A 46,413-nucleotide genomic window follows, 5' to 3' on the forward strand; every position below is an offset into this window, starting at 1 on the left:
GGCAGCCGTCACCCTCGCCTCGCTCCTGATGTGGGCGTGACATTTGAAGACAACTCCTAGACGCCGCCGAGGCTCCGCAGCCGACGGGAGCGGGTGGCGTCTGTGACAGGCCTGTGACCGGAACTGTGGCTTCCGTCACGGCTGTCCGGCCGGACCCCTGATGGGCTGGCCGGATGCGCAGAGCCACCCCCCTCGTCCCCGTCGTCGCCGCCCTGCTCGTGCTGACGGCCTGCGGTTCCGAACAGTCCGGCACCCGGCAGGGTGGCGCGGGCGAGGCCGCGGGTCCGGCCTCCGGCGCCCCGGTGACCGACCCGCCCGTGGACGGGGTCCGGATCACCTCCGTGACCATCCCGTCCCCCAGCCCCTCCCCGAAGCGCTCGTACAGCGTGCAGGCCGAGCGACTGCCCGGCGACTCCGGCATCTCCGCCGCCTACGAGGTCACCAACGACGGCACCGAGGCACTGACGTACGAGATCCTGTTCCACTTCACCACCGACTCCGGCGCGTCCATGGCCAACCGCGAGGTGACCGTGCGCGACGTCCGGCCCGGCGCCACGGCGCGCGGCACCGTGGAGCTGGGTGTCCTTCAGCGGGGCGCGTCCGCGGTGACCCGGGTGAAGGTCGGCCGGGTCACCAAGGTCCCCGCCGCCGAGGCCCCGCCCGCACCCGGCGACTGCCCCGAGGGCGGCGTCCGGGTCACCGTCGACGACGGCGACGCGGCGATGGGCCTGCGCGTGGTCGGCCTGCACCTGGAGAACTGCGGCACCTCCCCCTACAGCCTGGACGGCTACCCGGAGCTGACCCTCCTCGACGACGGTCTGAAGCCGGTCGACGGCGTCACCGTGGTGCACGGCAGCGGCGGCATCAGCACCGGCACCCGCTTCGACGAACCGCCCCGGCCGCTGACCCTGAAGCCGGGCGAGAAGGCCGTCTCCGGACTGATGTGGCGCAACACGACCCAGTTCGGCGAGCCCGTGAACGTGCCGTACGTCCGGGTCCGCGCCAAGGCCGGTGCCGCCCCCGTGACCGTGACCCCGCACCTCGACCTCGGCACCACCGGCAAGCTGGCCGTACGCGCCTGGGCCCCCGCCCCCGAGGAGACGGACCGGAAAATGCCGCGTACCTGACCGGCGACCTTCCGTAGGCTGGGCCCTCGGCGCGGACAACCAGCGCGTTCCCTGCTCACACGCCATACGAGGCAATCACCGTGTTCCTGACGATCAGCACCACCGGCACCCCGGAGCGACCCGCGACCGACCTCGGGTTCCTGCTGCACAAGCATCCCGACAAGGCGCAGGCGTTCTCCACCTCCTACGGCAGGGCGCACGTCCTGTACCCGGAGGCGGGCGAGCTGCGGTGCACGGCGGCTCTGCTGCTGGAGGTGGACGCGGTGACACTGGTCCGGCGGGGCAAGGGCAAGGGCCGCGGTGGAGCGCCCGACGCGGCGCTCGCGCAGTACGTCAACGACCGCCCGTACGCCGCCTCCTCCCTGCTCGCGGTGGCGCTGAGCAGCGTCTTCTCCAGCGCCATGCGGGGCGTGTGCACGGCCCGCCCCGAACGCGCCGCCGAGCCGCTGCCGCTGCGCGTGGAGGTCCCCGCGCTGCCCGCCCGGGGCGGACCCGAACTCGTACGCCGCCTCTTCGAGCCGCTCGGCTGGCAGGCCGGCGTCGAACCGGTCGCCCTGGACGCCGAGTTCCCGGAGTGGGGCGACTCGCGCTACGTCCGGCTGGTGCTGGAGTCCGAGACGCTGACCCTGGCCGAGGCGCTGCGCCACCTCTACGTCCTGCTGCCGGTCCTCGACGACGCCAAGCACTACTGGGTCGCCGCCGACGAGGTCGACAAGCTGCTGCGGGCCGGCGAGGGCTGGCTGCCCGGCCACCCCGAGCAGAAGCTCATCACCAGCCGCTACCTGTCGCGCCGCTGGTCGCTGACCCGGCAGGCGATGGAGCGCCTGGAGCTGGTGCGGTTGGCCGAGAGCGACGACAGCGAGGTCGAGGAGCTGGACAACGCGGTCGAGGCGGATGCCGAGACCGAGGAGAAGCCGACCCCGCTCGCCGTCCACCGCCGGCAGGCGATCCTCACCGAACTGCACGCCGCCGGCGCCGCCCGGGTCCTCGACCTGGGCTGCGGTCAGGGGCAGTTGGTGCAGGAACTGCTCAAGGACACCCGGTTCACGGAGATCGTGGGCCTGGACGTCTCCGTGCGCGCCCTCACCATCGCGTCCCGCCGGCTGAAGCTGGACCGGCTCGGCGAGCGGCAGGCGTCGCGGGTGAAGCTCTGGCAGGGCTCGCTGGCGTACACCGACCGCCGGCTCAAGGGCTACGACGCGGCCGTGCTCAGCGAGGTGATCGAGCACCTCGACCTGCCCCGGCTGCCGGCCCTGGAGTACGCGGTGTTCGGGTCCGCCCGGCCCCGCACGGTCCTCGTGACCACCCCGAACGTGGAGTACAACGTCCGCTGGGAGTCGCTGCCGGCCGGACACGTCCGGCACGGCGACCACCGCTTCGAGTGGACCCGCGAGGAGTTCCGCACCTGGGCGGCGGCCGTGGCCGAACGGCACGGCTACCAGGTCGGGTTCCGGCCGGTCGGGCCGGACGACCCCGAGGTGGGACCGCCCACCCAGATGGCCGTGTTCAGCAGGACCGTGACCGAGAAGGAGGCGAAGGCGGCATGACCGGAACGACCACCACCCAGGGGCGGGTGCTGCCCGTCACCGACCTCTCGCTCGTCGTCCTCGTCGGCGCGTCCGGCTCGGGCAAGTCCACGTTCGCCCGACGGCACTTCAAGCCGACCGAGGTGATCTCCTCCGACTTCTGCCGGGGCCTGGTCTCCGACGACGAGAACGACCAGAGCGCCACCGGGGACGCCTTCGACGTCCTGCACTACATCGCGGGCAAGCGGCTCGCGGCCGGCCGCCGCACCGTCGTCGACGCGACCAGCGTGCAGAAGGAGGCCCGGCGGCAGCTGGTCGACCTGGCGCGCCGGCACGACGTGCTGCCCATCGCCATCGTGCTGGACGTGCCGGAGGAGGTGTGCGCCGAGCGCAACGCGGCGCGCACCGACCGCGCCGACATGCCCCGCCGGGTCATCCGCCGCCATACCCGCGACCTGCGCTCCTCCCTGCGTCACCTGGAGCGCGAGGGCTTCCGCAAGGTGCACGTCCTGCGCGGCGTGGACGAGATCGAGCACGCCACCGTCCGCACCGAGAAGCGCTTCAACGACCTGACCCACCTCGCCGGCCCCTTCGACATCATCGGCGACGTCCACGGCTGCGCCTTTGAACTGGAGTCCCTGCTCGGCAAGCTCGGCTACGTCGACGGGGTGCACCCCGAGGGCCGTACGGCCGTCTTCGTCGGCGACCTGGTCGACCGAGGGCCGGACAGCCCGGGCGTGCTGCGCCGCGTGATGGGCATGGTCGAGTCGGGCCACGCGCTGTGCGTGCCCGGCAACCACGAGAACAAGTACGGGCGGTACCTGCACGGCCGCAACGTGCGGCACACCCACGGCCTCGCCGAGACCATCGCGCAGATGGAGGGCGAGAGCGAGGAGTTCCGGCAGCAGGTCAGGGCGTTCCTGGACGGGTTGGTCAGCCACTACGTCCTCGACGGCGGCCGGCTGGTGGTCTGCCACGCCGGCCTGCCGGAGAAGTACCACGGCCGCACCTCCGGCCGGGTCCGCTCGCACGCGCTGTACGGCGAGACCACCGGCGAGACCGACGAGTTCGGGCTGCCGGTGCGCTACCCGTGGGCGGAGGACTACCGGGGGCGGGCGGCCGTGGTCTACGGGCACACCCCGGTGCCGGAGGCCACCTGGCTGAACAACACCATCTGCCTGGACACCGGGGCCGTCTTCGGCGGCAGGCTCACCGCGCTGCGCTGGCCGGAGCGGGAACTGGTCGACGTGCCGGCGGAGCGGACGTGGTACGAGCCGACCAGGCCGCTGGCCACCGAGGCGCCCGGCGGGCACGAGGGCCGGCCGCTGGACCTGGCGGACGTGCACGGCAAGCGGATCATCGAGACCCGGTACCAGCCCAGGATCACGATCCGCGAGGAGAACGCGGCGGCGGCCCTGGAGGTCGTCAGCCGGTTCGCGGTCGACCCGCGCCTGCTGCCGTACCTCCCGCCGACCATGGCCCCGACCGCCACGTCCCGGGTGGACGGCTACCTGGAGCACCCGGTGGAGGCGTTCGCGCAGTACGCGGCGGACGGCGTGGAGCGTGTCGTGTGCGAGGAGAAGCACATGGGGTCCCGGGCGGTGGCCCTGGTCTGCCGGGACGCGGACGCGGCGCGCAAGAGGTTCGGCGTCGACGGCCCGACCGGGTCCCTGTACACCCGTACCGGCCGGCCCTTCTTCGACGACCGGGCGATGACGGAGGCGGTCCTCGGGCGCCTGCGCACGGCCGTCGACGAGGCAGGGCTGTGGACGGAACTCGCCGCGTCCGGCAGCGCCTCCGGCACGGTGGACTGGCTGCTGCTGGACGCCGAGCTGATGCCGTGGTCGCTGAAGGCGTCCGGACTGCTGCGCTCGCAGTACGCGGCGGTCGGCGCGGCCTCCGGTGCGGTGTTCCCGGGCGTGCTCGCCGCGCTGGAGGGCGCGGCGGCGCGCGGCGTGGACGTGGCGGAGCTGCTGGGCCGCCAGCGCGAGCGGGCCTCGGACGCGGCCGCCTTCACGGCGGCGTACCGGCGCTACTGCTGGCCGACTGACGGCCTGGACGGCGTGCGGCTGGCCCCGTTCCAGATCCTCGCCGTCCAGGGCCGCAGCCTCGCGGCCCTGCCGCACGACGCACAACTGGCGTTGCTGGACCGGCTGGTGGAGCACGACCCCACCGGCCTGCTGCAGACCACCCGACGGCTCCACGTCGACACCGGCGACCCGGAGTCGGTGCGGGCGGGCGTCGACTGGTGGCTGGAGATGACCGGCCGGGGCGGCGAGGGCATGGTGGTCAAGCCGGTCGGCGCGCTGGTCCGCGACGGCGAGGGCCGACTGGTCCAGCCCGGTATCAAGTGCCGGGGCCGCGAGTACCTGCGGATCATCTACGGCCCGGAGTACACCCGCCCCGACCACCTGGCCCGGTTGCGGAACCGCTTCCTCAACCACAAGCGGTCCCTCGCGCTCCGCGAGTACGCCCTCGGCCTGGAGGCCCTGGACCGGCTGGCCGAGGGGGAGCCGCTGTGGCGGGTGCACGAGGCGGTGTTCGGGGTGCTGGCCCTGGAGTCGGAGCCGGTGGACCCACGGCTGTGACACCGGCTGTGACACCGGCGGTGAAAGCGGCCGTGGCACCGGCCGTGCGACGAGAACGGACGGAAACGGGGTGAACACGCGTCCGCCCGGTCAGGATGGAGACATGGCATTCCATGTCGACTCCGAGGCCGGGCGGCTGCGCCGCGTCATCCTGCACCGGCCGGATCTGGAGCTCAAAAGGCTCACCCCCAGCAACAAGGACGCCCTGCTCTTCGACGACGTGCTGTGGGTGCGCCGGGCGCGCGCCGAGCACGACGGGTTCGCGGACGTGCTGCGCGACCGGGGCGTCGAGGTGCACCTCTTCGGCGACCTGCTCACCGAGGCCCTGGAGATCCCGGCGGCCCGAGCGCTCGTCCTGGATCGGGTCTTCGACGAGAAGGCGTACGGCGTCCTCGCCACCGATCACCTCAGGGCCGCCTTCGAGACCCTGCCCGCGCCCAAGCTGGCCGAGGCCCTCGTCGGCGGCATGACCAAGCGGGAGTTCCTGGAGGCGTACCCCGAGCCGGTCTCGGTGCGCTTCCACGTCATGGAGCTGGACGACTTCCTGCTCGACCCGCTGCCCAACCACCTGTTCACCCGGGACACCTCCGCCTGGATCTACGACGGTGTGTCGATCAACGCGATGCGCTGGCCGGCCAGGCAGCGCGAGACCGTCCACTTCGAGGCGATCTACCGGCACCACCCGCTCTTCCGGGACGAGGCGTTCCACCTGTGGTCCGAGGGGCAGGCCGACTACCCGTCGACCATCGAGGGCGGGGACGTCCTGGTGATCGGCAACGGTGCCGTCCTGATCGGCATGAGCGAGCGCACGACGCCGCAGGCGGTCGAGATGCTCGCCCACAAGCTGTTCGCGGCCGGCTCGGCGCGGACCATCGTGGCCCTGGACATGCCGAAGCGGCGGGCCCTCATGCATCTCGACACCGTGATGACGATGGTCGACGGGGACACCTTCACCCAGTACGCGGGACTCGGCATGCTGCGCTCGTACACCGTCGAGCCGGGGGCCGGCGACAAGGAGCTCAAGGTCACCGACCATCCGCCGGAGCACATGCACCGCGCCGTCGCCGCCGCCCTCGGCCTGAGCGAGATCCGGGTGCTCACCGCCACGCAGGACGTGCACGCCGCCGAGCGCGAGCAGTGGGACGACGGCTGCAACGTGCTGTGCGTCGAGCCGGGCGTGGTGGTCGCCTACGAGCGCAACTCCACCACCAACACCCATCTGCGCAAGCAGGGCATCGAGGTGATCGAGATCCCGGGCAGCGAGCTGGGGCGGGGCCGGGGCGGCCCGCGGTGCATGAGCTGTCCCGTGGAGCGAGACGCCGTATAGAAATTCTGCCTTTCGTATAGACTTCCACGGTCCCTGTCCCTGGTACCACCGCACCACTGGAGCGTCCCCATGGCGACTGCCCCGACCGCCCTCGCCGGCCGCCACTTCCTCAAGGAGCTCGACCTCACCGCGCAGGAGTTCCGCGGCCTGGTGGAGCTGGCCGCCGAGCTGAAGGCGGCCAAACGGGCCGGGACCGAGGAGCGCCGCCTGACCGGGAAGAACATCGCGCTGATCTTCGAGAAGACCTCGACGCGCACCCGCTGCGCGTTCGAGGTCGCGGCCGCCGACCAGGGCGCCTGCACCACGTACCTCGACCCGGCGGGCTCCCAGATCGGCCACAAGGAGTCCGTGAAGGACACCGCGCGCGTCCTGGGCCGGATGTTCGACGGGATCGAGTACCGCGGCGACAGCCAGCGGAAGGTCGAGGAACTGGCCGCGCACGCCGGCGTTCCCGTCTACAACGGTCTCACCGACGACTGGCACCCCACCCAGATGCTCGCCGACGTGCTCACGATGACCGAGCACTGCGCCCGGCCCCTGCCGGAGATCTCCTACGCCTACCTCGGCGACGCCCGCTTCAACATGGGCAACTCCTACCTGGTCACCGGCGCCCTGCTGGGCATGGACGTGCGGATCGTCGCCCCGAAGTCCTACTGGCCCGCGCAGGAGGTCGTCGACCGCGCCCGGGAGCTGGCCGCGGACAGCGGGGCCAGGATCACCCTCACCGAGTCCGTCGAGGAGGGTGCCGCGGGCGCCGACTTCGTCGCCACCGACGTCTGGGTCTCCATGGGGGAGCCGAAGCAGGTCTGGGACGAGCGGATCGCGGCCCTCGGCCCGTACGCCGTGACCATGGACGTCCTGCGCGCCACCGGCAACCCGGACGTGAAGTTCCTGCACTGCCTGCCGGCCTTCCACGACCTCGGCACACAGGTCGGCCGCGAGATCCACGAGAGCCACGGCCTGGACTCGCTGGAGGTGACCGACGAGGTGTTCGAGTCGGCGCACTCCGTCGTCTTCGACGAGGCCGAGAACCGCATGCACACCATCAAGGCCGTCCTGGTCGCCACTCTCGCCTGACGGCGGCCCGTACGGGGTGTACGGGTGCCGTCGGCGTCACAGCGGGCGCCGGCCGCGCTGCGGGGGTACCGCCGCGAGCCGGAACCACACCGCCTTGCCGTTCTCGGTGGGGCGGTGCCCGCACGACGAGCTGAGCGCGCGGATCAGCAGCAGACCCCGCCCGTGTTCCTGCCAGGGGTCGACCTCGCCGCCCGCCCCCCGGGTCAGATCGCCGGGCGGCGCCGGGTCCGGGTCGTGCACCTCCACCCGGCAGCCGCCCGGCAGCAGCTCCACCACCAGCTCTATCGGACCGCGGCCCGCCGTGTGCTCCACCGCGTTCGCCACCAGCTCGGCGGTGAGCAGCTCCGCGGTGTCGCTGTCCGCGCCGTGCTCCAGCTCCGCCAGTGCCGTGCGGACCAGGGCGCGCGCCACCGGCACCGCCGCGGTGGTGTGCGGCAGCGCGATGTGCCAGGAGGCTGAGGCGGGAGGGCGTTCGGGCAAGGCGAGTCCGTTCATGGCGCAGGTCCCCGCGATGGACGTCGTCATATCGGGTCGTCCTGCTTTCAACGTGAGATGGTACGGCGGCCTCCGGCGGAGGCGCACGGCGGGCGCCGCGCGGGACCTCTCGTCCCGCTACCGGCGCCTTACCCCGGTCAACGGCCCGGCCCTCCGGTCCGGTCCCGCTGTTGCCGCCTTGTGGACGACCGGTGACACGGCCCGGGACATGTCCGCGGCACCCTTGCGCCACCCGGCTTATATCGCCCTCATGACGACAGTCACATTGCGGTGATAACTTCGGGGGGTGAGTCCCTTCACCGGATCAGCCGCCCGCACCGACGACTGGGAACACCTGCGCGTCGAGCGCGCCGACGGCGTCGCCACCGTCACCCTCGCCCGCCCCGATCGGCTCAACGCCCTCACCTTCGGCGCCTACGCCGACCTGCGCGACCTGCTCGCCGAACTGTCCCGCGAGCGCTCCGTGAGCGCCCTCGTCCTGGCCGGCGAGGGACGCGGCTTCTGCTCCGGCGGCGACGTCGACGAGATCATCGGTGCCACCCTGTCCATGGACACCGCCCGGCTCCTCGACTTCAACCGGATGACCGGCCAGGTGGTACGGGCGATCCGCGAGTGCCCATTCCCCGTGATCGCCGCCGTGCACGGAGTCGCGGCGGGCGCGGGCGCCGTCCTCGCCCTGGCCGCCGACTTCCGCGTGGCCGACCCCACCGCCCGGTTCGCCTTCCTCTTCACGAAGGTCGGCCTCTCCGGCGGCGACATGGGCGCCGCCTACCTGCTCCCGAGGGTCGTCGGCCTCGGCCACGCCACCCGCCTGCTGATGCTCGGCGACCCGGTCCCCGCCCCCGAGGCCGAGCGCATCGGCCTGATCAGCGAACTCGTCCCCGAGGGCGACACCGACCGCGCCGCCCTGACCCTGGCCCGGCGTCTGGCCGAGGGCCCCGCTCTGGCGTACGCCCAGACCAAGGCCCTCCTGACCGCGGAACTGGACATGCCGCTGGGAGCGGCGGTGGAGATGGACGCGGCGACGCAGGCGCTGCTGATGAACGGCGAGGACTACGCCGAGTTCCACCGGGCGTTCACGGAGAAGCGGCCCCCCAAGTGGAAGGGGCGGTGACCGTGCCCACGGACGAGGCGCGGGACGCCGCGCCGCACCCGCACCCGCAACCGCACCCGCGACGCATCGCGGTCATCGGCGGCGGCCCGGGCGGCCTCTACGCCGCGGCCCTGCTCAAACGCCTCGACCCGGCCCGGGAGATCACCGTCTGGGAACGCAACGCCCCCGACGACACCTTCGGCTTCGGGGTGGTCCTCTCCGACGAGACGCTCGGCGGCATCGAACACGCCGACCCCCAGGTCTACGCGGAACTGCAGAGGCGTTTCACCCGCTGGGACGAGATAGACATCGTCCGCGGAGACACCCGCCACACCTCGGGAGGACACGGCTTCGCCGCCCTGGGCAGGAAACACCTCCTGCAGATCCTGCACGAGCGCTGCCGCGCCCTCGGCGTGGAGCTCCGCTTCCGCACCGAGGCCCCCCACCCGTCCCGGCTCGCCGAGGAGTACGACCTGGTCGTCGCCGCCGACGGCGTGCACAGCTCCACCCGGGAGACCTACGCCGACGCGTTCCGCCCCAGCGTCACGACGCACCGCTGCCGCTACATCTGGCTCGCCGCCGACTTCGCCCTCGGCGCCTTCCGCTTCGAGATCGCGCGGACCGAGCACGGCGTCATGCAGCTGCACGGCTACCCGTTCTCCGCCGACGCCTCCACCGTGATCGTCGAGATGCGCGAGGAGGTGTGGCGCGCGGCCGGCTTCGACGCGATGGACGAGCACGAGTCCGTCGAGCGGTGCGCGAAGATCTTCTCCGACGCGCTCGGCGGCCGGCCCCTGCGGTCCAACAAGTCGGCCTGGACGACGTTCCGCACGGTCGTCAACGAGCGCTGGTCGCACGGCAACGTGGTCCTCCTCGGCGACGCCGCCCACACCGCCCACTTCTCCATCGGCTCCGGCACCAAGCTCGCCGTCGAGGACGCCCTCGCCCTCGCCGCCTGCCTGACCGAACAGCCCACCCTGGAAAGGGCGTTGGTTGCCTACGAGGAGGAGCGCAAGCCGGTCGTCGCCTCGACCCAGCGAGCCGCGCGGGCCAGCCTGGAGTGGTTCGAGCACCTGGCCTCCTACCTCGGCCAGCCCGCCCGGCAGTTCGCCTTCAACCTGCTCACCCGCAGCCGCCGGGTCACCCACGACAACCTGCGGCTGCGCGACGCGCGCTTCACCTCGGCCGTGGAGCGGGAGTTCGGCTGCCCGCCCGGCACACCCCCGATGTTCACCCCGTTCCGGCTGCGCGGACTCACCCTGCGCAACCGCGTCGTCGTCTCCCCGATGGACATGTACTCCGCGGTCGACGGCGTCCCCGGCGACTTCCACCTGGTGCACCTGGGGGCCCGAGCGCTGGGCGGGGCCGGGCTGGTGATGACCGAGATGGTCTGCGTCAGCGCGGAGGGCCGGATCACCCCCGGCTGCGCCGGCCTGTACACCGGCCGCCAGGCCGAGGCGTGGCGGCGGATCGCCGACTTCGTGCACGCCCGGGCGCCCGGTACCGCCCTCGGCGTGCAGCTCGGGCACAGCGGCCGCAAGGGTTCCACGCGGGTGATGTGGGAGGGCATGGACGAGCCGCTGCCCGACGGCAACTGGCCGCTGGTCGCCGCCTCGCCGCTGCCCTACAAGCCGGGCGGCCAGGTCCCTCGCGAGCTGTCCCGGGCGCAGCTCACCGACATCCGCGAACAGTTCGCGACCGCCGCCGCGCGGGCCGCGCGCGCCGGGTTCGACCTGCTGGAACTGCACTGCGCCCACGGCTATCTGCTGTCCGGTTTCCTGTCCCCGCTGACCAACCGCCGCACCGACGCCTACGGCGGCTCGGCCGAACGGCGGCTGCGCTTCCCCCTGGAGGTCTTCGACGCGGTGCGGGCGGTGTGGCCGCCGGAACGGCCGATGACCGTACGGATCTCCGCCACCGACTGGGCCGAGGGCGGCACCACCGCCGAGGGCGCGGTGGAGATCGCGCGGGCCTTCGCGGCGCACGGGGCCGACGCCATCGACGTGTCCACGGGGCAGGTGGTGGCCGAGGAGCGGCCGGAGTTCGGGCGGTCGTACCAGACGCCGTTCGCGGACCGGATCCGGCACGAGGTGGGGGTGCCGGTGATCGCGGTCGGGGCGATCTCCTCCTGGGACGACGTCAACTCACTGATCCTGGCGGGCCGCACCGACCTGTGCGCGCTGGCCCGGCCCCATCTGTACGACCCGCACTGGACCCTGCACGCCGCGGCCGAGCAGGGCTACGAGGGGCCGGGGGCCGGCTGGCCGGCGCCCTACCGGGCGGGCAGCCGGCCGCCCCGGACGGGGCGCACGGACGCGCCGAAGCCCCGGCTCCGGCTGTGATCCGGGCACCGGCCCGTCACGCGTACCCCCACGCCTCGCACATCGGCAGCAGCCGTCCGTGGATCTCGTCCCGCTCCGGCAGGGCCCGCCCGGGCTGCACGGTGCCGGTGCGGATCGTGGGCCGCCAGTCGCCGAGCCCGCGCGGCACCTCCGTACCGCCGGCACGCCCGTAGTCGACCATGCCGGGTTCGTACTCCACGTCGAGGAACGCGCACAGCCGGTGCAGCTGCCGCTCCGGGTCCTCGGTGATGTCCTCGTAGCGCACGGTGCACCCGCCGGGGAGGGCCTTGCGGGCGTCGTCGACGGCCGCCACGTACCGCAGGGCGTCCGCGACCGCCTTCTCGTAGGGCCGTTTCTCCGGGTCGCTCTCGTGCCAGGAGCGGGCGACGGACTCCGGGTGGCGCAGCAGGAACACGAACCGGGCGTCCGGCCAGCAGTCCCGGACGCGGCGGATGTCGAAGACGTTGCCGGGCGTCTTCTCCACCAGGTGATCCTTGCCCGAGCGCACCAGTTCCCAGTGCATGAGCCGGTCCCACAGCAGGTGCTCCAGGTCGCCGCGCTCCAGCCCGAGGCGGGTCATGGAGTACTGGGAGACGGAGCTGCCGAAGCCGACCTCCAGGCGGGTGATGTGCAGTTCGTGGGGGGAGTGCAGCCGGGAGTGGGCGTTCAGCATCAGGCGCAGCAGCGTCGAGCCGGAGCGGATCGAGGAGACGATGAACGCGGGCCGGCGCAGCAGTCTGTCCGTCGCCGGCTCCTCGGCCGACGGGCGACGGTAGGCGGGGGCGGGCCGCTGCGGGGCGGCCGCGGGCCGCGGGGTGCCGGGCCGGGGCGCCCGGCGCACCTGGAGGCCGGTGGTGGCGGTCAGTGCCCGGTTCAGGCTGCGCTTCAGAGTCATGGACCGGAAGCTAGGCGGCGATGCTGGGAAGAGGCTCGGAACGACCTGAGCGTTCCCCCAGGGGCCTGGTGCGGCACTCCTCAGCCGGGAAGGGGGATCCCCGCGAACGCCGCACCCGCGTCGCGCAGCCGCTCGTGCAGGCCCCGGAAGACGGCCGCCGAACGGGCCCCCGGCCAGTCGGCGGGCAGCAGCCGGACGGGCAGCCCGGGGTCGGTGTAGGGCAGGTGGCGCCAGGAGTCCAGGGCGAGGAGGTAGTCCCGGTAGGCCTCCTGCGGCGGGGTGTCCGCGCGCCGCTCCCAGGCGTGCAGCACGGGCGCGTGCCGGTCGAGGAACGCCTCGTGCTCCTTGGCGATGGCCGCCAGGTCCCACCAGCGGGCCACCGCCTGCGCGGTCGGCGTGAACCCGAGGTGGTCTCCGCGGAAGAAGTCCACGTAGGGGGCGAGGCCGAGGCGCCGCAGCGTGTGCCGGGTCTCCTCGAACAGCCGGGCCGGCGCGATCCACACGCCGGGCGCCGCGGTGCCGAAGCCCAGGCCCGCCAGGCGGGAGCGCAGCACGTGCCGCTTCTGCCGCTCCGACTCCGGCACCGAGAACACCGCCAGGACCCAGCTCTCGTCCTCCGGCGGCGCGTCGGCGTAGATCCGCCGGTCGCCGTCGTCGAGCAGCTGCCGTGCTTCGGCAGACAGTTCGTAGCCCGCCGCGCCCCCGGCGGTGCGCGCCGGCAGCAGCAGGCCGCGCCGTTTGAGCCGGGACACCGAGGAACGCACGGAGGGCGCGTCGACGCCGACCGCGGCGAGCAGGCGGATCAGCTCGGCCACGGGCACGGGGCCCGGCGCGAACCGGCCGTAGGCGCCGTAGAGCGTGACGATCAGAGACCGGGGAGCATGCTGGTCTGACACGTTGATCATCTTAGGTCGTCGGCATCACTGCTGGTCACCCTCGGTGCGCAGACGGAACCGCTGAAGTTTGCCGGTCGCGGTGCGCGGCAGCGCGTCAAGGAACACGATCTCGCGTGGGCACTTGTACGGTGCCAGCTCCCGCTTGACGAAGGCGCGCAGCGCCGCCGCGTCCCGCCGGGCGCCCCCGCGCAGGACCACGAAACCGGCCACGACCTGCCCGCGCTCCTCGTCGGGCCGCCCCACCACGGCCGCCTCCACCACGTCCGGGTGGCGCAGCAGCGCCTCCTCCACCTCCGGCCCGGCGATGTTGTACCCGGCCGAGATGATCATGTCGTCGGCGCGCGCCACGTACCGGAAGTAGCCGTCGGCATCGCGGACGTAGGTGTCCCCGGTGACGTTCCAGCCGTCGCGCACGTAGTCGCGCTGGCGCGGGTCGTCGAGATAGCGGCAGCCCACCGGGCCGCGCACGGCGAGCAGCCCGGGTTCCCCGTCGGGCACGGGCACGCCGTTCGCGTCCTGCACACGCGCGTGCCAGCCCGGGACCGGCAGCCCGGTCGTACCCGGCCGGATGTCTTCGTCGGCGGCCGAGATGAAGATGTGCAGCAGCTCGGTGGCGCCGATGCCGTTGATGACGCGCACCCCGGTGCGCTCGTGCCAGGCCCGCCAGGTGGCCTCGGGCAGGTTCTCGCCGGCCGACACGCAGCGCCGCAGACAGGACACGTCGTGCCCGTCCAGCTCGGCCAGCATCGCCCGGTAGGCGGTCGGCGCGGTGAACAGCACCGACACCCGGTGCTCGGCGACCGCGGGCAACAGCTGCCGGGGGCCGGCCTGTTCGAGCAGCAGGGCGCTCGCACCGACCCGCAGCGGGAAGACGACCAGCCCGCCCAGCCCGAAGGTGAACCCGAGCGGGGGACTGCCGGCGAAGACGTCGTCGGCGCACGGCCGCAGCACGTGCCGGGCGAAGGTGTCCGCGACGGCGAGGACGTCCCGGTGGAAGTGCGCGCAGCCCTTCGGGCGGCCCGTGGTGCCGGAGGTGAAGGCGATCAGCGCCACGTCGTCGGAGGCGGTGTCCACGGCGCGGTACGGCGTGTCCGGCGCGGGCCGCCGCAGCAGGTCGTCGGGGCCGCCCCCGCCGTACGTCACGACGCGCAGGCCGGGCACGTCCGCCTTGACGAGGTCGTCGACGCAGCGCGCGTCGCACAGCGCGTGCTCCACCCGGGCGATCTCGCAGACCGTGCGCAGCTCGTGCGACCGCTGCTGGGCCAGGACGGTGACGGCGACCGCGCCCGCCTTGAGCACCGCGAGCCAGCAGGCGGCCAGCCAGGGCGCGGTCGGGCCGCGCAGCAGCACCCGCTGCCCGGGTACGACACCCAGCTCCCCGGTGAGCAGATGTGCCAGCCGGTCGACCCGGGCGCGCAGCTCGCCGTACGTCCACACGCTGTCCGGGGTGCGGAAGGCCGGCCGGCCGGGGTCGGTGCCGGCGAGCAGCTCGGCGGCGCAGTTGAGCCGTTCCGGGTAGTGCAGCTCGGGCAGGTCGAAGGTCAGGTCGGGCCACTGGCCGGGCGGCGGGAGGTGGTCGCGCGCGAAGGTGTCGACGTGGGCCGAGACGTTCATGGCGGATCGCCCCCTCAGGGCCTGGGTGGGCTCGCCCTCGGAGCGTATCGCCTTGGTGACGACAGTCAACAGCACGCGATATGGTCGGAGCGGTGTCCGGGAGCAGCGCCTCGGAGAGGGGACCGGCAATGCCCGCATTCTCGCTCGAACCGGCACAGACCGCATGGTGCGCCGAGCTGCGCGCCCTGGCCGCCGACCGGCTGCGCCCGCTCGCCGAGAAGGGCGACCCCGGCCACGTCAACCGCCCCCTGGTCGCCGAACTCGGCCGGCTGGGGCTGCTCGAACGCCTCTTCCGCGCCGGCGCCGTGGACCTCTGCCTGATGCGCGAGTCCCTGGCCCGCGCCTGCACCGAGGCGGAGACCGCCCTCGCCCTCCAGGGGCTCGGCGCCCACCCCGTGCACGCCCACGGCGGCGCCGCCCAGCGGGAGCGCTGGCTGCCCGCCGTGAGCCGGGGCGACGCCGTGGCCGCCTTCGCGCTGAGCGAGCCGGGCGCGGGCTCCGACGCCGCCGCGCTGTCCCTGGCCGCCGAACCGGACGGCACCTCCCGCTGGCGGCTGTCCGGCGAGAAGAGCTGGATCTCCAACGCCCCCGAGGCCGACCTGTACACCGTCTTCGCCCGCACCACGGCCGGCGCCGGCGCCCGCGGGGTCACCGCCTTCCTGGTCCCCGCCGACCGCCCCGGCCTCACCGGCAGCGGCCTGGACATGCTCTCCCCGCACCCGCTGGGCACCCTCCGCTTCGACGCCGTACCCGTCACCGCCGACGACGTCCTCGGCACGGTCGACGGCGGCTTCCGCGTCGCGATGGCCACCCTCGACCTGTTCCGGCCCAGCGTCGGCGCCTTCGCGGTCGGCATGGCCCAGGCCGCCCTCGACGCCACGCTGGACCACACCGCCCGGCGGGACGCCTTCGGCGGCAAGCTGCGCGACCTGCAGGCCGTCTCCCACCAGGTCGCCGAGATGGCCCTGCGCACCGAGGCCGCCCGGCTGATGGTGTACGCGGCGGCCACCGCCCACGACGCCGGCGCGCCCGACGTCTCCCGGCGCGCCGCGATGGCGAAGCTGCTCGCCACCGAGACCGCCCAGTACGTCGTCGACACGGCCGTCCAACTGCACGGCGCACGGGCGCTGCGCCGCGGTCACCTGCTCGAACACCTCTACCGCGAGGTGCGGGCGCCGCGCATCTACGAAGGGGCGAGCGAGGTGCAACGGTCCATCATCGCCCGGGAGTCGTACCGCGACCGGGAGGTGGCCGAATGAGCCTGCACCGCGTCGACCCGCCGGAGCTGTCCCCGCCGACCGGCTTCTCGCACGCCGTGGTCGCCACCGGCTCCCGGCTGGTCTTCCTGGCCGGCCAGACCGCGCTCGACGGCGAGGGAAAGGTCGTCGGGGCCACCCTGCCCGAGCAGTTCGAGCGGGCGCTCGGCAACCTGCTCACCGCGCTCGCCGCGGCCGGCGGCACCCCGGCCGACCTGGCCCGGGTCACCGTGTACGTCACCGACGTCGCGGCCTACCGGGAACACGCCCGCGAACTCGGCCGCGTCTGGCGCGAGTCGGCCGGCCGGGAGTACCCGGCCATGGCGGTCGTCGGGATCGTGCGGCTCTGGGACGAACAGGCGCTCGTCGAGCTGGACGGGTTCGCGGTGCTCCCCGACTGACCGCTCAGGCGGCCACGGGCACCCGGTGCGGCGCGACGACCTGGCCGTCCGGGAGCAGTTCGCCCGAGTCGTCGAAGACGATCGTGCCGTCGCACAGCAGGCTCCAGCCCTGCTCGGGGTGGGCGGCGACCACGTGCGGGGCGGTGAGGCCGGTCGGGGACTGGTGGGAACACATGGCGCACCTCCACGTCGAGGGACCGGCCGTGCGGGCCGGCCCGCCTGTGCACGACCATGCGCCCGCCGGGCTGCCGCCGCCAGGGGGAACCGGCCGGGTGTGACAACACCGGGACGAGCCGACGACCGGACCGCGACGACCGGACCGCGACGACCGGAGCGCGACGACCGGCGACCGCCCGTCGGCCTCCCGGCCGTGTCCGGTCCCCGCGTCGACGTGGCTCCCGGACTCGCCACCGAAGGAGTGACGGTCACGGACTCCGGCGCGACCGGCCGGTACCAGTGGAATCCCCCCACATCAGGAGGATTCCGTCATGCCTCTGCGCACCCCGCGCATCCTGCGCACCGCTCTCGGCACCGCCGCCGGCGCCGCCGTGCTGCTGCTCGCCGGCCCGGTCCACCCGGCCGCCGCCGACCCGTACGAGACCGTCTCCGTAGACCCGGTCGGCCGGATCGCCGCCGACGGCACCGTGACCCTGTCCGGCACCTACCGCTGCCTCGGCAACACCGGGCCGGTCTTCGTCAGTTCCTCCGTCGGGCGGGACGACTCCTCCGGGATGCGGCACGGCATCGGCGGCACCCGTGCGGTGTGCGACGGCGCCGAGCACGTCTGGCGCAACACCGGACGCCCCACCACGGACGCCCTGGAGCCGGGCGCCGCGCACGTCGAGGCCACCCTCATGGAACTCCGTCCCCAGGGCGGCCTGCCCCTGCCGCACTTCCACGCGGCCGAGCAGCGCGACATCACCCTGATGGAGGGCTGACCGCGGGAGCCGCCGCACCGGGCGGGCCCCGGCCGCCCGGCCGCGGCCCGCCCGGTCAGACGTCCTTGGCCGGCCAGTCCAGCAGCCGGGCGCCGATCACCGCCGTCTGCAGCATGTAACGGTGGGCCGGGTCGGCCGGGTTGGCGCCGGTGAGCTTGTGGATGCGTTCCAGCCGGTAGGTCAGGGCCCGCACGCTCAGCGACAGCCGACGGGCCGCCTCGGCGGCCACACAGCCCGAGTCGAAGTACGCGGTGAGCGTGTCCAGCAGCGGCTCGGCGCCGCCCCGGGCGGTCACCAGCGGCCCCAGGGTGTTCAGCACCAGGTCGGCCATCGCCTGGCGGTCACGGGTCAGCACCGGGTAGACCAGCAGGTCCGCCGCGTGCAGCACCGGGTCGTCCAGACCGAGCCGCTCCGCCATCTCCAGGGTGTTCAAAGCCTCCTCGTACGACTGGACGACCCCTCCGGCGCCGGGCTGCGGGCGGCCGACCGCGACCTGCCCGCCGTCGGTGGCGGCGTGCGCCTGCTTGGCGAAGTGGGTCAGCACCTCCTGCTGGTGGCCGGGCGCGATGCACAGCAGCCGGCCGTCCTTGGTGGTCAGCAGGATGCTGCGGTCCCCGAAACGCGAGATCAGCGCCCGCTCCACGCGCCGCGCCACCGGATCGCCCTCGTCGTACGCCGCCGGCCCCCGGGCCACCGCCACCGCGTGCGCGTGCGCCAGCCGCAGCCCGAACCGCTCGGCGCGCTCCGCCAGCCGGCCCAGGTCGCTGCGGCCGTAGAGCAGGTCGTCGATGAACTCCCGCCGCGCCGCCTCCTCCTGACGCACCGCCAGCCGTTGCGCGTGCTCGTAGCCCTCCGCGAACGCGTCCACCGCCTGCTGCACGGCCGCCAGCGCGCCGTCCGCCGAACCGGGTGCCTGCGGCCAGGCCGAGCGAGCCGCCGTCAGATGCGCGCTCACCAGGGTCCGCAGGCCGTAGCCGGCGTCCGCGGCCAGCTCACCCAGCGCCCGCCGGGAAGCCAGCTCCTCCCGGGTCAGCCGCCGCCCCGTCGCCGCCACCTCGGCCAGGATCCCGGCATAGCCGTCCAGATACTCCTCGGGAATGTCCCGGTCCGTCACATCGCCCCCTGCGTGCTCGTCGCGCCGGCGACGGCCCGTTGGCGGTCACCGGCACGCAGACCTTAATGAACACTGCCGGAAACCGGCAATGCGGGTCACGCCGCGAACGGGGCACCATGACGTCCGGGCCGCACGGCACAGGGCCGCGATGCCGGACACCGGCAGATGTCCGCGTCACAGCCAGGAGGGGAGCCGTGCACCCACCGAAGGGCGCCGCACCCGGGAAAGGAGGCCAGGACGTGCGCAACCCCACGACCACGGCCACCGGCCCGGCCGGCCTCTTCGTGCGCCGGCCGCGCCGCCGCGTCCCGCACGAACCCGGCCCCGCCCGGCGGACGCCGCCGCCCGGCCGAGCACCCTTCTGAGCCGCGCCGACCGACCGTACCGCACCGCTCGCCCGGCCCTCGGGCCGCCGCACACCACAGTCTTCCGGAGCCTCGCCCCTGCCCCCTGGGCGGCGCGGGACTCCGGCCTTCCCGCCCGCCAAGGACGTACCCATGAATCCCATCACCCTGGGCATCGCCGCCCTCGTCGGCGCCGTGCTCGTCGTCGCCGTCGTCGTGCTGCTCATGGCCCGGCTGTTCCGCAAGGTCGAGCAGGGCAAGGCGCTCATCGTCTCCAAGATGCGCAAGGTCGACGTGACCTTCACCGGACAGGTCGTCCTGCCCGTGCTGCACAAGGCCGAGGTCATGGACATCTCGGTGAAGACCATCGAGATCACCCGGGCCGGCCGGGAGGGCCTGATCTGCCGGGACAACATCCGCGCCGACATCCGCATCTCGTTCTTCGTCAAGGTCAACAAGACCGTCGAGGACGTCATCAAGGTCGCCCAGGCCGTCGGCACCGCCCGCGCCAGCGACCGCAACACCCTGCAGGAGCTGTTCCACGCGAAGTTCTCCGAGGCGCTGAAGACCGTCGGCAAGCAGATGGACTTCACCGACCTCTACACCAAGCGCGAGGAGCTGCGGTACCGGATCATCGAGGTCATCGGCGTCGACCTCAGCGGCTACCACCTGGAGGACGCGGCGATCGACTACCTGGAGCAGACCCCGGTCGGCCAGCTCGACCCGGCCAACGTCCTCGACGCCCAGGGCATCCGCAAGATCACCGAGCTGACCGCGGTGGAGCACGTGCGCACCAACGAGGCCCAGCGCACCGAGGAGAAGGAGATCACCCGGCAGAACGTCGACGCCCGCGAGGCCATCCTGGAACTGGAGCGCCGCCAGACCGACGCCGAGATCAAGCAGAAGCGCGAGATCGAGACCGTACGCGCCCGCGAGGAGGCCGAGACCGCGCGCGTCGTGGAGGAGGAGCGGCTGCGCGCGCAGAGCGCCTTCCTGAAGACCGAGGAACAGCTCGGCGTGCAGCGCGAGAACCAGGCCCGCGAGGTCGCCGTCGCCGCGAAGAACCGCGAACGGGTCATCGCCATCGAGAGCGAGCGCATCGAGAAGGACCGGCTCCTCGAAGTCATCGCCCGGGACCGGGAGACCGAGCTGACGAGGATCTCCGCGTCCAAGGAAGTCGAGGCCGAGAAGCGGGAGATCGCCGAGGTCGTCCGCGAGCGGGTCGCGGTGGACCGCACGGTCGCCGAGCAGGAGGAGTCCATCAAGAAGCTGCGCGCCGTCGAGGAGGCGGAGCGGCAGCGCCAGGCCGTGGTCATCGCCGCCGAGGCCGAGGCGCAGGAGCGGCTCGTCAAGGACATCAAGGCCGCCGAGGCCGCCGAGCAGGCAGCCGTGCACCGCGCCGCCGAGGAACTCACCCTCGCCGAGGCCCGGCTCAAGAGCGCCGACCTGGACGCCCGGGCCAAGCTGCGGCTCGCCGAGGGCGTCCAGGCGGAGGCCGCCGCCGAGGGCCTGGCCGCCGTCCAGGTCCGCGACAAGGAGGCCGAGGTCATCGAGAAGGCCGGCCGCGCGGAGGCCGAGGCCGCCGAGGCGCGGCTGCGCGCGGAGGCCGAGGGCGCCCGGGCCAAGGCGCTCGCCGAGGCGGAGGGCGCCAAGGCGCAGGCCGCCGCCCTGGCCGAGAAGCTGCGCGCCGAGGCCGACGGTGCCAAGGCACAGGCCGCCGCCCTGGCCGAGAAGCTGCGTGCCGAGGCCGACGGCGCCCGCGCGCTGGCGCTCGCGGAGGCCGAGGGCGCCCGGGCACAGGCCGACGCGGACGCCGCCGCGATCGGCGAGAAGCTGAAGGCCGAGGCCGCCGGACTCACCGAGAAGGCCGCCGCGATGGCCGCGCTCGACGAGGCGTCCCGGGCCCACGAGGAGTACCGGCTGCGCCTGGAAGCGGAGAAGGACATCCGGCTCGCCGGGCTGGACGTGCAGCGGCAGGTCGCCGAGGCGCAGGCGAGCGTGCTCGCCACCGGCCTGGAGCACGCCGACATCGACATCGTCGGCGGGGACAGCGTCTTCTTCGACCGGCTGATGTCCTCCATCGCGCTCGGCAAGGGCGTCGACGGGTTCGTCCAGCACTCCGAGACCGCCCAGGCGCTGGCCAAGCCCTGGCTGGACGGGACGTCGAGCTTCACCGACGACCTCAGCCGCGTCCTCGGCTCCTTCTCCACGGCCGACGTGCAGAACCTGACCGTGTCCGCGCTGCTGATGCGGCTGATGAACAGCGGCGGCGGCAACGCCCGCCAGTTCCAGCAACTCCTCGACAAGGCCGGCGAGCTGGGCATCGCCGACCACACGCTGGCCGCTCTCGACGGCCACGTCAGGGCCTGAGCCAGGGCCCCGCACAGCCCGCGCTCCGGAGCCGCCGCACAGGGGACGGCGGCTCCGGGGCGCGAACTCCCGCGACTTCCTGAGAGGGACCCATGACCACCGGCCTCGACACCGGCACCTACGAGGTGCTGCGCGACCGCCTCACCGCGCAGGCCGCCGAGCTCGCCCGCCGCGCCGAGGCGCTCAACGCCCGCCGGGTCGAGGAGTTCGGCTCGACCCGGCTGGAACTCACCGGCACCGAGCGGCTGCGCACCGAACACCACTGCGTGCCCCGCGACATCGTCGCCGTCGGCGGCACCCTGCTCTTCGGCTACAACGTCTTCCTCGGCCTCAAGCCCGAGACCACCGTCTCCGACGTCCTCGCGCTGCACGACCGCGACCTGAACCGGCTGCCCGAGGACGCCGTGCCCGGCCTGCTCGACGACCCCGCCTTCCACCGCGAGTTCGCCGCCCTCTACCGCTACTACCGCCAGGCCCACCTGCTGCAACTGCGCCGCGTCGACGGCAAGCTGCTCGCCGTCTTCCAGACCGGTGAGAAGGCCGGCGACATCCGCGTCCTGCGCTGGGCCGTCACCGACGACGGGCGGGCCACCTTCCTCGACGCGCGCGGCGACCGCGACCACGTCTTCCCCGCCTCCCACGACTTCGAGTGGACCGCCACCACCCGCGAGGACCACGTCCTCGGCCGCCACCCCCACGTCTCCATCGAGGGCGAGATCTTCGTCGAGACCGTCGGCGGCACCCTCACAGTCAAGGTCGAGAACAACACGGAGACCGGCGAGGGCGTCCACCGCGAGCCCGTCGACGAGCCGCTGCAGTCCCTCGCCGACGCCGACATCCGCTACGCGCGCGTGGGCGCCCTGATCCTCCTCGACATCCTGCCCTACAAGGAGCACACCCACCGCTACCTGGTCTTCAACACCCTCACCAGGACGGTCGTACGGCTCGACGGCATCGGCCGGGCCTGCCGCCGGCTCCCCGAGGACCAGGGCATCGTCTTCCCCGGCGGCTACTGCCTGGCCGGCGGCGCCCACAAGACGTTCGACGGCCCGGCCGCCCCCTCGGACACCGCCGACCTGGAGTTCGAGCGCATGGTGCGCTCCCCGAACGGCGAGGACGTCCTGTTCGCCTTCCACGCGCGCGTGGAAGGCCGCAGCCTGCTGCTGCCGTACAACATGATCCGCAAGGAGATCGCCACCCCGCTGTCCTGCCACGGCTGGGCGCTCTTCGACGACGGCACCCTCGTCGTCCTGCGCGCCGACGGCGACGAGCCGCAGCGGGTCCACCCCGTCCAGCTGTGGAACTCCCCGTACGTCTCCGACACCCACGCCGCCGCCCGCCCCGTCGGCACCGGCCCGCTCGCCCGCGTCGGCAACGCCGATCTGGTGCGCGGCATCTCCGACTGCCTCTCGCTCACCGGCGCCGTCGCCGAGACCGCCCCCACCGGCGAGGTGTACGAGGCGCTGGCCGCCGCCTGCGTCCGGGCCGCCGACTCCTACCACTGGCTGGGCGACCCCGAACTCGGCGACCTCCTGGACCCGTTGCGGCAGCTGAGGGCCACCGCCGAACAGGTGCTCGCCGAGTTCGAGACCGTCCGGACGCTCACCCGGCAGGCCGCCGACGCACTGACCGAGGCCGCCGCCCGCATCACGGGCGTCGTACGGCGGCTGCGCGGCGAGGCCCCCCGGGAAGCCGCCGCCTGGGTCACCGGGCTGTCCGAACTCCGCCGGGCCCAGGGCCATCTGCTCACCCTCAAGGACGTGCGGTACGCGGACACCGCCCGCATCGACGAACTCGCCGCCGAAGCCGACGCCGACCTCGCCGCCTTCGGCCGGCGGGCCGTCGAACACCTCGCCCGCGAGGACGCCTTCGCCGGCCACCGGGCGGCCGTGGACGGCCTCCTCGCGGACGCGGAGGCCGTCGCCACCGTCGCGGAGGCGGCGCCGGTCGCAGCCCGCGTCGACGAACTCGCCGACGGGCTCACCACGGTGACGGAGGTCGTCGCCGGCCTCGACGTCGGCGACGCCACCGTGCGCACCGCCGTCCTGGAGCGCGTCGCCGAGGTCCTCGGCGGCGTCAACCGCGCCCGCGCCACCCTCGACGCCCGGCGCCGCGCCCTCCTCGACGCCGAGGGGCGCGCCGCGTTCACCGCCGAGTACGCCCTGCTCGCCCAGGCCGTCACCGGCGCCCTCGCCGCCGCCGACACCCCCGACGCCTGCGACGAACAGCTCGCCCGCACGCTCGTACGGATCGAGAACCTGGAGGCGCGCTTCTCGGCGTTCGCCGAGTTCGACGACTTCCTCGGTGAGCTGGCCGACAAGCGCGACGAGGTGCACGAGGCGTTCTCCGCCCGCAAGCAGACACTCGCCGACGCCCGTGCCCGCCGCGCGCAACGCCTCGCGGAGTCGGCCGACCGCGTCCTCGGCACCATCGCCCGGCGCGCCGCCGGCCTCGCCGACGAGGACGCCGTCGCCACCTACTTCAGCTCCGACCCGATGCCCGCCAAGGTCCGCGCCCTCGCCGGCGAACTGCGTGACCTCGGCGACCAGGTGCGGGCCGAGGAACTCGACGGCCGGCTCAAGTCGGCCCGCCAGGAGGCCCGGCGCGCCCTGCGCGACCGCGCCGACCTGTACACCGACGACGGCCGCACCCTGCGCCTGGGCGGCCACCGCTTCGCCGTCAACACCCAGCCCCTCGACCTCACCCTCGTCCCGCACGGCGAGGGACTGGCCTTCGCTCTGACCGGCACGGACTACCGGGCACCGGTCGTCGACCCCGGCTTCGCCGCCACCCGCGCCCACTGGGACCGGCCGCTTCCCTCGGAGTCCCCCGAGGTCTACCGCGCCGAACACCTCGCCGCCCGGCTCCTTGAGGAACACGGCCCGGCGGCCCTCGCCGAGTGCGACGACCTGCCCGGCCTGGTGCGCCGGGCGGCGGAGGCGGCCTACGACGAGGGGTACGAGCGGGGCGTCCACGACCACGACGCGGTCCTGATCCTCACCGCGCTGCTACGGCTGGGAGAGGGGGCCGGGCCACTGCGCCACGAGCCCGCCGCCCGAGCCGCCGCGCAGCTGTTCTGGGCGCACGGGACGACGGAGGCGGAGCGGGCCGCGTGGGCGCGGCGCGCGGTGTCGATGGCCCGGGCGCGGGACACGTTCGGGCTCGCTCCCGCCATCGCCGACCTGCAGCGCGAGCTGGGGGAGGCGATGGGCGGCTGGTCGTCCGGTGCCGTCCGGACACCGGACGCGCCCCGCGGCGGAGCCACTGACGGACCCGGCCCCGCGCCCCTTCACGAAGCTGCCGCCGAATACCTCTTCGAGGAGCTGACGGGTGACCCCGACGGGTTCGTCATCAGCGTGGCGGCACGCACTTTCCTCGACAAGTTCCGCCGAACCGCCGGGACTTCGGCCTACGACGACGATCTGGCCGCCATCGACGACCTGGCCGCCCGCCACCAGCTCGTGGAGGCGTGGCTGACGGCGTACGCCGCCGCCTGCGGCACCGAACCGGCGCCCGGCGACCTCGCCGAAGCGGTCGCCGCCGAACTGTGCCCGCGGTTGACGCGCTACGAGTCGGACGCGCCGGTGACCGAGACCGTCGAGGGGCTGCTCGGCGCCCACCCGCGGCTCGACGGCCGTACGCTCACCGTCCGGATCGACGAACTCCTCGCCCGCACCCGGTGGTTCCGCGCCACCGACGTCCCCGCCCACCGCGCCTACCAGCGTCGCCGCACGGAACTGGTGGCCGCCGAGCGCGCGCGGCTCCGCCTGGACGAGTACCGGCCGCGCGTCATGTCGGCGTTCGTCCGCGGCCGGCTCATCGACGAGGTGTACCTGCCGCTGATCGGCGACAACCTCGCCAAGCAGCTCGGCACCACCGGCGACACCAAGCGCACCGACACCGGCGGTCTGCTGCTGCTCATCTCCCCGCCGGGCTACGGCAAGACGACGCTGATGGAGTACGTCGCCGACCGGCTCGGCCTGGTCCTGGTGAAGGTCAACGGCCCGGCGCTGGGCCACGCCGTCACCTCCCTCGACCCCGCCGAGGCCCCGAACGCGACCGCCCGCCAGGAGGTCGAGAAGATCAACTTCGCGCTGGAGGCCGGCAACAACACGCTCCTGTACCTGGACGACATCCAGCACACCTCGCCGGAGCTGCTGCAGCGGTTCATCCCGCTGTGCGACGCCACCCGCCGCATCGAGGGCGTCCGCGACGGGGAACCGCGCACCTACGACCTGCGCGGCAAGCGTTTCGCGGTGTGCATGGCCGGCAACCCCTACACCGAGTCCGGCGGCCTCTTCCGGGTTCCCGACATGCTCGCCAACCGCGCCGACGTGTGGAACCTCGGAGACGTGCTCACCGGCAAGGAGGAGGCCTTCGCGCTGAGCTTCCTGGAGAACGCGCTGACCGCCAACCCGGTCCTCGCCCCGCTCGCCGGCCGCGACCGCGCCGACCTGGACCTGCTGGTCCGGCTCGCGCAGGGCGACCCCGCGGCCCGCGCCGACCGGCTCTCCCACCCCTACGCCCCGGCCGAGCTGGAGCGGATCCTCGCCGTGCTGCGCCATCTGCTGACGGCCCGGGAGACGGTCCTGGCCGTCAACGCCGCCTACATCGCCTCCGCCGCCCGGTCCGACGACACCCGCACCGAACCCCCGTTCCAGCTGCAGGGCTCCTACCGCAACATGAACAAGATCGCGCAGCGGATCCAGCCGGTCATGAACGACGCCGAGCTGGCCGCGCTGATCGACGACCACTACGCCGCCGAGGCCCAGACCCTCACCACAGGCGCCGAGGCCAACCTGCTGAAACTCGCCGAGCTGCGCGGCACGCTCGACGCGGACCGGGCCGCGCGCTGGGCGGAGCTGAAGGCCGCCTACGTCCGCGCCCGCACCCTCGGCGGCTCCGCCGACGACCCCGCCGGCCGGGCGGTGGCGGCGTTGGCGCTGCTCGGCGACCGGATCGCGGCGGTCGAGTCGGCGATCCTGCGCGCCACCGACCCGGGCCTGACGGCCGCCAACCCGCACGCGCGGCACGCCGCCGCCCCGAAGGAGCGGTGATGGTCTCCTTCCTGCTCCCGCTCGGGGTCGCCTTCCTGGTCGTCGCCGTCAGCACCGCGGTGCTGGTCCGCCGGGACCGGCGCCGCCTGGCGGCCGACGGCGAGGTGCCCGCCGGCCCTACTCGGTCACCTCGGGGACGCCCGCCACGCCCGCCGCGTCGAGGAGCACGTGCAGCAGGTGAGAGGCCGTGATCACGCCCAGCAGATGGGCGCCGCCGCCGTGCTTGCGGCCGTCCGCGCCGGTGCGGGTGTGCTCCGCGACCGCCACCAGGGGGCTGCGGGCCCGCGCCATCAGGGTGGCCACCTCCAGCGCGGTGTCGTCCGCGTCGGCCATCGGCGGCGGCATCGCCGAACTGGGCAGGCAGTCGCCCACGGTGCGGTCGGCCAGGGCCTCGCAGAACCGGTCGGCGTGGTGCTCGTCGACGACCGACGCCAGCGTCGGATCGTCCAGCACATAGCGCGGCACCAGCACCTTCACCATCTGTGAGGCCGGCAGGATCGCCTTGGGCTCCCCGGCGGCGTCGAGGACCAGCAGGCCGGGCAGTCTGTGCTCGGCCATCAGCCGGGCCGCCGCCAGCGCCCCGCTGTCCATGTGCACCGCCTCATACCCGACCGCCAGCTCACGAGCACGCACGGGGACCTCCTCACCGACCCGACACCTTCAGCGTCGTACACGACTACCCCGAACACCAGCCCCAACCGCAACCTCACCCGCCCCGGGGGCGCGGTGGCTGCGCGCCCTGTGGCGCGCCGCCCGGAGCCGCGGGGGGCTGGATCCGCCGTCCGTGTTCCAGGGGCGCGGGGAACTGCGCGCCCAGCCACCGACCACCCGCAGCCGCCCGGACCACAAAACCGCCCCTCACCCCCTCCGAGAACCCGGCGGAGCCTGCCGCGGAGCCTGCCGTGGAGCCGTAGCCGCACGCCGCCCCAGCAGCTCCGCCAGCCCCTGCCGGGTCGCCGCCAGCACCACCCGGTCCTCGGACCGCAGCACGTGACCGGGATGCAGATCCCAGACCAGCCCGGCCGAGCGCCCCCCGCCGCCCCGGACCGGCGTCGCCGCGAGGTCGGGCAGCCGCTCCCCGGGCGCGGCGGTGTCGAGTGCGACGACCCGCCACGCGCCGGGCCGGAACGACTCGGCGATCGTGCGCCCGGCCAGCTGCGGATGCCCGGCGACGTCCAGCGCGGCGAAGAGCAGCACCCGCCGCTCGACCGGAACGGCACCGAGGATCTGCCGCCCCATCATCGCCCCGGCGAACGCGGGCGCGGCCAGCGTGGACACGCTGCGGCTGCGCGTGAGGGCCTGCGGGTGCGCGGCCCGCAGGGTCCGGTAGACGGCCGCCGCGAAGTCGTCGTCGTACAGCCGCAGTGCCACCCGCAGCTCCTGCTTGACGGAGCGCGCGTACAGCGCCGCCTCCAGATTGGTGGTGTCGCTGCTGGTCAGGGCGAGCAGCGCGTGGGCCCGGTGGACCTGGGCGGACTCCAGCACCCCCTCCTGGGTGACGTCACCGATCACCGTGGGGACGCGCAGCCGCCGCGCGACCGCGATGCCCCGCGCCTCCGGGTCCTCCTCGACGCACACCACCGGGATGTCCAGTTCCCGCAGCCGGGTCAGCACCCGGGTGCCGACCTTGCCGAGGCCCAGCAGCACCACATGGCCGGACAGGCCGCGGGGCGGGCGCCGCAGCGCGGAGGCGGAACGCAGGGTGCCCAGCGCCTCCAGGGCCGCCGCGAACAGCACCGGCAGGAGCAGCAGCCCGGCGAGCCCGGCCAGCAGTTGCAGCACCTGACGTGCGGCGGGCTTGCCGAGGGCGGGGTCGTTGATGGCGAACAGGTCGAGCAGGGTCACGTACGCGGCGTGCAGCGGATGACCGCCGCCGGTCCACCAGGTGGCCACGGCCAGCGCGCAGACGGAGATCACCAGCCCGGCCAGCGACCAGCGCAGCCGGCGTGAGAACAGCGACCCGAACGGCACGCCGCGCACCGACAGCGCCCGCGCCGGCGGCACCGCGGCGGTGTGCGTGACCGTCTCCAGGACCACCGTGCCGCGCCCGGTGGCCGCGGCGACCGTCGCGTCGTCCGGGAGCAGCGTCGGCCCGGACCGGCCGCTGGCGTCGGAGCCCTCCGCGCCCGCCGGGTCGTTCACCGTCGACGACAGCAGGGCGAGGGTGCACAGCCCCGGATCGGCCACCTCGCCCGGGCCGGGCGGGGTGCGTTCGGCGGCGCGCAGCAGCAGCCCGTCGGCCTGGACGACCTTGCTGGTGCCGGTGATCGCGGTGGCGGCGAGCGCGGGCGCGGCGGTGTCGGCGTCGGACAGCACCGTGGTGGAGGTGTCCAGCGCCTGGGGGTCCAGACCCGGCACGGCGAGCGCGGCGGCCTGGTCGAGGAGTTCCTCCAGGTGCTGGCCCAGCTTGCGGTTGTAGAGCCGGATGACCAGCCGCAGCCGCGGGTTGAGGCGCCGGGCGGCGAGCGCGGCGTGGATGTTGGCCTCGTCGTCGTCATGGACCAGCGCCAGCGCCGCGGCCTCCCGTACGCCGGCCTCGGCGAGGGTGGCCTCGTCGACGTCGGTGGCCTCGACCACCCGGGGCGCGGTGGGGTCGCCGTCCGCCCGGCCGATCACCGCCTGCATGCGGCTGAGCAGCGCGGAGGCGCGGGCCCGCTGGGAGGGGGCGGCGCCGCGGGCCGGCGGCACGACGAGGGTGACGCGTTCGCCGTACACCGTGGTGAGTTCGGCGGCCAGCCGTTCGGCGAGCGCGTCGTCACCGCACACGATCATGTGTCCCAGCGGGGGGACGCCGTGTGCGGGCTGTGGGATGACGGCCATGGAATCCGTGACCTCCGGATCGGGGCGGGTGCTGGGGACGACGGAGCCGGCCGGGGAGAGACGCTGGTCTCTCCCCGGCCGGCTGAGTGTCTCGCGGATCCCGCCCAAGATCACGTCCCGGACCCGGGTCCGGGAGCGCGGATCACGTCAGGCGAGGGCGAAGTACCGCAGCCACACGTACCCGAGCGAGATCAGCACGGTCACGGCCGTGACGATGAGCCCGTACTTGGTGAACTCCCAGAAGGAGATGGGCTGCCGGTTGCGCTCGGCGATGCCGAGGACCACGACGTTGGCGCTGGCGCCGATCGCGGTGGCGTTGCCGCCCAGGTCGGCGCCGAGGGCGAGCGCCCACCACATCACGTGGTCGCCCTCCCCGCCCATGCTCTGCACCAGGTCGCTGGTGATGGGTGCCATGGTGGCGACGTACGGGATGTTGTCGACGATGCCGGACAGCACGGCGGAGGCGCCCAGCATGATCACCGAACCGCCGAGTTCGTTGTCGCCGATGGCGTCGGCCAGCGCCTTGGAGACCTCGCTGATCACGCCGGTCTCGATCAGGCCGCCGATCATGATGAAGAGGCCGCCGAAGAACGCCAGGGTGGCCCACTCGACCTCCTGGAGGACCTCACGGGTCTCCGCCGTCGAGACGGCGATGAGCAGGCCGGCGCCGAGCAGGGCGACGACGCTGGGCTCGTAGTGCAGCACCGGGTGCAGCACGAAACCGGCCACCACCAGCGCCAGCACGATCAGGCCCTGCACCAGCAGCCGCGGGTCCTTGATGGCCTCGCGCTCCTCCAGCTCCATGATCTCGGCGGCGCGCTCCGGGTCGTAGACGAACGACTTGCGGAACATCACGCGGCACAGCGCGACCAGCACGATCACCAGGACCACGACGATCGGCGCCATGTGGACGATGAAGTCGTTGAAGGTGAGGTCGGCGCGGCTGGCGATGATGATGTTGGGCGGGTCGCCGACCAGGGTGGCGGCGCCACCGATGTTCGAGGCCAGGACCTCGGCGATCAGGAACGGCGCCACGGGCAGCGCGAGCCGCTCGCACACCAGGAAGGTGACCGGCGCGATCAGCAGCACCGTGGTCACGTTGTCCAGCAGCGCCGACGCCGCGGCCGTGATCACCACGAGCATGACCATGACCCGGAACGGCCTGGCCTTGGCCCGCTTCACGGACCAGATGGCCAGGTACTCGAACATGCCGGTCTTCTTCAGCACCCCGACGATCATCATCATGCCCATGAGCAGGAAGATGACGTTCCAGTCGATGCCGGAGTGCTCCGAGTAGAAGGCCGACTTGTCGTCCGTCGCCTGGATCGCCAGCATCAGGCCGGCGCCGCCGAGGGCCACGGCGACCCGGTGGATCTTCTCGCTGATGATCAGGGCGTAGGCGCCTACGAAGACGACAACCGCCGCCCAGCTGTGCCAGTCGTTCACGTTTCTCCGGGTTTCGCTCAGGGGGTGGGGGAGGCGGTGCGGGTGTTGTCGCCGCTGCTGTTGCCGTCCTTCTTGCCGTGGTTGTCCTTGGTACCGCTGTCCGTGTCGCCGCCGCCGTCCTTGTCGTCGTCCTCGTCGGGGATGCCGACGAGGTCCTCCACATCGAACATGCGGGCGATCGGAACGTCGGTGGAGCTGTGGGCGATGATCGAGAACGCGATGGTGATCGCGATCAGGGTGTAGGCCTCCTCAGCCTGCGGGATGCCCGACTGCAGGACCAGCAGGCCGTAGACCACCGAGGCGAAGCCCTTCGGGCCGAACCAGGCCGCGGTGAGCTTCTCCCGCCGGTCGAACTCGGTGCCGACCAGCGAGATCAACAGGGATGCCGGCCGGATCAGCACGATGGCCAGCACCACCGCGACGTAGCCGCCGACCGACAGGTGGCCGAAGAGCGCCGGGGTGAGCAGCGCGCCGAACACCAGCAGCGCCGCGAACTTCGCCAGCTCGGCCACCGCCTCGCCCAGCGGTTCGAACGCCTCCTTCGCCTCCGGGGAGACCGCCGCCAGCACCGCGCCGGCGGAGAACGCCGCCAGGTAGGGGTTGGCGTGCGTCAGGTGGCACGTCGCGTACAGGATGATGCCGGTGGCCAGCGGCAGCAGCGGCTGCAGCTTCGGCTCCGCGCCCAGCAGCCGGAACCGAACCAGCCCGTTGACCAGCAGCGGCAGTACGACACCGAAGGCCAGGCCGAGCCCCAGCTCCAGGGCGATCGTCCCGATCGACGCCTCGTCACCGTGCCCGGCGGCGGGCCCGGCGGCCGCGATCAGCACCAGCACCACCGGCAGCGCCAGGCCGTCGTTGATGCCGCTCTCCACGTTCAGCAGCTCGCGCAGCTTCGCGGGGACCTCTTTGCGGCCCACGATCGCGGAGGCGAACACCGGGTCGGTCGGCGCGAGCACCGCACCCACCAGGAACGACGTCGTCCAGTCCAGACCGACCAGGTAGTGCGTGATCAGCGCCATGAACACGAACGCCAGCGGCATGCCGAGACCCAGCGCGCGGGCCGGGTTGCGCCAGTTCGCGCGCAGCTTGGCGAACGACACGTGCTGGCCGTCGGTGAACAGCACCGCGAACAGCGCCAGGTCGGCCGTGACCGACACGATCTCGCTGTCCGGGGTGATGTGGATCAGCCCCAGGAAGCCGTCGCTGACCAGCGCGCCGCCCACCAGGAAGAGGAACGAGGTGGACAGGACCGTTCGAGCCGCCAGGCCTGACAGCAGCACCGCGACCATCAGCGCGACGCCGAACACCATCACCAGCACCATGAGGGGCCCCGATCGGAAAGAGAGAGATGTGTCCTCTTAATCGCCGACCAGACTTCCCGGCACACCGGGGGGAACCTTACCTGCTGCTGACGCGTCCTTGATAGATCACTCGTGCGAACCAGCGGGGCCCCGCCCATTGCCGGGTTCCGGCAATGGGCGGGGAGTCGGGTCGGCCATCGGGGGTCGAGTATGCCCGGTGACCCGGCGGGGAGGGGCCGCGGGGCGACACGACGGGCCGCCGCGGTGAGAGAAGCGCCCACGCCCGACGCGACGGACCGGCCGGGGCTGCCGAGGCGACGGTCCGGGCGGGCCGCCGACGTGACGGGCCGGGAGGGGGCCCCACGTGACGGACCGCGTGGGGCTGCCGACGAGGTGGGGTCGTGGGGCCGCCGATACGACGGGGCCGAGGACCCGGGGGCCGCGGGTCGCCCGGGCCCCCGGGCCCTCGGCCCCCGGAGGCAGTCGCCGGGGGCAGCCGTCGGGGGCAGTCGCCGGGGCAGCCGTCGGGCCGGGGAGCCGCGTAGGGCCCCGGGTGGTCACGACCCCCTCGCGTGGGTCACCGGGGGCGGTCGGCCCGGGCGGGGCGCCGCGGGGGAGCCCCGCCCCGGCCCCCGCCGCCGCTCAGCTCGACGTCCCCAGCAGCCGTTCCAGCAGATGGGCGGCGGTGATCACGCCCAGCAGCCGCAGCCCCGCCTTGTCCTTCTCCGCGACCGCCACCAGCGGGCTGCGCACCTGCGCCATCAGCGCGGCGACCTCCAGCGCGGTCGCGTCCGGCTCGGCGACCGGCGGGACGGGCATGGACCGCGACAGGCAGTCCCGCACCTTCCGGCCCACCAGGGCCTGGCCCAGCCGGTCGGCGTGGCGCTCGTCGACGACCGCGGCCAGCGTCGGGTCGTCGATGACATAGGGCGGCACCAGCACCTTGATCATCTGTGAGGCGGGAAGTATCGCCTTCGGTTCCCCCATCTCGTCCAGCACCAGCAGGGCCGGCAGCCGCTGCTCGGCCATCAGCCGCGCCGCTTCCAGGGCATCGGTGTCCACACCGACCGTCTCGTACTCCACCGCCAGGTCACGTGCCCGCACGCTGGGCTCCCGTCTCTCGTTCCGTCCCGACGCGGGGCAGCGTCACGCGCTCGCGCGGCGCCGACCAACGGTCACGCCCCGGTCGCACCGCCATTCTGACGTACCCGCCGGCGAGGTCCAGGCTCCAGGCCCCGTGCCACGGCAGGGCGCGGCCCGGTGTCCCCGGCGGACGCTCAGGCCGTGGCCCGCCGGACCAGCCGGGTCGGGATGATGACGGAGGAGAGCGAGCGGCCGACGCCGTCTCCTCCCGCGGGGCGCTCCAGGGAGCGCAGCAGCAGGCGGACCATCAGCCGGCCCATCTCCTCGATCTCCTGCCGGACCGTGGTCAGCGGCGGATCGGTCAGCTCGGCCACGGTGGCCATGTCGTCGAAGCCGATGACCGCCACGTCCTCCGGCACCCGCCGTCCATGTTCCCGCAGCACCCGCAGGGCGCCCGCGGCCATCAGGTCGGAGGCGACGAAGACGGCGTCCAGATCGGCGACCCGGTCCAGCAGAGCGGTCATCGCCCGCGCTCCGCCCGCCTCGGTGAAGTCGCCCTCGGCGACGAGCCGGGCGTCGGCGTCCATGAGTATGTCGTGGTAGCCGTCGAGGCGGTCCACCGACGCCGTCTGGTCCAGCGGCCCCGTGATCGTCCCGACGCGCTCGCGGCCCAGGGAGATCAGGTGCCGTACCGCCTCGCGGGCACCGCCGCGGTTGTCCGAGTCGACGTACAGCACGCCGCGGTCCGCTTCCGCCCCCGGCCACCCGGGACGGCCACCGAAGACGGTCGGGACGCCCGCCCGCCGGACGATGTCCGGCAACGGGTCCTCGTTGTGCAGGGAGAACAGCAGGGCACCGTCCACATGGCCGCCGGCGAGGTAACGCCCCACGCGGTCGTAGTCGGCCGCTCCCTCCGTCAGCAGCAGCACCAACTGCTGGTCGTGACGGGCCAGTTCCCGGCTGATCCCGAGCAGCTGCGCGGCGAAGAAGGGATTGGCGAAGACCTCGGTCTCCGGCTCCGCGGCGATGACGGCTATCGCTCCGGTACGCCGCGTGACCAGGGTGCGGGCCGCCTGATTGGGTACGTACCCCAGCTCCTCGACGGCTCGACGGACCTTCTCGACCAGCGCCTCGCGCACCCCGCTGCCCCCGTTGACCACGCGGGAGACGGTGGCCCGGGAGACACCGGCCCGCTCGGCGACGGCTTCCAGGGTGGGGCGGCGCGCGAAGGTCTGGTCGGACAAGGGACACTCCTTCTCAGGGACGGGGACAGCCTAGCTCCCCGTCACCTGCGCAGCGCATCCGATTCTGAGAGCGCTCTCTTCAGTCGGCGGCCCGCTCCCCGCTCAGGCGCGCGGCAGACCGCCGGCGGCCACCACCCGCGCGTACCACAGAGCGCTGTCCTTCGGGGTGCGGCGCTGGCTGGCGTAGTCCACGTGCACCATGCCGAACCGCTTGCCGTACCCGTAGGCCCACTCGAAGTTGTCCAGCAGTGACCACAGGAAGTAGCCGCGGACGTCCGCCCCGGCCTCCATCGCCCGGTGGACGGCCTCAAGGTGCTCGCGCAGGTAGGTGATCCGCTCGGGGTCGTGCACGGCTCCGCTCGGATCGGCGTAGTCGTCGTAGGCGGCGCCGTTCTCGGTGACGAGCACCGGCGTGTGCGGCAGGTCGTCCCGCAGCCGGGTCAGCAGTTCGTACAGGCCGTCGGCGTCCACCGGCCAGTCCATGGCGGTGCGGGGACCCGGCGCCGGCACGAACCGGACGTGGTCCTGTGCGGCCGGCCAGGGGGAGGGCAGCGGGTGGGAACCGGCGGCCACCACGGTGGGGGAGTAGTAGTTGATGCCGAGGCTGTCGAGGGGGCGGGAGATCACTCGCAGGTCGCCGTCCCGGACGAAGGCCCAGTCGGTGAGTTCCGCGGTGTCGGCGAGCAGGTCCTCGGGGTAGCGGCCGTGGAAGACCGGATCCAGGAAGACGCGGTTGGCCAGCGCGTCGACGCGGCGTGCCGCGTCGGTGTCGGCGGCGCTGTCGCTCAGGGGACGGACGGCCGCGAGGTTCAGCGTCAGCGACACCTCGGCCGACGCGGGCAGCTGCCCGCGCAGCACACCGACGGCCAGGCCGTGGCCCAGGTTCAGGTGGTGCGCCGCCCGCAGCGCCGCCGCCGGCTCGGTGCGGCCCGGTGCGTGGACGCCGTCCGCGTAGCCCAGGAAGGCCGCGCACCACGGCTCGTTGAGCGTCGTCCAGGTCGGTACGCGGTCGCCGAGTGCTGCGGCGACCAGTTCGGCGTAGTCGGCGAACCGGTGGGCGGTGTCGCGCTCGGGCCAGCCGCCCACGTCCTCCAGTTCCTGCGGCAGGTCCCAGTGGTAGAGGGTCAGCACCGGGCGGATGCCGTGCGAGAGCAGCTCGTCGGCCAGGGCGCGGTAGAAGTCCAGGCCCTTCTGGGACGCCGGGCCGCGCCCGGTCGGCTGCACGCGGGGCCAGGAGACGGAGAAGCGGTAGTCGGTCAGCCCGAAGGAGGCCATGAGCGCCACGTCGTCGCGCATGCGGTGGTAGTGGTCGGCCGCGATGTCCCCGGTGTCGCCGTTGCGGACCTTGCCCGGCGTCCGGCTGAACGTGTCCCAGATGGACGGTGTCCGGCCGTCCTCGTTCGCGGCTCCCTCGATCTGGTACGCGGCGGTGGCGGCGCCCCAGCGGAACGCCGGCGGAAAGGCCACCCCGGCCGTGGGCGCGGTGTGGGGGGCGGTGGTGGTCATCTGGGCTCCGTGGTGGTCGTGGCGAAGGAAGGAGGGGCCGGAAGCCGTGGTCCGGCCGTGTCGATGAGGGGGAGGGGGCGGCCGGGTGGGGGGCGGCCCCCGGTCTGTCCGGCCGGGACCCGGGGCGGCGTGGCGGGGCGGAGGGGCCGCACCCGGGTGAGAGGCCGTGGACCGGGGGCCGCAGTGAGGGGCGGACGCGGGCCGCCCGCGCCCGGCGGGCCGGGGGATCCGCGGTTACCCCTTGACGGCGCCCTGCATGATGCCGCCCACGATCTGCCGGCCCAGCAGGCCGAAGACGAGCAGCACGGGCAGGGTGCCGAGCAGGGTGCCGGCCATGACGACCGACTGGTCGTGGACGTAGCCGCCGCCCAGCTGGCGCAGGGCGACCTGCACCGTCGGCTCCTGCGAGGTCAGGGCGATGATCGGCCAGAAGAAGTCGTTCCAGGACGCCATGAAGGTCAGGATGCCGAGCACGGCCATACCGGGCCGGGCGACGGGGACGACGATGCTCCAGAAGATCCGTGCCGTCGAGGCGCCGTCGACCCGGGCCGCCTCGATCAGCTCGTCGGGCAGCGCCTGCACCAGGAACTGGCGCATGAAGAAGACCCCGAAGGCGGACACCAGGCCCGGCAGGATGACCGCCTGGAGCTGGTTCACCCAGTGCAGCTCGGCGATCACCATGAACAGCGGGATGACGCCGAGCTGGGGCGGGATCATCATCGTGCCGACGGTGAGGGCGAGCAGCGCGTTGCGTCCCCGGAAGCGCAGCTTGGCGAAGGCGAAGCCGGCCAGGGTGGAGCACAGGACGGTGCCCGCCGTCACCGACCCCGAGACGATGAGGGAGTTGAGCAGGGCCTTGCCGATGTCGGCCTGCTCCAGCACCTGCTCGAAGTTGTGCATCAGGCTGCCCCCGGGCAGCAGCGCCGGCGGGGTCGTGGCCAGATCGGCGTTGGAGCGGGTGGCCGCCACGATCGTCCAGTAGAAGGGGAACGCGGAGAACAGGGCCGACGCGATGAGGATCGCGTACGCCAGGCGGCCGCCGTGCCGGTGGCCTCCCGCCCGCCCCCCGCGCGGACGGCGGGCCGGGCGGGCGGGAGGAGCGGTGCTCCCGCCGGTGTTCCGCGGCGCGGTGAGAGTGGTCATCGCTGGTGCTCCTTGCCGCTGCGGCGACGGGCGATCGCGGTGTTGACCAGTACCAGCACGACGATGAGCAGGAACATCACCCAGGCGATGGCGGCGGCGCGGCCGAGGTGGAAGAAGCCCCAGCCCTGCTCGTACATGTAGAGGCCGAGGGTCTGGTACTGGTGGGAGATGCCGCCGGAGATGCTGCCCTCGAACAGCAGCGGTTCGCCGAACAGTTGGGTGGCGCCGATGGTGGACACCACGACGGTGAACAGGATCGTGGGGCGCAGACCGGGCAGCGTGACGTGCAGGAACTGCCGCCAGCGGGAGGCCCCGTCCAGCTCGGCGGCCTCGTACAGGTCCGCCGGGATGGACTGCATGCCGGCCAGGTAGATCAGCGCGTTGTAGCCGGTCCAGCGCCAGGTGACGATGGTGGACACGGCGATCTGCGAGGCGACCGTGCCGGACTGCCAGTCGACCGGATCGACGCCGGCCAGGCCGAGCAGGTAGTTGATGAGTCCGAAGTCGCGGCCGAACAGCTGGGCGAAGACCAGGGTGGCCGCGGCCACGGAAGTCGCGTACGGCAGCAGCATGGTGACCCGGAAGAAGGTGCGGCCGCGCAGCTTGTAGTTGAGCAGATGGGCCAGGCCGAGGGCCATCAGCAGCTGCGGGACCGTGGAGATGACGCCGATGGTGAAGGTGTTCCGCAGCGCCGTCCAGAAGTTCTCGTCGCCGAACAGCGCGGTGTAGTTGTCCAGGCCCCGCCACTCCAGCTGGTCCGGTGTCTGCAGTTCGACCCGGTAGAGCGAGACGTACGCCGTGTAGATCAGCGGGAAGAGCCCGAAGGCGGCGAACAGCGCGAAGAACGGGGTGACGTAGGCGTACGGCGACAGCCGGGCCAGGCGCCGCCGGAGCGTGGCCGACGGCCGCGCGGTCCGCCCGGGGGCGGAGGCGGTCAGGGTCATGGTGAGACCTTTGGGTCGGAGAGGTCCGATGGACGTCGGGGGGAGGGGCGCGAAGGACCGGCGCCGGGGAGGCGGCCTGCCGGGGAGGCCGTCCTTCGCGCCCCGCGATCAGCGAGGGCCGGTCAGCCGACCGCGTTCTTGATGCCCTTCTCGGCGTGGCTCCAGGCGGTGTCGGAGCCGGTGCCCTTGCGCTCCACCTCACCGAGCGCGTTGGTGATCTGGACGTTCACGTCGTTGTCGTGCACGCCGAGCACCTGGACGGGCGCGGTCTCGGCGGCCTTGCCGAAGATCTCACCGACCGGGGCGTTGCTGAAGTACGGGTCCGTGACGGAGCTGACCGCCTTGATGGCGGCGGTGTTGGACGGGAAGCTGCCCTGCTTCTTGAACAGCTTCTCCTGCTGCGGTCCCGCCGTCAGCCACTTGATCAGTTCGTAGGCCTCCTCGGCGTGCGCCGCGCCCTTGGGGATGGCGAGGTACGAGCCGCCCCAGTTGCCCGCGACCCCGCCGGGCAGCGGTGCGACGTCCCACTTGCCGCTGCCGGCCTCGCCGGCCTGGCCCTTGATGTAGCCGAGCATCCAGGCGGGGCAGCCGATGGTGGCGAAGGAGCCGCTGCTGAAGGCCTGGTTCCAGGCGGGGGTCCACTGGGCGAGCTTGGCGCTGAGCCCGTCCTGGGCGGCCTTGACGGAGGTGTCCCACGCTGTCTTGACGGCCGGGTTGTCCTGGTAGACCAGCTTTCCGGAGGCGTCGTAGTAGCGCTCCTCGTGCTGCCCGACGATCAGGGAGTAGAGGCTGCCGACGCTGTCCATCCAGTGGCTGGAGGATCCCGCCTTCGCCTGGTACTGCCTGCCCAGCGCCAGGTAGTCGTCCCAGGTGGCCCACTTCTCGGCCAGCTGCTTGCGGTCGGTGGGCAGTCCGGCCTTCTCGAACAGGTCGGCCCGGTAGCAGATCGCCTCGGGCCCGACGTCGGTGCCGAGGCCCAGGGTGCGGCCGTCGGAGGTGGTGGCCGCGTCCCACTTGGCCGCCGAGTAGTCACCCTTGAGGCTCTTGGCGCCGTAGGCGTTGAGGTCCTCGAACTTGTCGGCCTGCTGCTGGGTGACCGAGGCGACGCGGCCCACCTCGATGCCCTGGATGTCGGCGAGGCCGCCGCCGCCGGCCAGCCGGGTCTGCAGCGCCTTCCAGTAGTCGGCCTCGTTCTCGGTGCTCGACTCCTTGATCGTGACGTTCGGGTGGAGCTTCTCGTACTCCGCGTACAGGCCGGCTTCCTTGAAGCCGAACGTACCGAACAGGTCGACGGTGAGCGTGATCTTGCCGCCGCTCTTGGCGGACGAATCCGACGAACCGGATCCACAGGCGGCGAGCAGGGCGCCGGCGAGTGCGACCGCCCCAAGCCTGAGGGTGGCTTGTCTGGCGGCTCGGGAGATGGACATGGAAGCCTCCCATGGCTTCGGGCGGAGTGCGAGGTGCTAGTGCGAAGCACGGAGTACGGAGCGGGTGGAGCTGGGACGTCGAGGACTCCCACCGTCTGAGAGCGCTCTCAAGCGGTGTTCAGAGTGTCCGGAGCGGTGCGGCTCCCGTCAAGAGTCGAACGCGTAACGGTGATGCTCGGTGTGGATCCGTTCGGCATGCGGAGGCTCCCGGGAATGACGCATCACGGTCCCGGCCGCCTCCGGTCCGCGTGGCTTCCGGGTGGCGGCCGGGACGGCGGTCGCCGCGGCGCGCCGGCAGGCGGGCTGAGCTGTGTGAACGCGCAGATCCCCAGGCCCGTCGGGTGGGCGGCGCCGGATCTCGGGCGCGAGGTGAGAACGCTCCCGAAGCCTCGGCGGCGCAGCCCCTCGTGAGGAACGGTCAGGGCGTATGGGTGAAGCGGCTCGCGCACGAGCGTCCTCTTATCTGGGGTTTCACCGGCGTCACAGGCGGGTGAACATCTGTTGCGCGAAGTGTTGACAGTGTCGGGAGACCATCCCTAGCCTCCCGGTCTGAGAACGCTCTCACGGCGAGCCGCCCGGAGGTGCGTTCACGGCGCCGCGCAGCCGGCCGTCCCTGCGGTGCACTCCCCTCCCCGCAGATCGTCCACCGCCTCCGCAGACGACTCGGCGGACCGGCCGCCTCCCGGGGCGTCACACGCCACACGCACGAGCACGTCCATCCGTCACCGTCGCGTGCGGCCCGCGACGCCCTGAGCAGGAGTTCTGACATGCTCCCAGCAAGTCGCCCGCCATCCGCGGCTGCGGGCCACCCCACTCCCACCCCACCGGGGGCCGCGTCAGGCGGTCCCCGGTACGCCCGGCGATCCTCCCGCCTTCCTCGCGCCGCGGTGCTCGGCGTGGTGATCGCCCTGCTCGGTGCCGCACTGACCGTACTCGTCTCGCACGACGCACGCGCCGACGCGGTCGGCCAGGGCAGCTACACCACGACGCCACCCGGCCCGCTGCCGTCGGGGTGCGGGAACCTCTCGACCGACCCGAGGCGCTGGGTGACGGCCAACGCCCCGTCAGGAGCCGTGCCCACCAACGACTGGTGGTCGTCCATCCTGTGGAAGCGGACCAACTGCGCCTACGGCGAGCCGCTGTTCGCGCAGCCGCTGGGCTTCCAGGCCGGCTCCGGCGGACTGGGAGTCTCCTACAGCACCACGCCGGCGATCTCCGGCAGCGCCACGGGTGTCGGCGAGTACCACTTCAACTACGGCGAGGACTTCGTCGTCGGCGTCGAGGGTCTCGCGGCCGGCGAGGTGAAGGTGGACGACTGGAGCGACTGGACCGTCAGCCCCCTGCTCACGGACGGCGCGCACACGCTGCGGGCCACGATCGGCTCCGGTCTGCCCTTCTCCTACTACCGTGCCACCGGAGGCAGGGCGCAGATCAAGGGCTCCTCCGCGGCGCCCCTGAAGGTGTGGTCCAACTCCGGTGGAACCATCGGCTACCAGATCAACGGTCACGACTACGTCGCCTTCGCCCCGGCCGGCTCCGCCTGGTCCGTGACCGGCAGGACCCTCACCTCCTCGCTGGGCGGCAAGGACTACTTCTCCGTCGCGGTGCTCCCGACCACGCCGTCGACCTCGGCGGCCGACCGGTCCGCGCTCGTGGAGGAGTACGCCGCGTACGCCCACCACCACGTCACCGGCACCGCGGTCTCGTACAACTACGACGAGGCCACGAGCACCGTCACGACGACGTACGAGTACACCACCGAGGCGATGGAGGGAACGGGCTCCGGCACGGTCGCCGCCCTGCTGCCGCACCAGTGGCGCCACCTGACCGGCGGCACCCCGCTGACCCAGAAGTACGTCTCCTCCCGCGGCCCCCTGAAGATCCTCACCGGCATCGACTCCTTCACGACGTCGATGCTCTTCCACGGTGTGCTGCCCGAGGTCCCGGCCGTCGCCGACAGCTCCGGCCCCGACGCCGCCACGCTGCAGAACTACCTCGACGCGGAGAAGGCCGACCCGACCCGTCAGCAGAGCGACGACACCTACTGGACGGGCAAGGGCCTCGGCCGCGCCGCCCGCCTGGCGGAGATCGCCGACCAGACCGGCAACACCGCGGTGCGGGACGCCGCCCTGTCCGCGATCAGGTCCAAACTGAACGACTGGTTCACCGCCTCGCAGAACGAGACGGGCCACCTGTTCTACTACGACGACAACTGGGGCACGCTGATCGGCTACCCGGCCTCCTACGGGTCCGACCAGGAGCTCAACGACCACCACTTCCACTACGGCTACTACATCGCGGCTGCCGCGACGCTCGCCAAGTTCGACCCGGCCTGGGCCACTTCGAGCCAGTACGGCGGCATGGTCGACCTGCTCATCCGGGACGCCAACAACTACGACCGCACGGACAAGCGCTTCCCCTTCCTGCGTGACTTCGACATCTACAGCGGTCACGACTGGGCCTCCGGCCACGGCTCCTTCGCCGCGGGCAACAACCAGGAGTCCTCGTCCGAGGGGATGAACTTCGACAACGCCCTCATCCAGTGGGGCATCGCGACCGGCGACAAGGCCGTCCGCGACGCCGGCATCTACATGTACACCACGCAGGCCGCCGCCATTCAGGACTACTGGTTCGACACCGAGGGTGACATCTACCCCGGCGACTTCCAGCACGAGGAAGTCGGCATGGTGTGGGGCAACGGCGGTGCCTACTCGACCTGGTTCTCCAGCGCGCCCGAGCAGATCCAGGGCATCAACCTGCTGCCGGTGACCGGCGGCCACCTGTACCTGGGCTACGACCCGGCGTACGTCAGGGCCAACTACCAGGAGATGCTCACCCAGAGCGGTAAGACCCAGCCGGTCATCTGGACCGACATCTGGTACGAGTACCGGGCCCTCGGCGACCCCGCCGCGGCCCTGGCCGACTTCAGGGCGAACAACTCCTTCACCTCGGAGGAGGGCGAGAGCAAGGCGCACACCTTCCACTGGATCCGCAACCTCGCCGCCCTGGGTACCGTGGACACCACGGTGACCTCGGACAACCCGCTGAGCTCGGTCTTCGTGAAGAACGGCGCACGCACCTACGTCGCCGCCGATGCCACCGGCGCGGGGTCGACGGTCCACTTCTCCGACGGAACCACCGTCGAGGTCGGCGCCGGGCGGACCGTCGCCACAGGAGCGCAGAACTGGGAGGGCGGCAACGGCGCTCCGCCGGTCACGGACTCCCCGTCGCCGAGCCCGGACCCCTCCACGTCGCCCAGCACGTCCCCGCCGCCCGGCGGCGGGAACTCCGCCACCCTGTACGCGCAGAGCGACGGTTCGCTGAGCGCCGACCCGGGCGCCTCGGGCAGTGTCCAGGTGACCTCCGGTGACGGTGCCAACCACGACGGCAGCCCCTACCGGCCGGTGACGCTGACCGCCACCGGACTGACCGGTACGTTCGACGGCGGCACCCCGACGTTCGACCTCGCGGTCGACGCGGGCGGCGCGGTCGGCAACGCCGTCCAGCTGCGACTGTCCTACGACTGCACCGGCGACGGCACCTGGAACCGGGTGGAGACCTACCACTACTTCGCCACCGACCCGGTTCCCGGCTGGGAGCACTACACCCAGACCTCCGCCCTGCTCTCGGCCACCGGTACGGCCTGCGACCTGGACAACGGCACGGTCCGAGCCGAGGTCTGGAACGCCCTCGGCGGCAATCCCGGCACGCTGGGCACCGGCGACCTGTCCGTGTTCGACCTGCCCTACACGATGACCGACGGCGGCGGCTCGACCCCGACCCCGACCGCGTCACCGACGCCGACCGGGACGTCCGGTACGGGCACGGGTATCACCGCGCCGACGCTGTACCTGCAGGGCGACGGTTCGCTGACCCCCGACACGAGTGCTGCCGCAAGCGCCCCGGTGGCCTCCGGTGACGGCGCCAACCACGACGGCAGCCCGCACCGGCCGGTGACGCTGACCGCCGACGGCGTGAACCTCACCCACAACGGCGGCACCCCGACGTTCGACCTCGCCGTCGACGCGGGCAGCGCGGTGGGCAACGCCGTCCAGTTGCGACTGTCCTACGACTGCACCGGCGACGGCTCGTGGGACCGCGTGGAGACCTACCACTACTTCGCCACCGACCCGGTGGCGGGATGGGAGCACTACACGCAGTCCCAGGGCCTGGCCTCCTCCAGCGGCGCAGCCTGCGACCTGAACGGCGGAAAGGTCCGGGCCGAGGTCTGGAACGCCCTCGGCTCCGATGCCGGTGCCCTGGGCACCGGCGACCTCTCGGTCCTGCACCTGCCGTACGACTGACGGACCCCGATGACCGGCCTGGCCCTGCCCGCCCGGCAGGGCCAGGCCCTCCGAGTCCTTGCGCCGCGCACCGCCGACCGGGCGCACCGGGGCGAGGCGGGGCGGCATCCGCTCGTCAGATGTCCCGGAACTCATAGACAAAGCTTCTGACCTGTGCAAATGACCCCTCTCGAAGATCATCTTGCACGGTTGTTGCACAAGCCGAACGGAGCAGGACTCACGCGGCCCCGGTGTAGGCGCTCCGGACCGCGATGCGGACCTTGGAACCGGCTCCCACGACCCGGTGCACGTATTTACGCAGGGTAAACGCGGGATCGGCGTGTCCGAGTCGGTCCGCGAGCGTGTACACGTCTACCCCACCGTTGATCATCATCGACGCGTACAGGTGTCGGAGCGCGTGCATCATCACGTCGCGGGACTTCTCCCACCGTCGTCCCTTCGCGTCGGGCTCAAGGGGCTTGATGAGGCCGGCCGACGCCAGGGCGGGCTTCCAGCGGTAGGAGTTGAACCAATTCGACTGAATGGCGGTCTTCTCCCGGGTGTAGAAGATCAGCCGCGCCGTGACCGGGGAGCCGCCTTTGCTGCCCCACGGTCGGGTCACCTCGACCGGCGGGTACTTCTCCATGTGCTCGCGCAGGGGGATGGCCACGTCGTCGGTCAGCTCGACCCACCGGTCCTTCGGGTCCTCGTCGTCTCCGCCCTTGGGGAGGGCGTATGCGAGGAACGAGCCGTCGTGGACTACTTGCCGTTGCACGTGCACCATGGCGCCGTCTGGATGTGCCCAGTCGATATCTTCTGGTGACAGGCCGAATATCTCACCTTGCCGCAGACCCAGGCCGCGACCACAGTCAACAAGTGCTTTATAGCGGTCGGGAAGTTCGGCGCGGATCTTCTCGGTGTCCTCCCACGTTAGGGTCAGATTTGCCCGGCCGCCACCTCCTCGCTTCGGCTTGGCGTCCTGCACCGACTTGGCGAGGCACGGATTTTTGTGTATCAGGCTGTCGTCCACGGCCAGGTCAAAGACAGCCCGAAGATTGTCGAAGACCAGGCGCAGCGTGGAACTTTCGAGCAGCCTGCGACGGTCGTGCAGCCAGTCCAGCAAAGATGAGGCGTTCACGTCCTTTACGCGCATCTTCCCAACTGCGGTAGGAACGACATGCAGGAGAATCCGCTCCTTGTGGCGTCGGTAAGTCCGTGGATTCTTGTGTTCGTGCCCCTTGAGCCACGTAAGGGCGAGTTCACTGACCCTGATCTCCCCGGCGCGAGGGTTGATGTACGAACCGTCGTCCACTCCGGACCGCATCTTGGTCTCATGCCTGCGGGCTTCGACCTCGGTGCGGAACAGCTCTGTCTGCTGTACATCTTCCCTGTTGCGCCATCGGGCCTGCCACCGCTTCCCCGTCCCGTGATCCCGCGTCGGAACTTTGCCGTGTTCCTTGCAGGTCGACTCCCCGTCTTTCGGGCGCGACTTGTGCCAGCGATCGTACGGCATCGACTCAACTCCTAGTTTTCAACGGCCCTTTGAGTCTATTTGTGGACTCTTTTCAATCAGGGTCATCGTCGACGGCGAGATTGTCTGCCCGTTCATCGCGCCCTGAGTGAATTGGATGTTGATCCAGGCGAGCTGAAGATGTCAAATGCATTCTTGGGGTCTTCGCGACAAAGGGCGCAGAGTGGTAGAGAAGATTTCACCTAGACGAATGCTCGCTGAGGGTTTGACGAGGGCTCGGCGAACCCTCGTCGAAGATTCGCCTGTGTCCTTCGAGAGTTCGCAAGAGTCGTAGGTATTTCGCCGAAAGGCCCTCTGTTTGGTCCGGCCGGAATTCAATGCAAACGTTCGCCCACCACCACAGCGGAGTACCGCTCACGTGGTTCTTTCCTGCCCGCTTCGAACCGTTTTGGAGTGCCCATGCGTCGAACCACTGCCCGTGCGGAAGAAGCCGCCAGTGGCGCGGGGAACCGTTGTCCCTTGATGAGCGCGGAGGAGCTGGCCGACTTCCTGGGCGTACCTCTGAATACGGTCTACATATGGAATCACCGACACCAGGGGCCGCGAGCCCACAAGGTCGGCCGCTATTTGCGCTACCGCTGGCCGGAGGTAGAGGCATGGCTGGAAGCTCAAGCGGTGAATCGCGCGACCTGATCGGCCAAGATTGGCTAGTGCCCTTGTCCTTGGTCGGGCGACAGAACCCGGCGTACAGCCCGCCTCGCCCGACGCCACCAGCGGCTTTGCCTTGGAGAGGGCCTCCGACGTAGGTCGGAGGCCCCTTCTAGTGACGCGCCATCCTGAAACGGCACGGCCCCCTACGCCCGGTCGCGCCTGAGAGCCGTCTCGCCGAGCCCGAGGGCCATGCTGCCCATGAGCTGACGAGCGAAGTCCTCCAGGATCGAGGGGTTGGTAGCGAGAAACTCCATGACCCGCTCGGTTCGCTGCTCAGGCGAAAGCTCTTTCAGTTCCTGCTGCCATGCCAGGGTGGCAACACCGCCGTCCTCGACGTCGGCATTCACGATGAGGTTCCAGAGCGCCTGCTGGGCGTCCTCACGAGCGAGCCAAGTCATGAACATCTGCTGGAACTGCTCGCTCGTAACAGTGACCTTCGGGCCGCTGGGCGCGGTGGCCAGATCTTGGGAAGGCGCGTCAGCTTCTACCCCCGGGACGGCAACAGGAGGTGTCGTCGTGGCCCCGGCCCGCAAGGCCTTCTTCTGGGCTCTGCGGGCCTGCTGCTTCAGCACTA

Annotated in this window: 33 protein-coding genes; 15 read left to right on the forward strand and 18 right to left on the reverse strand. The window is 72.4% G+C overall.

All coding sequences use genetic code 11. The annotated features are described in order from the left end of the window. The first annotated feature begins 173 nt into the window (after nucleotides 1-173). The 5 genes from AC3ET3_RS31640 (at nucleotide 174) to argF (ending at nucleotide 7,645) form a co-directional block, all read left to right on the forward strand. Nucleotides 174-1,127: a DUF4232 domain-containing protein gene (locus tag AC3ET3_RS31640; protein WP_435613344.1), complete on the forward strand. Its 954-nt coding sequence runs from the start codon at nucleotides 174-176 to the stop codon at nucleotides 1,125-1,127. 80 nt (nucleotides 1,128-1,207) lie between these two features. Beyond that, complete coding sequence (locus AC3ET3_RS31645) at nucleotides 1,208-2,674, forward strand: 3' terminal RNA ribose 2'-O-methyltransferase Hen1 (RefSeq protein WP_432137770.1); 1,467 nt, start codon at nucleotides 1,208-1,210, stop codon at nucleotides 2,672-2,674. Next, the gene (locus AC3ET3_RS31650; RefSeq protein ID WP_432137769.1) at nucleotides 2,671-5,241 is read left to right on the forward strand and encodes a polynucleotide kinase-phosphatase; all 2,571 of its coding nucleotides are present in this window, start codon (nucleotides 2,671-2,673) and stop codon (nucleotides 5,239-5,241) included. The genes AC3ET3_RS31645 and AC3ET3_RS31650 overlap by 4 nt, the downstream gene beginning before the upstream one ends. A 103-nt stretch (nucleotides 5,242-5,344) precedes the next feature. Beyond that, the gene (locus tag AC3ET3_RS31655) at nucleotides 5,345-6,568 is read left to right on the forward strand and encodes an arginine deiminase (protein WP_435613345.1); all 1,224 of its coding nucleotides are present in this window, start codon (nucleotides 5,345-5,347) and stop codon (nucleotides 6,566-6,568) included. A 69-nt stretch (nucleotides 6,569-6,637) separates the two neighbouring features. Continuing rightward, entirely contained in the window at nucleotides 6,638-7,645 is a 1,008-nt protein-coding gene (gene argF / locus AC3ET3_RS31660) for an ornithine carbamoyltransferase (RefSeq protein WP_432157830.1), read from the forward strand. A 36-nt stretch (nucleotides 7,646-7,681) separates the two neighbouring features. Here argF and AC3ET3_RS31665 read toward each other — a convergent pair whose 3' ends face one another. Next, nucleotides 7,682-8,140, reverse strand: a complete 459-nt coding sequence (locus AC3ET3_RS31665) for an ATP-binding protein (protein ID WP_432137819.1) — start codon at nucleotides 8,138-8,140, stop codon at nucleotides 7,682-7,684. 286 nt (nucleotides 8,141-8,426) lie between these two features. On the opposite strand from AC3ET3_RS31665, the gene AC3ET3_RS31670 reads away from it, so the two are divergent. Together AC3ET3_RS31670 and AC3ET3_RS31675 are read left to right on the forward strand one after the other, a co-directional pair. Next, nucleotides 8,427-9,254, forward strand: a complete 828-nt coding sequence (locus tag AC3ET3_RS31670) for an enoyl-CoA hydratase family protein (protein ID WP_432137766.1) — start codon at nucleotides 8,427-8,429, stop codon at nucleotides 9,252-9,254. 2 nt (nucleotides 9,255-9,256) lie between these two features. Beyond that, the gene (locus AC3ET3_RS31675; RefSeq protein ID WP_435613355.1) at nucleotides 9,257-11,575 is read left to right on the forward strand and encodes a bifunctional salicylyl-CoA 5-hydroxylase/oxidoreductase; all 2,319 of its coding nucleotides are present in this window, start codon (nucleotides 9,257-9,259) and stop codon (nucleotides 11,573-11,575) included. 16 nt (nucleotides 11,576-11,591) lie between these two features. Here the strand turns inward: AC3ET3_RS31675 and AC3ET3_RS31680 are convergent, their stop codons facing one another. From AC3ET3_RS31680 to AC3ET3_RS31690, 3 genes are all read right to left on the reverse strand, one after another. Then, nucleotides 11,592-12,470, reverse strand: coding sequence for a sulfotransferase family protein (locus AC3ET3_RS31680; protein ID WP_435613346.1), 879 nt, complete (start codon nucleotides 12,468-12,470; stop codon nucleotides 11,592-11,594). 80 nt (nucleotides 12,471-12,550) lie between these two features. Further along, complete coding sequence (locus tag AC3ET3_RS31685) at nucleotides 12,551-13,375, reverse strand: PaaX family transcriptional regulator (RefSeq protein ID WP_432137763.1); 825 nt, start codon at nucleotides 13,373-13,375, stop codon at nucleotides 12,551-12,553. A 15-nt stretch (nucleotides 13,376-13,390) separates the two neighbouring features. Then, nucleotides 13,391-14,980, reverse strand: coding sequence for an AMP-binding protein (locus AC3ET3_RS31690; protein WP_432137818.1), 1,590 nt, complete (start codon nucleotides 14,978-14,980; stop codon nucleotides 13,391-13,393). A gap of 128 nt (nucleotides 14,981-15,108) precedes the next feature. Between AC3ET3_RS31690 and AC3ET3_RS31695 the strand changes: the two genes are divergently transcribed. Then, nucleotides 15,109-16,239 carry an acyl-CoA dehydrogenase family protein gene (locus AC3ET3_RS31695; RefSeq protein WP_435613347.1) on the forward strand — a complete coding sequence of 377 codons (1,131 nt, stop codon included), beginning with the start codon at nucleotides 15,109-15,111 and terminating at the stop codon, nucleotides 16,237-16,239. Next, nucleotides 16,236-16,637, forward strand: coding sequence for a RidA family protein (locus AC3ET3_RS31700; protein WP_435613348.1), 402 nt, complete (start codon nucleotides 16,236-16,238; stop codon nucleotides 16,635-16,637). Before AC3ET3_RS31695 ends, AC3ET3_RS31700 begins: the two co-directional genes overlap by 4 nt. A gap of 4 nt (nucleotides 16,638-16,641) precedes the next feature. On the opposite strand, the gene AC3ET3_RS31705 is transcribed toward AC3ET3_RS31700, so the two are convergent. Beyond that, nucleotides 16,642-16,812, reverse strand: coding sequence for a DUF5999 family protein (locus AC3ET3_RS31705; RefSeq protein ID WP_432137760.1), 171 nt, complete (start codon nucleotides 16,810-16,812; stop codon nucleotides 16,642-16,644). A 313-nt stretch (nucleotides 16,813-17,125) separates the two neighbouring features. Here AC3ET3_RS31705 and AC3ET3_RS31710 point away from each other — a divergent pair, with 313 nt between their 5' ends. After that, nucleotides 17,126-17,575, forward strand: coding sequence for a DUF6299 family protein (locus tag AC3ET3_RS31710; RefSeq protein WP_432137759.1), 450 nt, complete (start codon nucleotides 17,126-17,128; stop codon nucleotides 17,573-17,575). A gap of 55 nt (nucleotides 17,576-17,630) precedes the next feature. Here the strand turns inward: AC3ET3_RS31710 and AC3ET3_RS31715 are convergent, their stop codons facing one another. Beyond that, entirely contained in the window at nucleotides 17,631-18,689 is a 1,059-nt protein-coding gene (locus tag AC3ET3_RS31715; RefSeq protein WP_432137758.1) for a PucR family transcriptional regulator, read from the reverse strand. 239 nt (nucleotides 18,690-18,928) lie between these two features. On the opposite strand from AC3ET3_RS31715, the gene AC3ET3_RS31720 reads away from it, so the two are divergent. The 3 genes from AC3ET3_RS31720 to AC3ET3_RS31730 all read left to right on the forward strand — a co-directional run bounded on the left by AC3ET3_RS31720 (nucleotide 18,929) and on the right by AC3ET3_RS31730 (nucleotide 26,460). After that, nucleotides 18,929-19,054 carry a hypothetical protein gene (locus AC3ET3_RS31720; RefSeq protein ID WP_432137757.1) on the forward strand — a complete coding sequence of 42 codons (126 nt, stop codon included), beginning with the start codon at nucleotides 18,929-18,931 and terminating at the stop codon, nucleotides 19,052-19,054. A 132-nt stretch (nucleotides 19,055-19,186) separates the two neighbouring features. Beyond that, nucleotides 19,187-21,403, forward strand: a complete 2,217-nt coding sequence (locus tag AC3ET3_RS31725; RefSeq protein ID WP_432137756.1) for a flotillin family protein — start codon at nucleotides 19,187-19,189, stop codon at nucleotides 21,401-21,403. Between the two features lie 92 nt (nucleotides 21,404-21,495). Then, nucleotides 21,496-26,460 carry a DNA repair ATPase gene (locus AC3ET3_RS31730; RefSeq protein ID WP_435613349.1) on the forward strand — a complete coding sequence of 1,655 codons (4,965 nt, stop codon included), beginning with the start codon at nucleotides 21,496-21,498 and terminating at the stop codon, nucleotides 26,458-26,460. A 117-nt stretch (nucleotides 26,461-26,577) separates the two neighbouring features. Here the strand turns inward: AC3ET3_RS31730 and AC3ET3_RS31735 are convergent, their stop codons facing one another. From AC3ET3_RS31735 to AC3ET3_RS31780, 10 genes are all read right to left on the reverse strand, one after another. Further along, nucleotides 26,578-27,093, reverse strand: coding sequence for a CBS domain-containing protein (locus AC3ET3_RS31735; RefSeq protein ID WP_432137754.1), 516 nt, complete (start codon nucleotides 27,091-27,093; stop codon nucleotides 26,578-26,580). Nucleotides 27,094-27,318: 225 nt separating this feature from the next. Then, complete coding sequence (locus AC3ET3_RS31740; protein WP_435613356.1) at nucleotides 27,319-29,232, reverse strand: NAD-binding protein; 1,914 nt, start codon at nucleotides 29,230-29,232, stop codon at nucleotides 27,319-27,321. A gap of 195 nt (nucleotides 29,233-29,427) precedes the next feature. Beyond that, nucleotides 29,428-30,726: an ArsB/NhaD family transporter gene (locus tag AC3ET3_RS31745; RefSeq protein ID WP_432137753.1), complete on the reverse strand. Its 1,299-nt coding sequence runs from the start codon at nucleotides 30,724-30,726 to the stop codon at nucleotides 29,428-29,430. A gap of 17 nt (nucleotides 30,727-30,743) precedes the next feature. Further along, complete coding sequence (locus AC3ET3_RS31750) at nucleotides 30,744-32,048, reverse strand: cation:proton antiporter (RefSeq protein WP_435613350.1); 1,305 nt, start codon at nucleotides 32,046-32,048, stop codon at nucleotides 30,744-30,746. Between the two features lie 621 nt (nucleotides 32,049-32,669). Then, nucleotides 32,670-33,131 (reverse strand): CBS domain-containing protein, encoded by a 462-nt coding sequence (locus AC3ET3_RS31755; protein WP_432137751.1) that lies wholly within the window; start codon nucleotides 33,129-33,131, stop codon nucleotides 32,670-32,672. Nucleotides 33,132-33,304: 173 nt separating this feature from the next. Next, nucleotides 33,305-34,354, reverse strand: coding sequence for a LacI family DNA-binding transcriptional regulator (locus AC3ET3_RS31760; protein ID WP_432137750.1), 1,050 nt, complete (start codon nucleotides 34,352-34,354; stop codon nucleotides 33,305-33,307). Nucleotides 34,355-34,456: 102 nt separating this feature from the next. Beyond that, on the reverse strand, nucleotides 34,457-35,860 hold the full coding sequence (locus AC3ET3_RS31765) for a GH1 family beta-glucosidase (protein WP_432137749.1): 1,404 nt from the start codon (nucleotides 35,858-35,860) through the stop codon (nucleotides 34,457-34,459). Between the two features lie 234 nt (nucleotides 35,861-36,094). Next, nucleotides 36,095-37,003 (reverse strand): carbohydrate ABC transporter permease, encoded by a 909-nt coding sequence (locus AC3ET3_RS31770; protein ID WP_435613351.1) that lies wholly within the window; start codon nucleotides 37,001-37,003, stop codon nucleotides 36,095-36,097. Beyond that, nucleotides 37,000-37,947: a carbohydrate ABC transporter permease gene (locus AC3ET3_RS31775; protein ID WP_435613352.1), complete on the reverse strand. Its 948-nt coding sequence runs from the start codon at nucleotides 37,945-37,947 to the stop codon at nucleotides 37,000-37,002. Before AC3ET3_RS31775 ends, AC3ET3_RS31770 begins: the two co-directional genes overlap by 4 nt. Nucleotides 37,948-38,069: 122 nt before the next feature. Further along, nucleotides 38,070-39,374, reverse strand: a complete 1,305-nt coding sequence (locus AC3ET3_RS31780) for an ABC transporter substrate-binding protein (RefSeq protein WP_432157838.1) — start codon at nucleotides 39,372-39,374, stop codon at nucleotides 38,070-38,072. 896 nt (nucleotides 39,375-40,270) lie between these two features. On the opposite strand from AC3ET3_RS31780, the gene AC3ET3_RS31785 reads away from it, so the two are divergent. Further along, entirely contained in the window at nucleotides 40,271-43,678 is a 3,408-nt protein-coding gene (locus AC3ET3_RS31785) for a glycosyl hydrolase (protein WP_435613353.1), read from the forward strand. Between the two features lie 217 nt (nucleotides 43,679-43,895). Here AC3ET3_RS31785 and AC3ET3_RS31790 read toward each other — a convergent pair whose 3' ends face one another. Next, entirely contained in the window at nucleotides 43,896-45,170 is a 1,275-nt protein-coding gene (locus tag AC3ET3_RS31790; RefSeq protein WP_432137744.1) for a tyrosine-type recombinase/integrase, read from the reverse strand. Nucleotides 45,171-45,650: 480 nt separating this feature from the next. Between AC3ET3_RS31790 and AC3ET3_RS31795 the strand changes: the two genes are divergently transcribed. Continuing rightward, nucleotides 45,651-45,821: a helix-turn-helix transcriptional regulator gene (locus AC3ET3_RS31795; protein ID WP_346174884.1), complete on the forward strand. Its 171-nt coding sequence runs from the start codon at nucleotides 45,651-45,653 to the stop codon at nucleotides 45,819-45,821. Nucleotides 45,822-45,982: 161 nt separating this feature from the next. Here the strand turns inward: AC3ET3_RS31795 and AC3ET3_RS31800 are convergent. Continuing rightward, nucleotides 45,983-46,413, reverse strand: a 431-nt coding sequence (locus tag AC3ET3_RS31800) for a hypothetical protein (protein WP_435613354.1), incomplete at its 5' end; no start/stop codon positions are given.

It is taken from the genome of Streptomyces sp. bgisy159, assembly GCF_057707805.1.

Coding starts and splice junctions, on each gene's coding strand:
- AC3ET3_RS31640 (WP_435613344.1), top strand. CDS start 174: ATGCGCAGAGCCACCCCCCTCGTCCCCGTCGTCGCCGCCCTGCTCGTG.
- AC3ET3_RS31650 (WP_432137769.1), top strand. CDS start 2,671: ATGACCGGAACGACCACCACCCAGGGGCGGGTGCTGCCCGTCACCGAC.
- AC3ET3_RS31655 (WP_435613345.1), top strand. CDS start 5,345: ATGGCATTCCATGTCGACTCCGAGGCCGGGCGGCTGCGCCGCGTCATC.
- argF (WP_432157830.1), top strand. CDS start 6,638: ATGGCGACTGCCCCGACCGCCCTCGCCGGCCGCCACTTCCTCAAGGAG.
- AC3ET3_RS31665 (WP_432137819.1), bottom strand. CDS start 8,140: ATGAACGGACTCGCCTTGCCCGAACGCCCTCCCGCCTCAGCCTCCTGG.
- AC3ET3_RS31680 (WP_435613346.1), bottom strand. CDS start 12,470: ATGACTCTGAAGCGCAGCCTGAACCGGGCACTGACCGCCACCACCGGC.
- AC3ET3_RS31685 (WP_432137763.1), bottom strand. CDS start 13,375: ATGATCAACGTGTCAGACCAGCATGCTCCCCGGTCTCTGATCGTCACG.
- AC3ET3_RS31690 (WP_432137818.1), bottom strand. CDS start 14,980: ATGAACGTCTCGGCCCACGTCGACACCTTCGCGCGCGACCACCTCCCG.
- AC3ET3_RS31695 (WP_435613347.1), top strand. CDS start 15,109: ATGCCCGCATTCTCGCTCGAACCGGCACAGACCGCATGGTGCGCCGAG.
- AC3ET3_RS31700 (WP_435613348.1), top strand. CDS start 16,236: ATGAGCCTGCACCGCGTCGACCCGCCGGAGCTGTCCCCGCCGACCGGC.
- AC3ET3_RS31705 (WP_432137760.1), bottom strand. CDS start 16,812: ATGTGTTCCCACCAGTCCCCGACCGGCCTCACCGCCCCGCACGTGGTC.
- AC3ET3_RS31710 (WP_432137759.1), top strand. CDS start 17,126: ATGCCTCTGCGCACCCCGCGCATCCTGCGCACCGCTCTCGGCACCGCC.
- AC3ET3_RS31725 (WP_432137756.1), top strand. CDS start 19,187: ATGAATCCCATCACCCTGGGCATCGCCGCCCTCGTCGGCGCCGTGCTC.
- AC3ET3_RS31730 (WP_435613349.1), top strand. CDS start 21,496: ATGACCACCGGCCTCGACACCGGCACCTACGAGGTGCTGCGCGACCGC.
- AC3ET3_RS31740 (WP_435613356.1), bottom strand. CDS start 29,232: ATGATCGTGTGCGGTGACGACGCGCTCGCCGAACGGCTGGCCGCCGAA.
- AC3ET3_RS31750 (WP_435613350.1), bottom strand. CDS start 32,048: ATGGTGCTGGTGATGGTGTTCGGCGTCGCGCTGATGGTCGCGGTGCTG.
- AC3ET3_RS31765 (WP_432137749.1), bottom strand. CDS start 35,860: ATGACCACCACCGCCCCCCACACCGCGCCCACGGCCGGGGTGGCCTTT.
- AC3ET3_RS31770 (WP_435613351.1), bottom strand. CDS start 37,003: ATGACCACTCTCACCGCGCCGCGGAACACCGGCGGGAGCACCGCTCCT.
- AC3ET3_RS31775 (WP_435613352.1), bottom strand. CDS start 37,947: ATGACCCTGACCGCCTCCGCCCCCGGGCGGACCGCGCGGCCGTCGGCC.
- AC3ET3_RS31780 (WP_432157838.1), bottom strand. CDS start 39,374: ATGTCCATCTCCCGAGCCGCCAGACAAGCCACCCTCAGGCTTGGGGCG.
- AC3ET3_RS31790 (WP_432137744.1), bottom strand. CDS start 45,170: ATGCCGTACGATCGCTGGCACAAGTCGCGCCCGAAAGACGGGGAGTCG.
- AC3ET3_RS31795 (WP_346174884.1), top strand. CDS start 45,651: ATGAGCGCGGAGGAGCTGGCCGACTTCCTGGGCGTACCTCTGAATACG.